The organism is Shewanella sp. NIFS-20-20 (assembly GCF_019209865.1).
Taxonomy (GTDB): domain Bacteria; phylum Pseudomonadota; class Gammaproteobacteria; order Enterobacterales; family Shewanellaceae; genus Shewanella.
In genome coordinates this window covers 1-57,671 of sequence record NZ_JAHUTT010000014.1, presented here as the reverse complement: position 1 = coordinate 57,671, position 57,671 = coordinate 1, and the positions used below count along the sequence as shown (strand labels likewise).

At 48.4% G+C, this 57,671-nt stretch carries 45 protein-coding genes and 1 pseudogene (1 of these 46 running past the window's edge); 20 read left to right on the top strand and 26 right to left on the bottom strand.

Going from position 1 to position 57,671, the window contains the following annotated elements; genetic code table 11:
• From KU855_RS06720 to KU855_RS06705, 4 genes are all read right to left on the bottom strand, one after another.
• A protein-coding gene (locus KU855_RS06720; RefSeq protein WP_218529540.1) for a response regulator crosses the window boundary here: on the bottom strand, nt 1–881 show its 5' portion. It extends 115 nt beyond the left edge of the window; only the first 881 of its 996 coding nucleotides appear in the window; the start codon lies at nt 879–881; the stop codon falls past the left edge of the window.
• The gene (locus tag KU855_RS06715) at nt 874–4,647 is read right to left on the bottom strand and encodes an ATP-binding protein (RefSeq protein ID WP_218529539.1); all 3,774 of its coding nucleotides are present in this window, start codon (nt 4,645–4,647) and stop codon (nt 874–876) included. The genes KU855_RS06720 and KU855_RS06715 overlap by 8 nt, the downstream gene beginning before the upstream one ends.
• 188 nt (nt 4,648–4,835) lie before the next feature.
• A complete protein-coding gene (locus KU855_RS06710) occupies nt 4,836–8,093 on the bottom strand; it encodes a S41 family peptidase (protein WP_218529538.1) in 3,258 nt (1,085 codons plus the stop codon).
• 137 nt (nt 8,094–8,230) lie between these two features.
• Entirely contained in the window at nt 8,231–10,012 is a 1,782-nt protein-coding gene (locus KU855_RS06705; RefSeq protein ID WP_218529537.1) for a M61 family metallopeptidase, read from the bottom strand.
• A 123-nt stretch (nt 10,013–10,135) separates the two neighbouring features.
• Between KU855_RS06705 and KU855_RS06700 the strand changes: the two genes are divergently transcribed.
• From KU855_RS06700 to KU855_RS06680, 5 genes are all read left to right on the top strand, one after another.
• Nucleotides 10,136–12,271 (top strand): lipopolysaccharide assembly protein LapB, encoded by a 2,136-nt coding sequence (locus KU855_RS06700; protein ID WP_218529536.1) that lies wholly within the window; start codon nt 10,136–10,138, stop codon nt 12,269–12,271.
• A gap of 108 nt (nt 12,272–12,379) precedes the next feature.
• A complete protein-coding gene (locus tag KU855_RS06695) occupies nt 12,380–13,933 on the top strand; it encodes a GGDEF domain-containing protein (protein WP_218529535.1) in 1,554 nt (517 codons plus the stop codon).
• Nucleotides 13,934–13,977: 44 nt separating this feature from the next.
• The gene (ppnN, locus tag KU855_RS06690; protein ID WP_218529534.1) at nt 13,978–15,336 is read left to right on the top strand and encodes a nucleotide 5'-monophosphate nucleosidase PpnN; all 1,359 of its coding nucleotides are present in this window, start codon (nt 13,978–13,980) and stop codon (nt 15,334–15,336) included.
• Nucleotides 15,333–16,085, top strand: a complete 753-nt coding sequence (xni, locus tag KU855_RS06685; protein ID WP_218529533.1) for a flap endonuclease Xni — start codon at nt 15,333–15,335, stop codon at nt 16,083–16,085. Before ppnN ends, xni begins: the two co-directional genes overlap by 4 nt.
• 93 nt (nt 16,086–16,178) lie before the next feature.
• Nucleotides 16,179–16,571, top strand: a complete 393-nt coding sequence (locus KU855_RS06680; protein WP_218529532.1) for a DUF3192 domain-containing protein — start codon at nt 16,179–16,181, stop codon at nt 16,569–16,571.
• 47 nt (nt 16,572–16,618) lie between these two features.
• Here KU855_RS06680 and KU855_RS06675 read toward each other — a convergent pair whose 3' ends face one another.
• On the bottom strand, nt 16,619–19,399 hold the full coding sequence (locus KU855_RS06675; RefSeq protein ID WP_218529531.1) for a prolyl oligopeptidase family serine peptidase: 2,781 nt from the start codon (nt 19,397–19,399) through the stop codon (nt 16,619–16,621).
• 252 nt (nt 19,400–19,651) lie between these two features.
• Here KU855_RS06675 and KU855_RS06670 point away from each other — a divergent pair, with 252 nt between their 5' ends.
• A complete protein-coding gene (locus KU855_RS06670; protein ID WP_218529530.1) occupies nt 19,652–20,662 on the top strand; it encodes an isocitrate dehydrogenase in 1,011 nt (336 codons plus the stop codon).
• Nucleotides 20,663–20,735: 73 nt separating this feature from the next.
• Here KU855_RS06670 and rlmM read toward each other — a convergent pair.
• From rlmM to pomA, 7 genes and pseudogenes are all read right to left on the bottom strand, one after another.
• Nucleotides 20,736–21,821, bottom strand: a pseudogene (gene rlmM / locus KU855_RS06665) (23S rRNA (cytidine(2498)-2'-O)-methyltransferase RlmM).
• Nucleotides 21,822–22,069: 248 nt separating this feature from the next.
• Nucleotides 22,070–22,453: a DUF423 domain-containing protein gene (locus KU855_RS06660; RefSeq protein WP_218529529.1), complete on the bottom strand. Its 384-nt coding sequence runs from the start codon at nt 22,451–22,453 to the stop codon at nt 22,070–22,072.
• On the bottom strand, nt 22,450–23,100 hold the full coding sequence (locus tag KU855_RS06655; RefSeq protein ID WP_371316327.1) for an alpha/beta fold hydrolase: 651 nt from the start codon (nt 23,098–23,100) through the stop codon (nt 22,450–22,452). Before KU855_RS06655 ends, KU855_RS06660 begins: the two co-directional genes overlap by 4 nt.
• Nucleotides 23,081–23,992 (bottom strand): transcriptional regulator GcvA, encoded by a 912-nt coding sequence (locus tag KU855_RS06650; protein ID WP_218529528.1) that lies wholly within the window; start codon nt 23,990–23,992, stop codon nt 23,081–23,083. The genes KU855_RS06655 and KU855_RS06650 overlap by 20 nt, the downstream gene beginning before the upstream one ends.
• 198 nt (nt 23,993–24,190) lie before the next feature.
• Complete coding sequence (gene thiI, locus KU855_RS06645; protein WP_218529527.1) at nt 24,191–25,645, bottom strand: tRNA uracil 4-sulfurtransferase ThiI; 1,455 nt, start codon at nt 25,643–25,645, stop codon at nt 24,191–24,193.
• 147 nt (nt 25,646–25,792) lie between these two features.
• Nucleotides 25,793–26,731: a flagellar motor protein MotB gene (locus KU855_RS06640; RefSeq protein ID WP_218529526.1), complete on the bottom strand. Its 939-nt coding sequence runs from the start codon at nt 26,729–26,731 to the stop codon at nt 25,793–25,795.
• A 3-nt stretch (nt 26,732–26,734) separates the two neighbouring features.
• Nucleotides 26,735–27,502 (bottom strand): flagellar motor protein PomA, encoded by a 768-nt coding sequence (pomA, locus tag KU855_RS06635; RefSeq protein WP_218529525.1) that lies wholly within the window; start codon nt 27,500–27,502, stop codon nt 26,735–26,737.
• 353 nt (nt 27,503–27,855) lie between these two features.
• On the opposite strand from pomA, the gene xseB reads away from it, so the two are divergent.
• The 3 genes from xseB to dxs are packed head-to-tail and all read left to right on the top strand — an operon-like array spanning nt 27,856 to nt 30,868.
• Entirely contained in the window at nt 27,856–28,095 is a 240-nt protein-coding gene (xseB, locus tag KU855_RS06630; RefSeq protein ID WP_218529524.1) for an exodeoxyribonuclease VII small subunit, read from the top strand.
• Nucleotide 28,096: 1 nt separating this feature from the next.
• The gene (gene ispA, locus KU855_RS06625; protein WP_218529523.1) at nt 28,097–28,978 is read left to right on the top strand and encodes a (2E,6E)-farnesyl diphosphate synthase; all 882 of its coding nucleotides are present in this window, start codon (nt 28,097–28,099) and stop codon (nt 28,976–28,978) included.
• A gap of 21 nt (nt 28,979–28,999) precedes the next feature.
• Nucleotides 29,000–30,868, top strand: coding sequence for a 1-deoxy-D-xylulose-5-phosphate synthase (gene dxs / locus KU855_RS06620; RefSeq protein WP_218529522.1), 1,869 nt, complete (start codon nt 29,000–29,002; stop codon nt 30,866–30,868).
• Nucleotides 30,869–30,959: 91 nt separating this feature from the next.
• On the opposite strand, the gene grpE is transcribed toward dxs, so the two are convergent.
• The gene (gene grpE, locus KU855_RS06615; RefSeq protein WP_218529521.1) at nt 30,960–31,553 is read right to left on the bottom strand and encodes a nucleotide exchange factor GrpE; all 594 of its coding nucleotides are present in this window, start codon (nt 31,551–31,553) and stop codon (nt 30,960–30,962) included.
• A 101-nt stretch (nt 31,554–31,654) separates the two neighbouring features.
• Here grpE and nadK point away from each other — a divergent pair, with 101 nt between their 5' ends.
• The 6 genes from nadK (at nt 31,655) to KU855_RS06585 (ending at nt 40,652) form a co-directional block, all read left to right on the top strand.
• Nucleotides 31,655–32,533 (top strand): NAD(+) kinase, encoded by an 879-nt coding sequence (gene nadK, locus KU855_RS06610; protein WP_218529520.1) that lies wholly within the window; start codon nt 31,655–31,657, stop codon nt 32,531–32,533.
• A gap of 472 nt (nt 32,534–33,005) precedes the next feature.
• A complete protein-coding gene (locus KU855_RS06605; RefSeq protein ID WP_218529519.1) occupies nt 33,006–34,655 on the top strand; it encodes an L-lactate permease in 1,650 nt (549 codons plus the stop codon).
• Between the two features lie 96 nt (nt 34,656–34,751).
• On the top strand, nt 34,752–37,547 hold the full coding sequence (locus KU855_RS06600; RefSeq protein ID WP_218529518.1) for an FAD-binding and (Fe-S)-binding domain-containing protein: 2,796 nt from the start codon (nt 34,752–34,754) through the stop codon (nt 37,545–37,547).
• Between the two features lie 397 nt (nt 37,548–37,944).
• Nucleotides 37,945–38,688: a (Fe-S)-binding protein gene (locus KU855_RS06595; RefSeq protein WP_218529517.1), complete on the top strand. Its 744-nt coding sequence runs from the start codon at nt 37,945–37,947 to the stop codon at nt 38,686–38,688.
• Nucleotides 38,689–38,699: 11 nt separating this feature from the next.
• Nucleotides 38,700–40,082 carry a lactate utilization protein B gene (locus tag KU855_RS06590; RefSeq protein WP_218529516.1) on the top strand — a complete coding sequence of 461 codons (1,383 nt, stop codon included), beginning with the start codon at nt 38,700–38,702 and terminating at the stop codon, nt 40,080–40,082.
• A 3-nt stretch (nt 40,083–40,085) separates the two neighbouring features.
• Nucleotides 40,086–40,652, top strand: a complete 567-nt coding sequence (locus KU855_RS06585) for an LUD domain-containing protein (RefSeq protein WP_218529515.1) — start codon at nt 40,086–40,088, stop codon at nt 40,650–40,652.
• A 60-nt stretch (nt 40,653–40,712) separates the two neighbouring features.
• On the opposite strand, the gene KU855_RS06580 is transcribed toward KU855_RS06585, so the two are convergent.
• The 3 genes from KU855_RS06580 to KU855_RS06570 form a co-directional block, all read right to left on the bottom strand.
• Complete coding sequence (locus tag KU855_RS06580; RefSeq protein ID WP_218529514.1) at nt 40,713–42,059, bottom strand: MATE family efflux transporter; 1,347 nt, start codon at nt 42,057–42,059, stop codon at nt 40,713–40,715.
• Nucleotides 42,060–42,077: 18 nt separating this feature from the next.
• The gene (locus KU855_RS06575) at nt 42,078–43,343 is read right to left on the bottom strand and encodes a DEAD/DEAH box helicase (RefSeq protein ID WP_218529513.1); all 1,266 of its coding nucleotides are present in this window, start codon (nt 43,341–43,343) and stop codon (nt 42,078–42,080) included.
• A 108-nt stretch (nt 43,344–43,451) separates the two neighbouring features.
• Complete coding sequence (locus tag KU855_RS06570) at nt 43,452–44,003, bottom strand: cyclase family protein (RefSeq protein WP_218529512.1); 552 nt, start codon at nt 44,001–44,003, stop codon at nt 43,452–43,454.
• Between the two features lie 351 nt (nt 44,004–44,354).
• On the opposite strand from KU855_RS06570, the gene yiaY reads away from it, so the two are divergent.
• Both yiaY and KU855_RS06560 read left to right on the top strand, forming a co-directional pair.
• The gene (gene yiaY, locus KU855_RS06565) at nt 44,355–45,503 is read left to right on the top strand and encodes an L-threonine dehydrogenase (protein ID WP_218529511.1); all 1,149 of its coding nucleotides are present in this window, start codon (nt 44,355–44,357) and stop codon (nt 45,501–45,503) included.
• Between the two features lie 253 nt (nt 45,504–45,756).
• Nucleotides 45,757–46,122: a cytoplasmic protein gene (locus KU855_RS06560; RefSeq protein WP_218529510.1), complete on the top strand. Its 366-nt coding sequence runs from the start codon at nt 45,757–45,759 to the stop codon at nt 46,120–46,122.
• Nucleotides 46,123–46,295: 173 nt separating this feature from the next.
• Here KU855_RS06560 and KU855_RS06555 read toward each other — a convergent pair whose 3' ends face one another.
• The 9 genes from KU855_RS06555 to glyA form a co-directional block, all read right to left on the bottom strand.
• Nucleotides 46,296–46,790: a phosphatidylglycerophosphatase A gene (locus KU855_RS06555; RefSeq protein WP_218529509.1), complete on the bottom strand. Its 495-nt coding sequence runs from the start codon at nt 46,788–46,790 to the stop codon at nt 46,296–46,298.
• Nucleotides 46,787–47,746 carry a thiamine-phosphate kinase gene (gene thiL, locus KU855_RS06550; RefSeq protein ID WP_218529508.1) on the bottom strand — a complete coding sequence of 320 codons (960 nt, stop codon included), beginning with the start codon at nt 47,744–47,746 and terminating at the stop codon, nt 46,787–46,789. The genes KU855_RS06555 and thiL overlap by 4 nt, the downstream gene beginning before the upstream one ends.
• Before the next feature lie 70 nt (nt 47,747–47,816).
• Nucleotides 47,817–48,221: a transcription antitermination factor NusB gene (gene nusB / locus KU855_RS06545; protein ID WP_218529507.1), complete on the bottom strand. Its 405-nt coding sequence runs from the start codon at nt 48,219–48,221 to the stop codon at nt 47,817–47,819.
• Between the two features lie 14 nt (nt 48,222–48,235).
• Nucleotides 48,236–48,712, bottom strand: coding sequence for a 6,7-dimethyl-8-ribityllumazine synthase (gene ribE, locus KU855_RS06540; protein WP_218529506.1), 477 nt, complete (start codon nt 48,710–48,712; stop codon nt 48,236–48,238).
• A 130-nt stretch (nt 48,713–48,842) separates the two neighbouring features.
• The gene (gene ribBA / locus KU855_RS06535; protein WP_218529505.1) at nt 48,843–49,946 is read right to left on the bottom strand and encodes a bifunctional 3,4-dihydroxy-2-butanone-4-phosphate synthase/GTP cyclohydrolase II; all 1,104 of its coding nucleotides are present in this window, start codon (nt 49,944–49,946) and stop codon (nt 48,843–48,845) included.
• Nucleotides 49,947–50,014: 68 nt separating this feature from the next.
• Nucleotides 50,015–50,668, bottom strand: a complete 654-nt coding sequence (locus KU855_RS06530; protein WP_218529504.1) for a riboflavin synthase — start codon at nt 50,666–50,668, stop codon at nt 50,015–50,017.
• A gap of 6 nt (nt 50,669–50,674) precedes the next feature.
• Complete coding sequence (ribD, locus tag KU855_RS06525) at nt 50,675–51,832, bottom strand: bifunctional diaminohydroxyphosphoribosylaminopyrimidine deaminase/5-amino-6-(5-phosphoribosylamino)uracil reductase RibD (RefSeq protein WP_371316326.1); 1,158 nt, start codon at nt 51,830–51,832, stop codon at nt 50,675–50,677.
• Between the two features lie 9 nt (nt 51,833–51,841).
• A complete protein-coding gene (gene nrdR / locus KU855_RS06520; RefSeq protein ID WP_218529503.1) occupies nt 51,842–52,291 on the bottom strand; it encodes a transcriptional regulator NrdR in 450 nt (149 codons plus the stop codon).
• An 81-nt stretch (nt 52,292–52,372) separates the two neighbouring features.
• Complete coding sequence (glyA, locus tag KU855_RS06515) at nt 52,373–53,626, bottom strand: serine hydroxymethyltransferase (protein ID WP_218529502.1); 1,254 nt, start codon at nt 53,624–53,626, stop codon at nt 52,373–52,375.
• A gap of 310 nt (nt 53,627–53,936) precedes the next feature.
• On the opposite strand from glyA, the gene KU855_RS06510 reads away from it, so the two are divergent.
• Nucleotides 53,937–54,593 carry a PolC-type DNA polymerase III gene (locus KU855_RS06510; protein ID WP_218529501.1) on the top strand — a complete coding sequence of 219 codons (657 nt, stop codon included), beginning with the start codon at nt 53,937–53,939 and terminating at the stop codon, nt 54,591–54,593.
• A gap of 82 nt (nt 54,594–54,675) precedes the next feature.
• Nucleotides 54,676–55,182, top strand: a complete 507-nt coding sequence (locus tag KU855_RS06505) for a GNAT family N-acetyltransferase (RefSeq protein ID WP_218529500.1) — start codon at nt 54,676–54,678, stop codon at nt 55,180–55,182.
• A 47-nt stretch (nt 55,183–55,229) separates the two neighbouring features.
• Here the strand turns inward: KU855_RS06505 and KU855_RS06500 are convergent, their stop codons facing one another.
• The gene (locus tag KU855_RS06500) at nt 55,230–55,634 is read right to left on the bottom strand and encodes a GFA family protein (RefSeq protein ID WP_218529499.1); all 405 of its coding nucleotides are present in this window, start codon (nt 55,632–55,634) and stop codon (nt 55,230–55,232) included.
• A 218-nt stretch (nt 55,635–55,852) separates the two neighbouring features.
• Here KU855_RS06500 and ettA point away from each other — a divergent pair, with 218 nt between their 5' ends.
• Entirely contained in the window at nt 55,853–57,520 is a 1,668-nt protein-coding gene (ettA, locus tag KU855_RS06495; RefSeq protein ID WP_218529498.1) for an energy-dependent translational throttle protein EttA, read from the top strand.
• The last annotated feature ends 151 nt before the right edge of the window (nt 57,521–57,671 follow it).

The following is a 57,671-nucleotide window of genomic DNA, read 5'->3' as shown; positions in this document are numbered from 1 at the left end:
GCATAACTCACCATAACATCTTGGGCCTCACCGGAATCACATAAGGGATCAAACCATGCATCAATCGCTTCTTGCGAGACCATTGGCCCTTTATCAATAAAGACAAAATCCGCATGGGTTTCTTTATCCCGAACCACTAACTGAACACCATCGCTGGTTCGGCTAGATAAAAAATTCACCACAGCTCGAAACATTTTATCCAGTAAGCCCGCATCGGCCGCCAAGACTAACCCAGCGGTTTTACCGATATCAGCTTCAATATTATATTGAGATTTTACCGAGTTAAGCCACTCGCCCATATAACGTTTGATGGGGACTGAATTTAATCGGATTTCAATTTTCTTAAGATGAAAATGCAGCAGTAATTGATTCAGACGCTTTTCGGTTTTTGCCAGCACCGGCAAACAGGTCTCAGGCTCGGCATTGAGCGCAGCTATCGCCATTTTATTTTGTGCTAATTCATGACTTAACATCCGTATTGATACACCTATCATCTCCAGTGACGTCGGTTGCATTAACCTTGCCTTTATTCTTGATAATAGTTCATTACGATTAAAAGGTTTGGTGACATAATCCACCGCCCCTAAATCAAAGGCTTTTAGCTTGCCTTCGACATCGTCAAGCGCCGATAACACAATGACCCGAGTCCGCCAAATCCTATCCCAACGGCGCAAGCGCTCTAATACCTTGTAACCATCGGTTTCTGGCATCATGATGTCCAGCAGCACCACATCATAGATATCGGATTCAAGTAGCTTAATCGCATCGGCACCATTGAGTGCAAATGCCACATCGTATTCACTTGGCCCTAAAATACTTTTGAGTAATTTTAAATTTGCCAATTCATCATCGACAGCAAGCACCCTAATTTTTTTATCCATGGGAACGCTCCGCTAGCTGGTTTATCCGTTCAGCACACTGGTCAATCACCCCGATTGCCCCAGTAAAATTAAAATCGTCTGTCATTTCAACGAGTAATGTGGCTAGATCCGCGTGTTGATATGCCCTCAATTGCAGACTCAACATGTCGAGTTCATCGTCATCTTGCATTCCACGTTCTAGCTTTTCTCTAAAAATAAGTAATTTGGCTAATAACTCATCCATATCGATTGGTTCGACATCAAGATCGCATAACTCTTCATGGGCCTGTGAGACGGGCAATTTGTTGATGGCACTATTCACGGCAAATAAGCTATCTTCTAATTCGCTTAATAACCCGAACAACTTAGCTTCGGCGGCCTCTTCACTTAAGGCTTCATCGAGTTGGCGCGTCGCATCATAGAGGTGCTCCATCCCCAGACCACCAGCCACCCCCTTAAGTTTATGAGTTTCGGCTTTGGCTAACTCATAATTGGCCGAGGTTAACGCTTGGTTGACGTCATTAACCACCGTCTCCCAGTGGTCTGGAAATTCTCGCAGCATTTTTAAAAAGAGTTGTTCATCACCCCAGTTAATCAGGGCTTTATCGACTTGAATACAATGACGAACATTCGCAAAGACATCATTGGCATTGTCGTGACTTTGCTGACCTGACTCGATTGACTCTGGCATGTTGACTGCAAAATGTCCTGGCACCAACTTGGCCATTTCATTGTTTAACAAACTAAAATCAACCGGTTTTATCACAAAGCCATCCATGCCTTCATCACGGCACTGGTCGACATCACGGCGCATGCCACTGGCCGTTAACGCGATCACTGGCACTTGTTTTTGCCATTGATTACCTAACTCTTTAATTTTTGCATGGGCTTCAAAACCATTCATATTAGGCATATGAATATCCATCAACACTAGGTCATATTCGCCGTGGGCCTGTTCAAAATGATCCACCGCTTCCACCCCATCTTTCGCCCAATCGATGATGTGCTGATCTCGGCCTAAGCGGGTTTGGATAAGTTCAGCATTCACCGCCACATCCTCCGCTAGCAAAATCTTTAGCGGCTGAATAACTTTATATTGAATGAGCGGATTATCTTCTTGATATTGTACTTCTTCTTGGTTTTCCGATGCCGGTGCATAAATAAAGAAATAGAACCGAGAGCCCACCCCTAGTTCACTTTCAACCCAAATCTGCCCCCCCATTTTTTCCACCAATTCTCGCGAAATCGTGGTCCCCAAACCGGTGCCGCCATAACGACGAGAAATCGAGCCATCGGATTGCACAAAGGGCTTAAAAATATGTTCCAGTCTATCTTTAGGAATACCAATGCCTGAGTCCGCCACCACAAAGTTCAATTGCTCACTATTACCACCCTCTTGGTAAAAAGCATTGAGCTTGATCTCCCCCTTTTCAGTAAATTTAATCGCATTACCAATCAAGTTGATCAGCACTTGTCTGAGCTTAGCCGGATCGCCCATCACCAATTTGGGAACATTATTGGTCACCTGAAAACTCAGCTTAAGGCCTTTTTTACGGGCTTGTAACTCCATCATATTGATCACTGAATTTAGACTACGGCGAACATCAAAAGATAAACGCTCCAGCTCCATCGAACCGCGCTCGAGCTTTGTTAAATCTAAGATATCGTTGAGCAAGCCCAATAACGCATGTGCCGACTTAGACACTGTGGTTAAATGGCGCCGTTGCTCGCGAGACAATTCAGTATCCAGCACGATATCTGTCATGCCGATCACCGCATTCATCGGGGTGCGCAGCTCATGACTCATATTGGCTAAGAATTCAGATTTAGTGCGATTGGCCAATTCAGCTTCATCTTTAGCATTGCGCAGGCGAATTTCAGCCGCTTTACGATCGCTAATATCGCGCAGCACCATAGTGTATGTCTGCTGGTATTTACTGCGTACGCAGGTGACTGAGACTTCAACCGCAAATAAACCACCACTCTTATTAATGGCCAAGGTTTCGACTTGCGAGCCCATTTTTTTGGTTTTACCCACCAATAAACTGCTAAACCATGACTCAATATTGGTGATCTGCTCGCGGTCGGCAATCACCAAGGCTAGGTTTTGCCCCAATAACTCTTCTGAACGAAATCCAAATAGATTGATGGCGGTACGGTTAATATCTTTTATGGTGCCGTTAGGTTCTGCCACCACTAATGCATCACTCATGGTGTCTAAGGTGGCCCGCAACTGATGTTCTGCTTGTTGCAAAGCTAAGGTGCGCGTATTGACCCTTTGCTCTAGGGAAATATTGAGATCTCGTACCCGCTTCTCATAGGCTTTTAACTGAGTCACATCATTGCCTATGGCCACAAAGTATCGTTGTGGCTGGTCGGGGATGACTATCGGCGCAAAATGAATATGCGTCCAACTGATCGCGCCACCAGCCTTAGCCTGCTTTTGCAACACATCCGATGGCTCCACCCTACTGATGGCCTGACTTAAGGTCGACACCATAGTGGTCGATGAATATTGAGAGTCAAGATAGCGACAAGTTTGACCTATCATAGCGCCGGCACTGGCATCATGCTCCTGACAATACGCGTGATTAGCATAAATCACAGGAAAATGGAGGTCACTGCTATCGACGACCACCAAACTGGCATTGACGGCGTCCATGGCGCCACCTTTAAGCAGCAATTCTTGCTGAAATTGCTTATAGGACTCGGTGAGTTGTTTTTGCGAAAGATACATGCCTTGGTATTTTTCAACCGCATCGATTAACCCTTGCCAATGCTTGGCGACTCTAGCCTTATTAATCGGGTATATCTCTTGATTGTGGTTGATTTTTTCAATTTGTGACAGCAGTCGCGCTAGGCCGTAACTAAAATAGTGCGTCAGCCACCACGGCAGAAAAATCGCCATTAATGTCATGACGCACGCAGCCCAAAATAAATCCGCTTGCCACCAGCGCTGCTCAGCTAATGTAACTTCGGCATTCACTTGTATTTGCCACGGCTCAAGTTGCTGTTTGTTAGGATAGAGCGGGACGAGCTTTGAAGTCAGAATGTGTTGACCACTTCGATGGGTTGTCCCAGGATAATTAATCACAAATTGGGGCACGCCTTGTTGATTACTGATAGTCAGTGATTGCCAGCGCCAATCGCTACTGTGCTGGCCTAACAAGCTTTTACGATTAAATATATAGGAAAACAATCGATTACCATTGATTAACCACACTAAACGCGTGGTATCACTATTCTCACGGCTGGCTAAACCTAGAAACTGCAACTGCTGATTCTCAATTAAATTTTGATATTCACCTTGGCCCGCTTGTTGCCAAATCGGCTGCTGTTGTTGTTTATAGTTTTCATGAATTGAGCTGATAAGTTCATTCGATAATCGCTGTGCGGCAATGGCCTCTCCCGAGGTTTGCAGGTTGAGACGATCACTCAACTGATTTTTAGCCAGTATTTCCCCCGTCTGCGAATACAACACTATCCACTCAAATACCGGGAATAATGCCGCTAATTGATTGAGTTTTTGGGTGGGGGTTAATGCCGTGTCTGACAAAGTGTTACGATACAATTCACTGGCTAAATCTGCATCGGATTGCCATTCCAGCAATTGTTCACCAACGGAAAATGCCATCTCTTCGACATGTTGATCGAGCCGAGCTTGGTTCAGTTTGAGGGTCTGCTTAGGTTCGTTGATTATCTGAAACCATAACAAGCACACAGGGAAGATTAGCAGCAGCCAAATCCCTAGCAAAAGCCGTGTTCTTATCGACATTGTCCCTAACATCTATTCCCTCCATTTATGGATAAAATAAAGTATAGACAACTCAGCGTAAGTTAATGAAATTTAGGCGAGCTAAATCGACATTACCATCTTTTGACTCGGACGGTGCTGGAACTGAAGTTTATGCCGATGGTGATACGCCTTATCAAGATAGCAAGAACCCAACCTCGATTGGGTTCTTGCTGATGGGGCTAGTTAATGTCAAAAGCCTCAGTGCCATCAGGCAACGGCTGAGCCTGTAATGGCGGGATCGGCGCAGAATCGATACGTTCATCCAAGTAGGCTAACGCCGCTTGTAACTGGGCATCTTGGCCGATAAAGGTCGCATGAGGTAAATTATCGACCTCGATATCTGGGCTTACGCCGCGCCCTTCAACTATCCAGCGTCCGTCCATGGCATATTGAGGAAACTCAGCGACTCGCGCCATGCCATTATCGGCTAAGCGATTCCGTCCTGATAACCACACGCCAGCGCCGGCAGTTTGTTTACCAATCAGTGGTGCCAAGCCTAGTGATTTAACCCCTGCGGCAAACGTTTCACCGTCGGAATAGGTCAGCTGATCGGTCAACACCACTAAATGACCGCGAAAGCTTTGCTGCATATTGACATAGGCAGTGCCACGGGTGGGTTGCCAGAATGCCCATGCGCGGCGCAACAGTTTTTCAATAATCCAACTATCAATATTACCGCCACGATTACGGCGCACATCAATAATCAAGCCTTGTTTATCGAAGTTGGTATAAAACTCGCGGGCAAAGCTGTTGATGTCATTGCTGCCCATCGCATATAAATGCAGATAACCGACCTTACCTTCGGTATGGGCGGACACGATTTGACGATTGTTAACCACCCAGTCCTGATACCTCAACTTGGCATCATCACCACCAGAAACGGGAGTGACCAAGGTTGGGTGACGCTTGTTATTACGCTCAAGCTCGAGTAACACAGGTTGATCCACTTGATTGCTCAGCATGCGACTCGCATCCGCGATAGAGTGAACGGCTTGACCATTGATGGCGATAATGCGATCGCCAACCTCGGCGTTTACGCCGGGTTTAGCTAAAGGCGGCGCCATGTCTGGCAGTTCAGCATCATGACCATAAATGGTTTGAATGAACACCCCAGCATCATCTTGCTGTAATTGCCCGCCCAAACTGGCCACCTTAGGCAAATGGGCTTGTTTTGGTAAGTCGCCGCCACGCACCTGACTGTGAAGCGAATTGAGTTCGGCCATCATTTGCTCAAACAAATCGTTGAGCTCATGGCGGTCAGTGACCCGTGCTAACAAGGGCTGATATTTTTGCTTAACAGCCTGCCAATCGAGCCCGCGCATGTTAGGGTCATAAAATTGTTGAGCGTGCAGCTGATGAGCGTCATCAAACAATTGTTGCCACTCAGCCACAGGATCTAGCGCTAATTGCCAGCCGGCTAACGATAAGTTCGCCGCAGCGAGATCGCTCGGTAATGTATCGCTCGCCGCCACAATCAACAAACTGGGCTTGGCACCTTTTTGTTGCAACAACATGCGCTTTTTATCGGCGGATAAAGCATAAAAATCGACATTATCAGCCACCTGAGTCGCCTTAGCTTTTCCGGCATCAAAGCCAATAAACTGTAAGCTTGGCGTGCTGCCTGCGCTGCTGGCCCGATCCAAGACATACAGCCCCTCATCGGTCACTTGCAAATTCTCATAATTACCACTGGCCAGCGGCACTTGCCACAGCCGCTGACTCAGGCCTTGCCAATCGACCTTGATATTACTGCTATCACTGGCTGTTGGCTCTGACGGCTCAGGGGATAATTCAGTGCGCGGCGCAAACGCAAATGGTGCGTCTTTATCGAGCGCAATGGCAAAAATTTGACTACGACGATCAAAGGCTGGCCCCATATTACGATCACCCCACGGGCTTGTCGGGGTTGAGGTAAATTCACGGTTGGAGAGAAAATAGAGCCACTGACCATCGCCACTAAAGCGCGGTGAGTATGACTCATATTTGTCTGTGGTTAAGTATTCGCTGCGCTGATCGACTAAGGAGTATAGTAAGATTTGGGGGCGTTGCTGACCAAGCTTACTTTGAGTGATGGCCAAGAAACGACTGTCGGCAGACCAAACGATGTCTTGATGGGGACCGAGTCCCTCGCCGCCACTGACGATCAAACTATTGCTCTTCCCCTTGATGCTCAATAGCCAAATATTTCCTTGATAATCATCATGGACTAAATATCGACCATCTGGAGAAATTGCCAATGAGGTCCGCAGTGCCTCGCCTTTCTCGGTCAATACTTGGTGCTCTTGCCGGCCATCGGCGGCCAATTGCCAGATCTGTTGGCGACCGTCACGCATGCCAATGGCATAGACCCACTGACCGTCAGGACTTAATATCGCTTGACTCATGCGCGCATCATCTGGGGTCGAAATACTGACTAAACGGCGCCCCTGTTCACCGACTAAGGCCACTTTGCCACGGGCGGTCACCACGGCTTGGCGACCATCGGCCGCAAAACTAACATGGCTAAGATAGGCTAATGGGTCCGTGATCCGGTTGACTTGCTTGTGAGTAAAGTCAGATTGCAACTGGATATCTAAACGTTGTAAGTCTTGACTCGCCAAATCATAACTTTCGATATCGGCGCCGCGGGCCCACACTAATTGCCCTTGATTAAGGTTAGCTTGGCGAATAGGAAAATCGGTATACTCCGTCACTTGAGTGACTTGATAATCACTAAGATCCAAGCGCCACAGATTGTCCATACCACTGGCATCACTAATAAAATACAAGGCTTGCTGCCATACCATAGGTTGACGAATTGAACCTGAATGTTCACTCAATAAGCGGGTCGCTTCTGTAGAACTGCCGAGTTGGTACTGCCAAATTTCCCCCTTGGCGCCACCACGGTACACCTGCGCATTATCACCACTGGCTTGCAGGCCAAAGCGAATGAAAAAGAGCTGTTTCCCCTCACTATCGACGGTCCCTTCGATGGCATCAGCCAAAGGAATATCACGGCTAATTAAACTTGTCGGCGACACAGTTTTGAGCACCCAGCGGCTTGATGGGCCAATGGTTTTATCGGTGGCGTATAATATCTCCCCCTCAGGGGTCCAGCCTTGCAAACGCACTCGATGATCTTCAAAGGTTACCCGCTGAGGCACCCCACCGCTGACTGGCATGACATACACTTCTTTCGCCCCATCATAATTCGCAACAAAGGCGAGTTGCTGACCATCGGGTGATAGATGCGGATGGGCCTCGAGGGCGGCCTGAGTAGTTAAGCGAGTCGCTTGAGTCTGCGCAGGTGCTTTTGTCCAAATATCCCCTTCAGCGGTAAACACTAACTGGTCATTATGGACGTCCGGCATCCGGTAATATCCCGAACTGGTGGCAAAAGACATCAAGGGGGTGGCCATGAGCAACGAGCAGGCCAAGTAGAGTGGTCGATAATTCATGATTACAGCATCCCTATGTTATCGTTTATTTTTTGTGACGTTAACTTAGCAAAATTGATGCGTAATTTATACAAGAAACGCGACAGATTCAGCTCACCTCTGGGGCAGACCGAATCCGTCGCGACAACCCGCGGCGGTTATGATTGATAAGGCCAATCAATCCCTAACCAAGCTTTGAAGAAGGCTTTTTGGCTATCACTAACCCCTTCTAAGGGCTTAATCTGCAACTTGCCTTTAGGCTTTTCTTCGAGAACCACGGTGCGGCGAGTGAGGATGTCATCATTAAAAAAGCTCACCTCAATCTGTTGGCCGGGCTCAAAATCTTGCAGACGTTTATCGAAGCCATCGGCAGTCACCTTGAGGCCATTTATTGCGACGATTTCATCGCCTGCATGCAGCCCCGCCTTCCAAGCGGCGCCATCACGTTTAACATGGCTTAGGCGTAAACTTGTTTTTCCTAGGGTCACCCCTAAGTCGGCTTCGACTTGCTGCTCTTTACCATAGCTTAACTCCAAACCGGCTAAGGCCAGCAATTCAGGGTAATTGGCTTGCCATGGGCTATCAATGTGCTGTTGCCACCAGTCGTCGTAGGAGCGGCCACTTAAGTCGGCCAAGATACCTTTGACATCAGCCACACCAAATCCTGCGGGCAAACGGAAATCACGATACAAGCGGCGGTGAACATCGCGGTAGGAGTGTTTCAGACCGGTTTGCTCCAATAAATCGAAATCTAACGCCAGCGAGACTAAGAAGCCTTCCGAATAAATATTGACCCCATGGTTAGTACTGTAATCCCCCCCTTGCGCTATCCAAGTGGTTTCGCTGGCCTCGGCTATCGATTGCTGCGAAGCCCCCGGACGATTGAGGTTATTACTGATACGTTTGGCGATATCCTCCATAAATTCATCATGGGTGATAACCCCAGCGCGCAGTAATAATTGGTACTGGAAATAACTGGTTGAACCTTCAGATAACCACAACAGTGGGCTAATGGTCTCTTGCTGGTATTCGTACTTAGCTAAGCCCTCAGGGCGGTATTGCTTCACGTTCCAAGTGTGGATAAATTCATGAGATGCCGTGCCAATAAAACGTAAGTAGTCTTTACGCTCTCTAAAATTAAAACGGGGCAACTGAATGATGGTCGAATTAAGGTGCTCGGTAGCTCCACGCTCGCCACTGGTGGCATGCACCATATAGACGTAACGCTCAAACGGATAATCATCCCAAATCACCTCGGCCGTTGCGCTTAATGCTTTAAGATCTTGCTCCATTTGATCGAGGTTATAATTACCTTCGCCCCACACCACTAACTCATACTCTCGGCCATTGGCACTAAAAGATCGCATTTGACTGATGCCGGTTTCGATGGGGGAGTCCACTAAGACATCATAATTTGGCGCGACAAAAGTGTGCGGTTGCCAACCGCTGGTCATGCCAGAATAGCTATTCCATCCCTCGGGCACTTCGAGGCTGACACGTAAATTATCATCACGAAACTCAGGACTGTAAACAAAGACCCCACTGGCATCGAGAAACGCATGGCTTTCATCGATATGGCGGACGCGGGAGCCCAACATATCGCCATGTATTTGATAAGTCACACGCACGCTGGTAGGTTCAGTCAAGGCGACTTGCCATTCGCCACTGGCGGTACGGGTCACGGCTAAGGGGGCGCCCTGAGCGTCGAAGGCGGAAAATTGCCGAATACCGTCGGCCAGGGGCAATACTTGGTATTTGCCGGTGCGCCACACAGGTAAATTGACCGTAAGGCTAGCAGTATTTGCGCTTGGGAAAATCACTTCAACTTGGGCAAGTTGATGTTCGGGCTGGCGTAAGTCAATTTTATATTGCACATCGGCAAGCGCCGATGCACTAAAAATGGTGCCGATCGCAAAAAATACGCGAATAGCAGGTTTCATGGCTTGTTCCTTCTGTTATCATTCTTTTTACAAAGCTGAGGCAGTATAACAAGTAAAATCAATGATCTCAGCTCAAATTAACATCATTTTTACCAAAGCCTTTCGCTAATTTGGAATGACTCAATGCCAGCATTCATCATCAATTTGACACTCACGTTCCTGGTTTTTTTTAGCCTTAATGTCTTTGCCAGTGTCACCTTAGACGATGAAATTAGCGTCAGAGAATCACCGCAACAGTTATACAACACCATCAAAAAACAGCTCGATGTGGATAGCCGTCCCTTAAGCCAAACTCGCTTAAGCCATGACAGTTGGGGACTCAATCAAGCGACATTATTTCGTCAATATTACTTATTGATCCGCTTAAGTATGGAGTCAGGGGTCACGGTGAGTCCTGATCACCCCGACAATCAGATGCTGATCACCCTGCTGGAACAATTTGCCAAATCCCCATCGCAACGGGCCACGATACTGATGCTCAAAGGCCGGCACATTGGCAAAAACAAGCAAGACTATGACCAAGTCATCGACTACTATCAGCAAGCCTTAGCCTTGATTAAGGAACAACCGGCTATCGAGGCCCAACTGTTAGCGCTCACCATTGATGACCATCTTGGTTCGTTATATTTACTGACGCGTCAAAAAGAGACGGCTTTGGCTCACCTCAATGCCTTAAGAGAACGAGCAATTCGCTTATCTTCGTCCTATCTATTGGCTTATGCCAACTCTCGCTTAGGTAAGTTTCACACCACGTTTAATCAATACCCACAAGCGTTACAGTACTTTTCTCAAGCCCATCAATTAGCCAGTGAAGAGCAACAACCGCGCCTATTGGCCATGGTTAACTTTCAACTCTCTAAAGTCTATCGTTCACTCGATCAACTCGACGATGCGTTAGCTCATGCGCAATTAGCGGCAGACAGTTTTCAGGCCCTCGAAAGTAACGCCTATTTATCGCAGTCAATGACCGCCATTGCCTTAATCTATGCCGAGCAAGAAAAGTGGCAACAAGCCATCGATTATTACTTAAATGCTCAAGCCATTGACCGCCGTCGCGGCAATGAAATATTTATTGCCCTCAACTACCATAACTTGGGTGAGGCCTATTCGAAACTCGGTAATTTCACGGTAGCCTTGTCGAATTTACACCAGGCCAATCAAATATTTCAGCAAAAAAATGTCGAGCATTACCTAATATATAACGAAGTGCTGATAGCCGAAGTTAACAACCTTGCCCACCACTGGCCGGCGGCCACAACCCATGCGAATAATGCCCTCGCATTAGCCGAGAAACGTCAAAATCTTGAAGTGAAAATAGACGCAAAACAACAATTAATGATAGCGCTTGAGCAATTAGGCGACACAGAGCAAGCACTGGCAATAAGTAAAGAGTTACTGCAACTACGCCAGCAAAAAAGCAGCAGCCAACCTCCCAAAGAAGATGTTGGAGCCGCCTTACAATTGCAAAAATTGCAACTGTCGTTGGACACAGTCAATAGTCGCTTACACAATCAAGCGGACAGCTTAAGCATCAGTAAAATTCTCCTGTCGTTATGCTTTATCGGCCTAGTGATTACGCTGATCAGCGTCATCGCTCTGGCACTGAAGTACACCCGCAGCAAGCGACTCATCAACATCCTTAAACAGCAAGCCTTGCAAGAACCCATCACCCAGTATCCTGGCCTTAACTCCTTTGTGAACTTGCTTGCCCATAATAACGCCACTCGCCAAGGCACCTTGGCCATCGTGGCCATAGAAGCCGATGTCAATGATGACTTATTGCTCGGCCAGAGTGAATTTAGATTGTTTTTTCGGCAGCAACTCAACGAATTAACCACCATCAGCTCGTTAACCGTTCATGCCTTAAGACCGGGACTGATTGGTCTGTATAGCCAAGAGCAGCTGTCCGGTGCTGAATTAGTTAAGCTGATAACACAGGTGTGGACATCAACAAATACTTGGTCACTCGGCCACATCAATTTACCCCTGATGGCCAATAGTGATATCCGTATCGATGCCCAATCAATATTGCAAAGCTTACAATTTGCTTGTGCAGGCGCCCTGAGCTTAGGTCAACCGGCCTCCTATGTCAGCCTTAGTTCGCTTGATTTTACCCCACCGACTATTTTTACCAGCCCGATTTATTTCCGCTTGGAGCAAGCCATTTGTCGCGGCTTAATTAAAGTGGAGTGCAGTGGCGATAAACAACAGATTAAGTGGCCGAGCGCCAAGAGCGAATGTTCGCGTGAAGATTATTAATTTATTGAATATTTTCGGGATCTTACATTTGCAGTTCTCGAGCCTTAGGGTAACATTATAGCCAATAGATTAGGCGGTGATTTCATACTGGGTGATGCTGAAAAAATTATGGATGATTTACTTAACGCTCAAGACCAACTAAAACACATGAAACACAAGCTGCATGCCGCCAAAGAAGCGCTGCAGCAGTTAGATACAGATCGTAATCTAAAATTACAAACCCTGTTATCCCTGATCCATCATCTCAGTATCGCCTGTAAAGGCCAGAATATTGAGCTCGACAACCGCCTTGCCAAACTGCGTAACCAGCTCACCAATTACGATAAGTTTGAGTTTATCGCCACCGATATGGAACACCTTCAGCAGATGCTGAAAGGTCAGTATCATCAGATGCTCCAGCAGCTGGAATCTGGCCGCGAGAACATCAATATGATGAGCCGCGAGCTGTTGCAAATCGAGCAAGTGAAAGAAGCTAGCCGCCGCGAAATCACCTACTTTCGCCAAACCAATAGCAAGCCTTATAGCCATGTGTGGGAATATATCCCGCAACTGGAAAAATTACTGGCCACCTATCAAGGCTTGTTACGCCAGCATTTGGTTAGCCAAGATTCATTCAGCTTATTGCCGCAACACAAGTTATTAGCAGATGAGCTACTCGAACTCATCAAGAAGATTGAGTTTCCGGCTGAAAAACAGCAAAAAATCGACAAGATCATCGCACAGCTGCGAGACAATATTGATACTGAACACCTGCTCAATGCCTATCAGCAATTGCTGACCTTGTTAGTGAACAGTATTTATCAGGAAAAAAGCGCTTCCCAAGAGTTTTTGTTTGCCCTCAACGAAACCTTAAACTCAGTGCGAGATGCCGTTGGGGATGGTATGACGCAATATCAGCGTAGCTCGCAGCTGAAGACGCAACTCAATAGCGAACTGTTTTCTCGGATTGATTCTCTTAGCCAAAGCAGCGCAAAATCCATGCCTTTAGAAGAGCTCAAGCAACTGGTGTCAGAGCAGCTCTCCTGTATTCACCATACCTTGACTCGCAAAGATGCCTTAGAGCAACGCGAGCAGTTGGTCATGCAAAAGACCATGGAAAGCATGCAACGTGAGCTCGATAGTCTCAATCAAGAAGCCATGAGTTACAAGGAGCGTTTCTTCGAGCAGCAAAAACTCAATATGATCGATACCTTGACTCAACTGCCTAATCGCGCCGCACTAGAACAAAAAATGGACATTGAATATCGCCAAGCCATTCGCCATCAGCACCCGTTGTGGTTAGCGGTGTTAGATATCGATCATTTTAAACAGATCAATGATACCTATGGACACTTATCGGGCGATAAAGCACTGCAAGTGATCGCTTCTGCATTACGCCAAACATTAAGAGAGAGTGAGTTTGTGGCCAGATATGGCGGCGAAGAATTTGTTCTCTTAATTCCTGGAGTGTGCCAAGATGATATGAAACAGTTACTTAATCGGGTGCGGGAAAAAATTAAACACATTCCCTTCAAGTTTAAAATGCAACCCGTGACCATCACTGTTTCTATCGGTGCGGCGCAGCTATCAGGCTCAGAGTCCATCAATGACACCTTTGAGCGAGCCGATGCAGCCCTTTACCAGGCGAAGCACCAAAGTCGAGACCGAGTGATTATTGACTAAACTTGGGATCACAATCGAGAAATTCATTTAGCAAGGAGTTGCTTATGATAGTGAGAATTAGCCCCAAAGGTAGCATGGATCAACTGTCGCAATTGGAAGTGCAACGACTGCAACAAAGCGCCCAAAGCGACCTCTACCAACTCTATCGTAATTGCTCATTGGCTGTGCTTGCCTCGGGAATGCACACGGATAATGCCTCTGATTTATTTGACCAATACAGTGATTTTCAAGTCAATGTTCTCCAGCGTGAGCGCGGGTTACAATTGGAATTAGTCAATCCTCCCGAGCAAGCCTTTGTTGATGGTGAAATCATCAAGGGCCTACAAGAACATCTATTTGCCGTGCTAAGAGATCTGATCTATATCAGCAATAAATACGACAACTTCAAGCACATCAACCTCACCGACTCCACCCACATTACCAATGTCGTATTCGATATCTTGCGTAATGCCAGAGTACTCCCCACCGACCGAGATCCCAATGTTGTGGTCTGTTGGGGCGGTCATAGCATCAACGAAATTGAGTATGCTTATACCCGCGAAGTCGGCTACCAAATGGGCCTACGTCGACTCGATATTTGTACCGGCTGTGGCCCAGGAGCCATGGAAGGCCCCATGAAAGGTGCGGCGATAGGCCATGCCAAGCAGCGCCTCAAAAACGCCAGATACATAGGCTTAACTGAACCCAGTATTATTGCCGCTGAGCCACCGAATCAAATCGTCAATGAGCTAGTGATTTTGCCTGACATTGAAAAGCGCCTCGAAGCTTTTGTGCGCTTAGGCCATGGCATTGTCATCTTCCCTGGCGGTGCGGGCACGGCGGAAGAACTCCTGTACTTACTGGGCATCTTATTGCATCCCGACAATGAAGACATTCCATTCCCCTTAGTGCTCACCGGCCCTAAAGAAAGCCGCGCCTATTTTGACGAAATAGATGCCTTTATCCATGCCACACTAGGGCCTGCTGCCCAAGAAAAGTATCAAATTATTGTCGATGACCCTCAGGCGGTCGCGCTATATATGCGCAACAGCATGGAGCATATCAAGGCCTATCGACGAGCCACCAAAGATGCGTATCAATATCAATGGGCGCTCAATATTGAACCTGAGTTTCAACTGCCCTTCAACCCGACCCATGAGGCCGTGGCAAATTTAACCCTGCATCCTAATTGCAAAGATAAAGCGGAACTGGCCGCTAACCTAAGACGTGCTTTTTCTGCTATTGTGGCCGGTAATGTAAAAGCCGATACTTTAGCGCTCATCAAGCAACGGGGCCCCTTTGAAATTCACGGTGATCTGGCGTTAATGGATCGCATGGACCTGCTATTACAAGCCTTTGTAAAGCAACAAAGAATGAAATTACCCGGCAGCGAATATGTGCCCTGTTATAAAATAGTCAAATGAACACCTTTCTTATCATCGACGGCATGAATCTCACGAGACGATTACATGCCACCATGGGAGCCCCAGTTGATGGGGCTCAATTACAACAGCGTCTTGAACAAGCCTGCGACAAACTCAAGCGTTTACACCAACCTAGCCACCTAGTCATTGTTTGGGATGGCGACAACCTCTCTTGGCGCAAACAGCTGTATCCGGATTACAAGAAAGGTCGCAAACCGATGCCAGAGGATTTAGCCGCGGTGTTACCTCGGCTTAAGCAGGCGCTAACCGAACTGGGCTGGCACGGTTTACAAGCCGACAGTGAAGCGGATGACGTGATTGCGACCTTAGCCGCTAAATTGGTCGCTCACCAAGGACAAGCAATGATTGTCTCCACCGACAAGGGCTTTGCCCAATTACAACACAGCAACATCCACCAGTGGGATTATTTTGCTAAGGCTCCCTTTGATCACGCCGCGTTACAAACCAAGCTTGGCGTTGACCTGTCGCAACTGTTGGACTTTTTTGCCTTGGCTGGCGACAGTGGTAATAAAATTCCGGGCATTGCCGGCATCGGCGGGAAAACGGCAGCGGGGTTATTGAACCAATACCACGACCTCGCTAATCTCTATCAGCATTTAGACCAACTCAATGACAAGCTCGCCGCTAAACTCGGCGCGGGCAAAGACATGGCCAGACTCAGTTATAAGCTCGCCAAACTCAACCAAGAGTTACCATTGCAGGTCAGCCTCCGGCAGTATCGTTGCTAAAGTTCGCTAAAAGTTAACAAAAAGTAACATTTCAACTTTGAAGCTTGCAGTGACTCGCGTTATCTTAGGAGAAGACATTCCAAGGATACTGCAATGAAATTTAAACTCGCCTGGGTGGTTGCCACCCTCTTTTGTGCTTATGTGATATTTGTGGCTGTAGTGGTACTAGTGTATGAGCCGCAGCCTCAAGATATGGACTGGCAAGATAGACAAGAATTTAATAAACAAACCATCGCGCAATTAGACATAGGCCAAGACAAGCAGGCGGTCATTGCCTTACTCGGTCCGGCCGACATCTCAGAAGCTAAGCCCGGTCTTGAAGGTAACTTAACCGTACTATTTTATCGTACCCAGCATGTGTCGTCTGACGGTGAAACCAGCCGAGAAGAATGCACCCCATTGTTATTTATCAATAATAAACTCAGTGCTTGGGGCGAGAGCAGTTATCAATCCTTTCTTGAAAGCCCATTCGCTCCCCCGATTTAGCCGCGCAACCAGAGTTGCCATGCGCGGCAACTCTGGTTGACTTCAGGTTAGTCCGCGTCAGGACGCTCGAGGTACGCTTCACCTTGCTCTAACCACATGGGGGCTTTAGCTCCCTTAAGATAATGGTCGAAGTACTGCATCATTCTCACGCTGTAATCGAGCTTATTAGGGTATTTCTTTAAGTGATGGGGCTCGTCTTCATATTGCAACAACACCACATCCTTACCCGCACGGCGCATAGCAAGATACATTTCAATGCCCTGCTCCCAAGGCACGGCATCATCTTTATCACCAAACATGATCATCATCGGCGTCTTAATTCTGTCGGCATAAAACACCGGCGAATTTTCAATGTATTTTTGCTGAGCATCAAACAGACTTTCACCGATGCGGCTTTGACCGGTTTCATACTGGAACTGGCGGGCTAAGCCAGTTCCATGGCGAATACCTGAATACGCGCTAGTCATATTACTGACGGGCGCACCACTGACCGCGGCTTTAAATATCGGGGTTTGCGTGACCACAAACGCCGTTTGGTATCCACCCCAAGAGTGCCCTTGAATGCCGACGGCATTAGCATCTGCAATCCCCATGTCGATCAGTTTTTGCACGCCAGAGGTTAAGGCTTGTACCGACGATGGTCCGGGATACCCCACTTCAAAACGAATATCGGGGAGGAATACTGCGTAACCATTATCACTGTACCACGCAAAGTTAGGACGATGATTGACCTTCATTTGCGGGAATGCATGTAATCTGTCGCTCATAAAACGATAGAAATACACCAAGACAGGCACAGGTTTACCGGCTTGATAATTGGTCGGTTTGATTAACACCCCATCCAACTGCCGTCCATCTCCCCCAGTCCATTGCACCAGTTCCGCTTGGCTCCACTTAAAAGGCTGTCGCTGTTTATCTAGGTCGGTTAATTGACGAGCGTCAGCGGGGGCAAATAGTTTGGCGGCATAAAGATCTGGGAATAGATCATAACGCTCTTTGGTCAACAACAGGGTATCGTCAAGTTCGGCACGCGCCACCACGGACACTTTAGCAGCGTCATTCATCAACAACTGAGTACCGGATTGGCCAACGTTAACGCGGTGCAAGCTATCAGCCTTAGTGCGCTCACTGTAGGCCGTCACTAATAAGGCTTGATTAGCCTCGATTGTGCTGATCTTATCCTTGGTATCAATTAAGCCGGTGAGCCGAAATTGCTGCGCCGACTCTCGACCTGAGGTCAATTTAATCGGGGCCTTACCTTGGGTCGATAATTGCCAGATATCGTACTTATCGTACACCAACACGCCAGAATCATCGGCTAACCATGGGCCAAAGCCGTAGCCTGGCGCCGAGGAAGGGTAATCATGATCTTCATTGGCAAAAGGGACGCCGAGTTCGGCGGTTAAGCTAACATGTCGATCGGCAGCCACCTCATAGAGTTTCACTTGTCCCTGCTGGAAATACACCATATAGCGACCATTCGCAGACATACTCGGGCGTTGAGAGCTGGCTTGCTGAGTCAGCACTAATCGGCGCTCACCGCGCTTGAGATCGTACACATAATAATCACGGTAAAAGCCCGCCCAAGTGATCATTTTTAAATAAGGCTTATCGGTGCTCATTAACACTTGATCACCGGCCACAGGCCAATGCACATCCATGACGTCGGGATCGGCCAGTTGCTGAATGCGGCCATGCTTAGTATCTAAGGCCGCCCAATACGTTTGCTTAACCTTAGCCTCGTATTGCTTAATTTCATTGGGCTTAATCCGCGCATCGTCCCCATGCCAGAGGTTGAGATTACGCTGGGCACTGATTTTATCGATATCGTAAAGATCTTCAGTGGTGGTGATTTTCTCTAATGCTAACACCCGGCTGACCTCGGGCACGCGGCCAAAGAATAGCTGACGACCCTGCTCGTCGAAACGTAGCTGACTATAGCGATTTAACGGCCAGTGACGGTTATCGGCTACCTTTGACACATTTCCTGCTTGCACCAAGCGTAATTGATAAACACGCTCATCAATATGCGTAGTGCGATCGCCAACGATAAAGGCTTGCTGCTGACCATCACCGCTTAACGCCAGCGCGCCAATGACTTGATCATCGCTCTGATGGACTGGCGTCTGTTTGCCGCTAGCGGCATCAATCAGTAACAGCAGGTCCCCTTCATCAGTGACCACAGAGAGTAATAGCTGCGAGCTTGCCTTAGCCAAGGCGTAGCGATTAACCGCCTCAAAGGCTAACGCTTGTTGGCTCTTCAATAACATCACAGTCATTGGCCGTCCCACATCCGACTTGTCTGGCGTCACCGCATCGCTAGCGTCATCATCTTGGTTGTTATCTTTATCGGCCTTTTTATCTTTTTCAGGGGGCTCAAACCAAATCACTAAGGCCGTGCCTTGCTGATTAAATGCAAATGATTCAACCCGTTCAAAAGTTTGGATCTCGCCAGTATGGGTATCGAGTAGCTGCATACCCGCCTTGAGTTTTTTTAAGGCTTTTTTATCTTTCGAAGCTTTATCTAATAGCGTAATGGGCAACTCGGCGGCAACAAAACGGCCATCTTGGCTAATGATGGGCTTAGCCGCGTTAGCCATTTGATAACTTTTGGAATTATCGGTGCGCTTCACTAATACATGACTATCGCCGCGATCGGGGCGGACTTCGACGGCCATCACTTGACCATTAGCCGCTAACTGGGGTTTAACTAACGACTCAAATTTCATGATATCTGTCAGTTGTAGCTGACGGGGCTCGGTTTCAGCCTGGACACTGATGGTCATGCCAGCCATCATAAAACTGGCTAATATGGGGATTAACTTCAAGGGTTGCCTCTTTTTATCGTTATTAGACTAAAGTCTTTTTTTTAGCGGTTTCGGCCTCAATCATCGTCTCAGCCTAGCTTTTGTGCAAGTTAGCCTACAGAAAAAAACGTGAGAGTGCTCACCAAATCCTGTAAAAATTGTATAAAAGTGTTTAAAATGCCCGACAGATAGCAATACAAAGTCCCGCTTTTCCGCCATGTTTCATACATGTCTCAATAAAAGTAGTAACAATTAACAGTGGAAGGACGTTTCATGTCAAAAAGAACAATTACTGTCATCCCCGGCGATGGCATAGGTCCAAGCATTATTGATGCCGCCATCAAAATTCTCGATAAAGCGGGTTGTAATTTCGACTATGAGTTTGCCGATGCCGGCTTAATGGCATTAGAAAAACACGGTGAACTGCTGCCACAACGCACGCTCGATTTAATTGAAAAAAACCGGATCACCTTAAAAGGCCCATTGACCACCCCTGTGGGTGAAGGTTTCACCTCAATCAATGTCTCTTTACGTAAGCGATTCAGCCTCTATGCTAACGTGCGTCCTGTTTTGTCATTTGCGGGTACTCAAGCCCGCTATGACAACATCGATATCATCACAGTGCGTGAAAATACCGAAGGCATGTATTCTGGCCTAGGTCAAAAGGTGTCTGACGATGGCACCACCGCGGAAGCCACCAGCATAGTCACTCGCCAAGGTGCCGAGCAAATTGCCACGTTCGCTTATGAATTAGCTCGCAAAGAAAGCCGCAAAAAAGTCACCATAGTACACAAAGCCAACATCATGAAGTCGACCTCAGGCTTATTCCTGAAAGTCGCTCGTGAGGTATCCTTGCGTTACCCAGATATCATCACCGAAGAGATGATCGTTGACGCGACTTGCATGAAGCTGGTGATGAATCCAGAAAACTTTGACGTGATCGTCACCACTAACTTGTTTGGCGATATTTTGTCAGACTTGTGTGCGGGATTAGTCGGTGGTTTAGGCATGGCCCCAGGTGCCAACATAGGTAAGGATGCCGCGATTTTTGAAGCCGTCCATGGCAGCGCCCCAGATATTGCCGGTAAGAATTTAGCGAACCCGACCTCGGTCATTTTAGCGTCGATTCAAATGTTAGAATATTTAGGGATGGCAGATAAAGCCGAGCAAATTCGCCAAGCGGTGTCCGATGTTATTGCCAGAGGCGATCGTACCACACGTGATTTAGGTGGCACCCATGGCACCACCGACTTCACCCAAGCGGTGCTCGACCGTTTAGGCTAACCTTGGCTTGAGGTTATTGATAATAAAAAAGGATGCATGTGCATCCTTTTTTAAGCCTAAGCGCCATTGGCGCTTAGAAACCGCAGTGCGTGTCTGGACGTAACCACATATGTACTGTGACTTCATCACGGTCGTGGTATAAGTGCTTACAAGCCAGCTTATGCGGGATCTCGTTCTCAGTTAAAATGGTGCTCATGGTCGCCAGAATGGTGCTGACCTCTTTGTAACGACTCTTCATTGGCAATTTCAAATTGAAAATGGCTTCTTTACACCAGCCATTAATTGCCCACGCTTCCATTAACTCAGCCACTCATGCGGGTTTTTCAACCATGTCACACACTAGCCAATAAATGTTTTTACGCGGTGGTTCGAATCGAAATCCATCTTCACGATAATGCTTCACCTGCCCCGTTTGCATCAGACGCTCATCCATCGGCCCATTATCCACCGCAGCCACAAACATGCCACGACGCACCAATTGATAAGTCCAACCGCCAGGACAAGCCCCCAGATCGACTGAGTTCATGCCTGAGTGCAAGCGCGTTTCGTGATCTTCTTCCTTAATGAAATGGATAAAGGCTTCATCCAGCTTCAAGGTCGAACGGCTTGGGCCATCGGAGGGAAACTTTAAGCGTGGGATCCCCATAAAATACGGCGAGCTGTTATTGCTATACGAGAAGCCCACATAGGCTTGACCCGGAGCCACAAAGCACACATGAATGATGGGCCGTTTCGGGTTTTCTTTATTCAGTAGAATGTCGCGTTTTTTGAGGGCTTGCCGTAATGGCACTGTAAACTTACGGCAAAACGCTGACAGTTCTTTGGCTTCATTGGTGTCTGGGGTTTCGACCCGCAATTCCCCCGCCTTGCTGACGGCGGCTAATGCCTCAACAATGGGGCCAACCCGATCTTCTGCCGGCAAATTACTCAGCAGTGGGCCCGCTGCAAACATCTGACGCGTAAAAATTAAGGAATCTAGCGCTAATTTTTGGGCCAATATTTCGCCGTCATCTTCGGCAAAACATTCAAACACGACATAGGCTTGATTGTTGGTGGTTTTAACAAAGCCGCCAATATTAAGCTCCGCTGCACGGACCTGTATTTCTGCTGCACAGTCTTTCTCATAGCCTGCACGGCAATATAACACCAAATTCTTCATTATCTTCTCGCGCCGCAATCAGGGCATAGTCACAACTAAAACGGCGGGCATTATATACCCAAATTCGCCTAATCGTATTAATTATCTGTTGCGCCTGCCGGAGTGGCGATGGCGCTGGCCTGGCGCATGGTGGCAAGTGCCGCAGAGAGACTTATGCGCGACGGCTCGTCGGCAGGGTTATCACGGCCAAATTAGCCCCAATAAAAAAGCCGGCATTGCCGGCTTAATCAACATTCATGTAGCGCCCCTTAATGGGCTTGGCCGCGACTGCGCCACACGGCAATGGCTAATAATGACCAGCCGAGCATAAAACATAAGCCGCCAAGTGGCGTAATTGGCCCCATCCATTGACTGCCCAGCAAGGCATAGACATAAAGGGAGCCTGAGAATAAACCGATCCCTGCCATAAACATGCCGCCACTCCAATACAGCAGTTTAGAGCGCACACTGATACCGCACAGGGCAACTAAGGCCATGGCAAAGACATGGTAGAAATGATATTGCACCCCTAAGGCGAAAATTGTCACCATTTCACTACTGATCAAATGCTTCAATCCATGGGATGCGAACGCCCCAAGCCCCACCGCTAATAAGCCGTTGAGCGCGGCTAACACCATTAACCCCTTAATCATGACAATCGTCCTATAAATTCACTACTGGCCACCACGGCAGCAGTTAGATTAGCCGCGGCTGTGGTGCCTGACGACTTTCTTGGCACAAAACTATGATCGCCATCAGTGATCCACTGTACTTCGACATTCGCCGCCATCGGCCACTGGGGCACCTCAGCTAAGCCGCCAAACTTATCTCGCTCGCCCTGCAGGACTAACACAGGACACAATGGCTGCTGTAATGGCTCGAGCCTCGGCGCTTTGCCGCTCGAGGCGACAAAGGGGTAGCCCAAACAAATGACCCCATCCACTTGGATCTCGTTGGCTAAGGTCGCGGCCATACGACCGCCCATGGACTTGCCCATCAAAATAATCCGCTTTGTCGAGCTCGCCTTAGCCATCTCAACATAATGACCCAAGCATTCGAGCAATTTAGGGGCGCGATCCGGTGGACGACGAGTGCCATCGACTCGACGTAAACGCATATAGGGAAAATCAAAACTAAACACCCCAAAACCTGCCGCTGCCAGTCCTTGTGCCATGGCGACCATAAACGGGTGGCGACTGTCGGCCCCCGCGCCATGGGCTAATAAAATCAAGGTGTCTGGCGTCTTTGGGCCGAGGTAACTGCCGTGGCCGGCGTTGAGATCATCCAAGAAGCATTTCACTGCGCAGCTCCTCTGCAAACATATCTAACATCCATTCGCGAAAGGCAACAATCTTACCCAGCTCGGCGTGGCTTTGATGACACACTAAATAGTACGCATCTTTACTGATTAACACATCGGGAAACGGACACACTAACCGTCCGGCTTGAATATCGGGTTTGGCCAACACGCTGTAGCCCAACGCGACCCCTTGACCGTGGGCCGCCGCTTGCAATACTAACGAGGAATGGCTAAAAATCGGCCCTTGATTGACGTTAATGTCCGTCACCCCCGTTTGCCGAAACCACGCCTGCCAATCTTGGCGGCTGGAATCATGAAGTAAGGTATGAAACTTTAAGTCGCTAGGTTTCGACAAGGGCTTAGGCCCTTTGAGTAACAAGGGCGAACACATAGGGATCAACACTTCATTACGTAATTTGTCGCTGCGCATTCCCGCCCAATGACCTTGACCATAATAAATCGCCACATCGATATCATCAGTCAAGCTGGCCGTATCGGAATCGACGGCCTTAATCCGCACGTCGATATCGGGGTTTTTCTCGCTAAACTTGGCTAAGCGCGGTACCAGCCATTGGATGGCAAAACTTGGGGACATCGCCACAGTGAGAGAGCCGATGGCCGAGCGCGCTAATAAGCGGTCGGTGGCTTCACCGAGATGAGTAAATATGTCTTTAATCTCGAGAAAATAGCTTTGACCTTCCTCGGTCAATAACAGTGAGCGATTCTTGCGACGAAACAATTTTAAGCCGAGAAAATCTTCCAAGGCTTTAATTTGATGACTCACAGCCGCTTGAGTAACAAACAACTCTTCGGCGGCGCGGGTGAAGCTCAAATGTCGGGCCGCTGCCTCAAACGCCTTGACCGCATTCAACGGCGGCAATCGTCTTGACATGCTATTCCACTCCCTGTTTATGAATAAGTTTTTCTAATCCGCAATGGTGCATGGCTTTAGCGCGTTTGACTAGCTTTTTTGCGGGTTTTAAACGCCAAATACCCTCACGATGGCCCCATACCTCAACGAGGTCACCCCCATTTATGCCATAAAAAAAGCCGCAGACAAGCTGCGGCGATATATTATAAAAGGCGCGTCTTAAGGACGGTACACCTTGACATTGGTGTAGCCCTGCTCAAGCAAATACAAGGCTTGTAATTTACTCATCACACCACGCTCACAATAGAGTAAGTAAGTCTTAGAGGAATCTAAGTCGGCAAATTGAGTCGCTAACTTAAAGAAAGGGATCACTTTAATGTCAGTGCCATCGATTACCAGTGGCTGCTTTTCTTCCTCTTCCGGCGCGCGAATATCAATCACAACTTCATCGGCCGCGACCGAGTCAACTGACTCAGTTTCAGTAATCTTAGTATCCATGTTGGCAGCAATTTCCCTAATGTCGATAATCTCAATGTTGGCTAAAATTCTATCGATCAAATCTTCAGAGAATTTTTGCTCTTCCGCTTCAATTTTACTCAACACGGCTTTGACGGTCGGACGCTGTGAAATCACACCACAATATTCTGGCATGGTTTTGGCAAAATCTTCCGTCCCGATGCGGCGCGCTTCGTTGATAATGTCTTGCTTATCCATGGCGATTAACGGACGTAAAATCAAGGTATCAACACAACGGTCAATCACATTCAAGTTCGTTAACGTTTGGCTAGACACTTGGCCAACACTTTCACCGGTGACTAAGGCTTGTATCCCCATACGATCAGCAATGCGAGCGGCCGTGCGCATCATGACACGCTTAAGGATAACCCCCATTTGGCCATTATCGATACGCTCTAAAATTTCAGCAACCACGGGCTCAAACGGCACCGAAATAAATTTAACTTTATGGGACTCACCGTAGGTTTTCCACAAGTGATAAGCCACCTGCTTAACCCCTATTTCATGCTGGGCACCACCAAGATTAAAGAAGCAGTAATGGGTACGACACCCTTTCTTAATAAATTGGAAACTCGATACCCCAGAATCAAAACCGCCGGAAATCAGAGATAACACATCTTCTTGGGTGGCAATAGGGAAGCCACCGAGGCCTTCGATGCGCTTTTCAACCACGTACAGTTTGTCATGATCCACTTCCAGGAATACTGTCATATCGGGATCTTTCAACTTTACCCCAAGCGCCTCAGTAAACTGATTTAAGCCACCGCCAACATAACGCTCAATATCACTGGAGGTAAACTCATGCTGACCATTACGCTTCGCGCGTACACAGAAAGTTTTACCTTTTAATTCATCACGATAAATAGGTAATACGATTTGGTAGATATCATCAACCGTGGTAAAGCTATGCTCTGCTACTTGCAAACTGTGGGCGATACCAGGAATACATTGTAGCCGTTCGGCAAACACATCCAGCAGCTCAGGTTTCGTGGGCGGAACCATGACAACAATACGATCCCACTGACGCTGAACTTTCGCGCCTTCGTCGATGTGACGTAACACATTACGGATATTGGTTTCGAGCATCTTGATAAAACGCATGCGCACTGGCTTGCTCTTCATCATAATTTCAGGGTAAATCTTGACGACAAACTTCATGGGACTTGGCAACTCATTATTACGGCAATCTGGGGATTATAACAAAATCGTTGAAAAAGGCGCACCTCGATAATGGTTATCTCAAAAAATAAGCCCGCACTCAATGAGTGCGGGCTTAGGGATAATGGCAATCAAGCCTATAAGCGGCTATTTATTAACGCTAATTTCCTCAGACTCTTTGGCCTTACCTTGTTCAATTCCAATTTCTACGCGGCGATTACGGGTGCGATTTTGTTCACTGGTATTAGGCACTAGCGGATTGGTCGACGCCATCCCCACCACTTTCATTCGGCGTTGGTCAAACCCAGGCACTTTAGCAAACTCATGGGCCACAGCCACCGCTCGCTTACTGGAAAGATCCCAATTCGAACTGTAGAGTTCATTGCTAATTTGCATATCATCGGTATAACCCGACACGGTAATAATGCCGGGAATATCCACCAGCAACTTGCCCACTTTATTGACCACCGGCTTAAACCGCGGTTGTAAAAAGCCCGATCCCGATGCAAAAGCGCCTTTTTCACGAATACGAATTATGATTTGCTGACCTAACGATTCCACTTCGATGGCGCCATCAATAATTTCTTTATTGAGTTTTTCAGCAATTTTCTTGGCTTCACTATTGACTTGTTCTTGCTGGGCCTGCATCTCACCTTGGGTACTTTTCGACTCATCCATAGCCGACTCGCGCGCACTGGCAGACGACTCGCCACCTCGCTGCTCCCCTTGTTGCTGTTGCACCCCTCCGGCACTAGCATCCTCGCCGGACTGCAAGTCGAGTACCGGCTCGGTCATTTCATTGGTTTGCTGGTTGATGATTTCAATCGGGGTGGGATCGGGGCGTCCGGGTCGAAACTCTAAGGCGATCACCGAAGTCCCCTTGGGAATATCTTTGACTTCGACTTTGTTCTGTACCCCGAAGGCGTACTTCATTGAGCCGGCAATCTGTTTAAACTTCACCACGTCCATTTCGGAGAAGGCTAACAAGAGTACGAAAAAGCACATCAATAGTGACATAAGATCGGCGAAAGTCGCCAGCCACATGGGGGCGCCCGGTGGTGGACATTCACACTTATGCTTCGCCATGGGTTACTCTCCGCCCGTGGTGTCGACTTTTCGCTTCTTCTCAGACAAGTAATTCTTTAAGAAACTCTCGATCACTCGTGGATTTTGGCCATCTTGAATAGCCAGTACCGCATCCATGATCAAATTGCGATTCATCATTTCCTCGCCCATACGCAATTGCAACTTATCGGCGATCGGAATGGCCACCATGTTCGCCAACATCGCCCCGTACAAGGTGGTTAACAGTGCTACCGCCATCGACGGACCAATGGATTTCGGGTCATCCATGTTCGATAACATGGCAACCAAGCCCACCAAGGTACCAATCATGCCCATGGCGGGAGCCACATCGCCTAAGGCCCTAAAAATACTCACTCCCGCTTTGTGGCGTTCTTCGGTTAAGGCAATGTCCTTTTCTAACGCTTCACGAACCACATCGCCGTCATGACCATCCACCAGCATATCCACGCCACGCTGCATAAATGGATTGCTGATTTGCGCTTCTTCGAGTGCAAGGAAGCCGCCTTTTCGCGCCGCATCCGCCATATTCACCGACTGTTCGATCAAATCTTCAGGCTTATCTAATTTAAATAAGAACGCCTTGGCGGCAACACCACCGGCACCGATCACGGATTTAAGGTTAAATTTCATCATGACCACAAACAGGGAGCCCATGAATACAATTAACACCGAGGGGATATCGACGAAAATCCCCAAACCGCCACTGGTGACCATAGCGCCTAGAACGAAGGCAAATGCTCCGATGATCCCAATAAGTGTTGCTAAATCCACACTTGCTCCTCATATTCCACTGCCGGGAACGTCTAAAATACACTCAAGCCTGAGTGCAAACCATCAAAAAAGCCCAAAATCCCCAGCAAACTAAGCTATTAGGGGTATAATTGCCAACTATATTGAGAACATCAGGGGGTTTGCTAAAGGCATGAATCAATGAATCACTGCAAATTCCCTGTCGGCATTCATCTCTATATCGGAAGTCCTAGGTGCAAGTTTAGCTACTTTTTTATTTTTTCTTAAAAAAAATAAGATCTAAAGCGTGCTTTCGTGCAAATATCCAACGACTGGATTTGACCCCGTATCCACCCTGATATACCTTGTCACCCGCTAAAATAGAGGAAACTGACGTGGCCAAAAAACCTGAAAACCTAAGTTTTGAACAATCTCTCACCGAATTAGAGCAAATTGTTGCCCAGTTAGAACAGGGCGATATTTCCTTAGATGATGCTCTAAAACAATTTGAGCGCGGGATTGCTTTGGTGCGCCAAAGTCAAAACAAGTTGGAACAAGCCCAACAAAAAGTCAGTATTTTAATGGCCAATGATAGCCATACTCCTCTCAGTTCTTTCGATGGTGATGAGGCCTAACGTGCTAGCTGTTGCGATAGAAAAATACCAAGGTCGTATCGATTCCCAATTACGCGAGCATTTGGCGTGTTTACCGGTTATCGATGCACCATTACAAGCAGCCATGACTCATGGAGCCCTGCTCGGCGGCAAACGCATTCGCCCATTTTTGGTGTATAGCGTTGGTGAGATGCTAGGGGTTGACTTAGCCAAGCTCGACGCCTGCGCTGCCGCGATTGAATGTATTCACGCCTACTCTCTTATCCATGATGATTTGCCTGCAATGGATGATGATGATTTACGTCGTGGCCAACCCACAGTGCATATCGCCTTTGACGAAGCCAGCGCCATTTTAGCCGGCGATGCCCTGCAAACCTTAGCCTTTGAAATCATCAGTGCTGCCGACCTGCCCTTACGAGCTGAGCAGCAACTGGCGTTGGTGCGTTGTTTAGCCAAGGCGTCAGGCTTTCAAGGCATGTGCGGTGGCCAGGCCATCGATCTTAATTCGACCAATCGCACGATTGACCTTGATACCCTGACTCAGTTGCATAACATGAAGACAGGGGCCTTAATCCGTTGCGCCGTGGAAATGGCATTGATTTGTGCCGATGCGGATGAAACCACCCATACGGCGTTAATCACTTATGCCAACGCTATCGGCTTAGCCTTTCAGGTGCAGGATGATATTTTAGATATCACGGCGACCACCGAAGAATTGGGCAAGCCGCAAGGCTCGGATACTCAGGCCAATAAAAGCACTTATCCTCAGCTCCTAGGCTTAGCTGGAGCGCAACAATGCGCCGACCAACTAATTCAGGATGCACTATCAGCGTTGACTAAGTTACCGTACAATAGTCAACTAATTGCCAACTTTGCGCGATATATCATCGCCCGAAGAACATAACAAGAGACAACGAATCTCATTATGACTCTGGACATATCTCAATATCCGTTATTGGCACAAGCCGATACCCCAGAAGACCTGAGAAAACTGCCTCAGGAATTGTTACCTCAAGTGGCAGACGAGCTCAGAGAGTTTCTATTAAAGTCGGTGGGCATTTCGAGCGGTCACTTTGCCTCTGGACTCGGGACAGTCGAACTCACTGTCGCGCTGCACTATGTGTATAACACCCCGTTTGATCGCTTAATTTGGGACGTTGGCCATCAGGCTTATCCGCATAAGATTTTGACCGGTCGTCGTGATCGTATGCCAACCATACGCCAAAAAAATGGATTACATCCATTCCCTTGGCGCGCAGAAAGCGAATATGACACGTTCAGCGTGGGTCACTCTGGCACCTCGATCAGTGCTGCCACCGCCATGGCCGTGGTGGCTGATAAAGAAGGTGCAGGCCGTAAAGTCGTCGCCGTGATTGGCGATGGCGCTATGACAGGTGGCATGGTCTTTGAGGCCATGAACCATGCCGGCGACTTACATAAAGATATGTTAGTGGTGCTCAATGATAACGAAATGTCGATATCTGAAAACGTGGGCGCCCTCAATAATCATTTAGCCAAGCTGATGTCAGGGCGCTTTTACACCACCATCCGTGAAGGTGGCAAAAAAGTGCTCAAGGGCATGCCGGTCATCAAGGAAATGGCTAAGCGCACCGAAGAACACCTTAAGGGCATGGTCGTTCCAGGCACCCTGTTCGAAGAATTAGGTTTTAACTATATTGGCCCGATTGACGGCCATGATGTCGATGCCATGGTTGAGACCATGCGCAATATGCGTAACCTCAAAGGACCGCAAATTCTGCACATCATGACCAAAAAAGGGAAAGGCTATGCCCCGGCAGAGCAAGATCCTATTGGTTGGCATGCCGTGCCTAAATTTGACCCAAGCCAATTTAAAAAACCTGCCACCAAAAAAGGCTTACCAACCTTTTCTGAAGTGTTTGGTAAGTGGCTGTGTGATATCGCTGCACAAGACGACAAAGTCTTAGGCATCACCCCGGCCATGCGCGAAGGCTCTGGCATGGTCGAATTTTCACAGCATTTCCCTGAACAGTATTTTGATGCGGCCATTGCTGAGCAACATGCGGTCACACTCGGCGCCGGTTTTGCCTGTGAAGGCTATAAGCCGGTGATCGCCATTTACTCGACCTTCTTGCAACGTGGTTATGATCAGATGATCCATGACGTCGCCTTGCAACAATTGCCAGTATTGTTCGCCATTGACCGTGGCGGCATTGTCGGTGCCGATGGCCCAACCCATCAAGGCGCCTTTGATATCTCGTTTATGCGGTGTATTCCCAACATGGTGATCATGACCCCAAGCGATGAAAACGAATGCCGTCAAATGCTGTATACCGGCTACTGCTATCAAGACGGTCCGAGTGCCGTCCGCTATCCTCGTGGCAGCGCGACGGGCGCCGAGCAAGTGGAAACCATGACGGCGATGCCCATAGGTCAAGGTCGCTTAGTGCGCCAAGGCCAGTCACTGGCATTACTGAACTTTGGTACGACCTTGGCCGATGCAATGATAGCCGCCGACAGCTTGGATGCGTCGGTGGCCGATATGCGCTTTGTGAAGCCGCTGGATGAGGCGTTGGTGCTCGAATTAGCCCGTAGCCATGATGTGTTAGTGACAATCGAAGAAAATGCCGTGGCCGGCGGTGCCGGCTGTGGGGTGCTGGAATTGTTAGCCAAACATAAGATCTGCAAGCCTGTGTTGCAAATCGGCCTGCCGGATGAATTCATCAAGCATGGCGCGCCGGATGAAATTAAGCACGAGTTGCAACTCGACAGCGAAGGGATATTGGCGCAAATTACTGCGTACTTAGCCAAATAATCCTAGCTCTGGCTCAATAAAAAGGACAGCTTTCGCTGTCCTTTTTGTTATTGATTCACCAGAGATTAACTCGGCAAAATCACTCAACACCTTAGCCTTGCGACACCATCACCATGGCTGGGCGCAATAAACGCTCATTCAGCATAAAGCCTTTTTGCATCACCATCATCACGGTATTGGCAGCAAATTCGGTGCTAGGTTGCATGCCGATAGCTTGGTGTTGCTCAGGATTGAACGCTTCACCCGTAGGATCGATTTGCACTACCCCAAACTTAGCCACGGCCGAAGTCAGAGTTTTCAGTGTTAATTCAACACCTTCATGAATCGCTTTGGTCGCTTCATTATCAGCATCACCTGCCGCTAATGCCCGTTCCATATTATCGATCACAGGCAATAGTTCATTTACGAACTTTTCCAGAGCAAATTTACGCGCTTTTTCTACCTCAACGGCAGAACGACGACGAATATTCTCGACTTCGGCAGCGGCACGAACCACGGAATCCTTCTGCTCAACCACAGTCGACTCGGCGGTAGCAAGCTGCTGTTCCAGCTCTTCAATTCGGAAATTAGCTTGGGTTAACTCATCCATTAAACCTGACTCGTCAGTCCCTTCTTGATCGATTACCATTTCTTCAGTAATCACTTCTGCGTTCTCGGCTTGCGCCTGTTTTGAATCGTTGGTCATTCCTACTCCAGCAAAAATGCTTTGTTTCTGCAAACTCACAGCCTATTATGGGGATCAATTCTGACGTTTCAAGGCCTGACGCCACAAAGCGCACAAACTCTATGAAAAACAAGTTCCAAACTATAGGTCTGATCGGCAAGCCCCATCATGCGGGCACCAACCAGACATTAAAACGACTTCATCACTGGCTCAGTGTCCAAGGCTACAAGGTCTTGGTCGAAGAAAGGGTGGCAGCAGAACTAGGCCAACACGTTACTGCCGTTGAAATAGTGGAAATTGGTAAACAATGTGATTTAGCCATAGTCGTCGGTGGTGACGGTAACATGTTAGGTGCTGCCCGGGTGCTGGCCAGATTTGATGTCGGCGTTATTGGTGTCAACCGCGGTAACCTTGGCTTTCTGACCGACTTACCGCCCGATGATTTTGAAGAACCCTTATCACAAGTGCTGGAAGGGAATTTCATTACCGAGCATCGCTTCTTACTCGAGGCACAAGTCTTTCGTCATCAAGAACTCAAAGCCAGCAATACTGCGGTTAATGAAGCGGTATTGCATCCGGGTAAAATTGCCCACATGATTGAGTTTGAGGTCTATATCGATGACCAATTCATGTACAGCCAACGGGCCGATGGCATGATAGTGTCAACCCCAACTGGCTCAACGGCTTATTCGTTATCTGCCGGTGGCGCGATTTTGACCCCAAACTTACAGGCGATGATTTTAGTCCCTATGTTCCCTCATACCTTGTCGTGCCGTCCTATCGTGGTAGATGCCGGCAGTACCATTAAATTATTGGTGTCGCCTAAAAACTCTGAAAATCTCGAAGTCAGCTGTGATGGTCATGTGCACCTTGCCGTGTTACCCGGCGATGAAATCATCATTAAACGCAGCCCCGAACGACTCACGCTCGTGCACCCCAAAGCGTATAACTACTTCCATGTGCTGAGAAACAAACTCGGTTGGGGCAGCAAGTTGTTCTAATCCTTGTCGCCAAGGCCAGCTGCGCCTTGGCAGAGTCTCCTTTTTGGCGACAACAGCGCACTTTACAACTCAGCAAGCCACCAACCTTCTAACGCGCCCACCAGACGGTCACGCCGTGACCTGACTCTCCCGCTGGCCAAATCGCACGCCACTAGTTGCCTCAATCCTAATTTAGTGATTTACATCACAATGAGCAAAACGTTAATGAACTCAATGTCGAAATTACAGTTAAATTAACTACCAAATCGGCCCATATGGCGCTTAAATTCTAAGCTAGACTGCACTAAGGATTAGAGCGAGATCACAAACACACTAGATTCCATCAATAAACATACGCCCAATTAATCTAGATCAATTTTTTAAAAACAAAACAATAGAATATATTGGCCGCCTAGCCAGGGGCTTAATAATAAGCGAAAGCTAACACTGGCGTACTTTTTCATTGACCAGATAAATAAACACTGAGACTTTCATGACCATCTTACAACTGCTAGCCAGCTTATCCCCGGTGATAAGTGTGATGTTATTTTTGGTATTACTGCGGATGCCTGCCTCCCGCGCCATGCCAATCTCCCTATTAATCACCGCTCTTGCTGCCATTTTTATTTGGAAGATGGACATTGGCTTTTTATCAGCCTCCGTCGTTGAAGGCTTATTATCGGCTCTGACCCCCTTATCGATTATTTTTGGTGCGGTATTCCTGCTCAATACCTTAAAGCATTCCGGTGCTATGGATACCATTCGCGCCGGTTTCACCAATATCAGTGCCGATGCCCGAGTGCAAGTGATCATTATTTGTTGGTTGTTCGGCTCATTTATCGAAGGTTCAGCCGGCTTTGGTACTCCAGCCGCCATTGGCGCACCGTTATTAGTGTTACTGGGGATCCCCCCGATTGCTGCCGCGGTCGTGGCATTAATTGCCGACTCAACCTCAGTGTCCTTTGGCGCCATTGGTTTACCCGTACTTTTTGGTATGGAGCAAGGCCTGACCCAAGGTGGCGTCAATATGGCCGCCGCGCAAATTGCCCAGCATGGCGGTAACTTCAGCGATTATGCGCAGTTCATTGCCATGCACATGATCACCTTAGACTTAATCACTGGCACCTTAATTCCGGTGGTGATGGTCGCCCTATTGACTGGCTTCTTCGGTCGCAATAAATCCTTTAAAGAAGGCCTAGCTATTTGGAAATTTGCCCTGTTTGCCGGGGTCGCCTTTACGGTTCCCGCTTGGTTAATCAACTATTTTGCCGGTCCTGAATTTCCGTCGGTGATTGGGGCCCTTATCGGTATGGCGTTAGTGATCCCTGTGGCCAAAAAAGGCTGGTTATTGCCGGCAACACCTTGGTTTGATTTCGCCGAAAATGACCAAACCGCCCCGAGCAACACCCCCATCAAATCTGAGGTCAAGTTTACCCAATTAGCGGCCTGGACTCCCTATTTAGTAATGGCAATACTGTTGGTGTTATCCCGCACAGTTGCCCCGATTAAGAGCTTTTTATCCAGTTTCAATATCAGTTGGACGGGCTTACTCGGCACCGAATTAACCGCCAGTTTTGCGACCCTCTACGCCCCTGGCGCCTTCTTTATCGCTGTGTGTATCTTAGGTTTTTGGCTATTTAAAATGAATCAGGTTGCGATTAAGCAATCGGTATCTGACTCAGTTAAATCTATGCTACCGACGCTTATCTCCTTAGGCGCTTCGGTCCCTATGGTAAAAATCTTCCTGAATTCAGGCGAAAACAGCTCAGGATTAGCATCGATGCCGGTCGCATTAGCTGATTTACTGGCTAATTCCATGGGGGCAGTATGGAGCTGGATGGCCCCCATTGTCGGCATCTTTGGCGCCTTCCTTTCGGGCAGTGCCACCTTCTCTAACATGATGTTCTCTGGCCTACAGTACAGTGTGGCCGACAACATTGGCGCGAATTACGCCATGATTTTAGCCCTACAAGGCATTGGAGCGAATGCCGGCAATATGATGTGTGTCATGAATGTGGTGGCCGCTGCGACAGTCGTTGGTATGGCGGGCCGTGAATCTGAAATTATTCGTAAAACCATGCCGGTGGCCTTGGCCTATGCTTTATTGGCTGGCACTTTAGCGTTTATGTGGGGTGGCTTCTAACCCTAGCGAAGCTCAACGCGGATAATGAGTTAACGATTAAAAGGCGAGCCTAGTGCTCGTCTCATCAGCAGAACCTTGGCAGAGAAGAAAGATATAATGAATTCTGAAGTGGTATTCAATGCGTTACACAGTGTTTTAGGCGACAAAGTCACTAATGATCCGGTGCGTCGATTTGCTTGGTCGACCGATGCCAGTTATTTTCGCATCGTGCCACAATGGGTCGTCCACGCCGATACCTTAGCCGAAGTACAGGCGACTATGGCCATTGCCCGCGAATATAAGGTGCCAGTGACGTTCAGAGCGGCAGGCACCAGCTTATCTGGTCAGGCGGTCGGTGAAGGCATTTTGTTAATGCTCGGATTCGACGGTTTCCGCACTATGGAAGTCAGTGACGATCATTTATTCATTCGTTTAGGCGCGGCGGTGATTGGTGCCGATGCCAATGCCATGCTCAAACCCTTTAACAAGAAAATTGGCCCAGATCCAGCCACCTTAACCTCGGCCAAAGTCGGTGGTATTGTTAATAACAATGCGTCTGGCATGTGTTGCGGTACGGCTCAAAATAGCTATCAGACCATCGCTTCTGCCAAGTTGATGTTTGCCGATGGCACCTTGCTCGATACCGGCTGTGAACAGTCTAAAGCGGCATTTGCAGCAAGCCATGCTCAATTATTAACTCAATTGGTGCAATTGGCAGAGGTCACCCAAAACAATCACGCATTAGCCAGCCGTATCCATAAAAAGTACGCCATTAAAAACACCACAGGCTATAGCCTCAACGCCTTAGTCGAGTACACAGATCCGTTCGATATTATTAATCACCTGATCGTGGGGTCGGAAGGCACCCTCGCCTTTGTGGAAGAAGTCACTTATCACACAGTGGATGAGGCCGTATGTAAGGCATCGGCATTAGCGGTATTTTTTACCATGGAAGATGCTGCCAGCGCCGTACCACCACTGGTGGGTGACAGTGTTGCTGCCGTTGAACTACTGGATTGGGCTTCCATTAAAGCCATTACCGGTAAACCCGGTATGCCCGATTGGCTGAGTGAGCTGCCAGAAGGCGCGGCGATATTATTGATTGAGTGTCGCGCCAATGATGAAGCCACCTTAAGTCAGTACACCACCGATGTGATCAGCAAACTGGCGCATATTGATACCGAACGCCCGTTGAGCTTCAGCAGTGATCCTAAGGTCTATGGTAAATACTGGGCCATGCGCTCTGGACTGTTTCCCATCATTGGTGGCGCCCGTCCTAAAGGGACGTCGGTCATTATTGAAGATGTGGCCTTTGAATTACCGCACTTGGCCGAGGCCGCCAAAGACTTAACCGAGCTATTCCATCGCCATGGTTATCCTGAAGGCGTGATTTATGGCCATGCCTTAGCCGGTAACTTCCACTTTATTATTACCCCAACCTTTGCCACCAGCGCCGATATCGAACGTTTTGACCATTTTATGCAAGATGTGGCCAAGATGGTGATCGACAAGTATGACGGTTCCATGAAAGCCGAACATGGTACCGGACGCGCCGTGGCGCCATTTGTGGAGATGGAATGGGGTCATGATGCTTATGTATTGATGCAAAATATTAAGCAATTATTTGATCCTCAAGGATTACTTAATCCAGGAGTGATCCTCAATGACGACAGCAAGGTCCACATTAAGCACATCAAACCTTGCCCTGTGGTCGATGACGATATCGATCGCTGTATCGAATGCGGTTTTTGTGAAAAAACCTGTCCAACGTCCGCCCTCAATATGTCGCCGCGCCAACGGATTGCCACCCTAAGAGAAATCGAACGCTTGGAGCAGAGCGGTGATAGCAAGGCCGCCGCCGAGATGCGCGTTGCGGCAAAATATGATGTTATCGACACCTGCGCCGCCTGTCAGTTATGTACCATTGCCTGTCCTGTCGACAACGCCATGGGGCAACTGGTGCGCAAATTACGCACGCCATATATCACCACCACCGAACAAAAAGTGCTAAATTTCCAAGCCAAACATTATGGAGTGGTCAATCAAGCCATCAGTTCTGGTTTCAATTTATTGGGTACCATTCATAAACTGACCGGTGATAAGTTTACGCAAGGGCTTATGAATACCGGCCGCAAGATCAGCAAAGAGGTCCCTTATTGGAACCCGAGCTTCCCCAAGGGGGCTAGCATCGCCAAACCGAGTATGCCAAAAGCCGATCAGCAAACCGTGGTGTATTTCCCTGCCTGTGGCGGGCGAACCTTTGGTGCCACTCCAGAAGATCCTAATAACCTCAGCCTTTCAGAAGTGATCATCACGTTACTAGAGCGCGGCGGTTATAACGTGATCATTCCCGACAATACCCGTGATTTATGTTGCGGCCAGATGTGGGAATCTAAGGGCGACTTTAGCAATGCCGATAGCAAACGTAAGCAACTGATCCAAGCCATGAGTGAGATCTCCGGTTCAGGTAAATTACCTGTGATCATCGATGCTTTGTCATGTACTAAACGCACCTTGCAAGGCAATCCTAATATCGATTTAATCGATATGGTGGAGTTTATGCACGATAAGCTCTTGCCCAAATTGACCATTGTGCGCAAGGCCCAGGTGGCCCTGCATTTAGGTTGTTCAGCGAAACACTTACATGTAGAAGATAAGATGCTCGCCATTGCCAAGGCTTGTGCGGCAGACATCGTCCGTCCCGCGGGGATTGAATGCTGTGGCTATGCGGGTGAAAAAGGCCTGTATAAACCAGAAATCAATGCCAGTGCGCTGCGCAATATTAAGAAGTTGTTACCGCAACAGATCAGTGAAGGCTATTACGCTAACCGCACCTGTGAAGTGGGGTTAAGTCAACACAGTGGTATTTCATATCGCCATCTCGCCTACCTGCTCGAAGAATGTAGCCGTTAATCACAACCACCATTAACGCGGGTACTCCGCTCCCTGCAGCCGCAGTGAGCGGAGTACCCGCGAGGCAATACAGCGAATAACCGTGAAGCCCCCACCGGCACAACACCATTTTCCCCCTTGCTGACGGCAAGTTTGCGGTTGAATTGACCGCAACTGCTAGCCCGTTGAGGCCAGCCACTCCAAGATGGCGTCGCCGGATATTTCATTTTTATGTATCAATAAGCGTAAAAATCTAAAAACGCTATTTTTACAATAAAAAACCTTTATTTATCAATGATATGTATATTTTCATTTTTGCAAATATGCCAACTAACCTTTACTAAAATAGCACTATTATTTATAAGGTATTAGGCTATATTTAAGGCAAATTATTGCGGTAATATGCTTGGATGTGTTCATGAAAATTGCACTTTTTATCCCCTGTTTAGTCAACCAAATGATGCCCGATGTGGCCATTGCTACCTTAGAATTATTAGAAAAATTAGGTCATCAGGTGATTTTACCCGCGGGGCAAACCTGTTGCGGTCAGCCAATGACGAACTCAGGTTGTTATGATGATGCCAAAAAAACCACCCTGAAATTATTAGATGCCTTCAAAGGGGTGGACTGTGACGCCATCGTCTGCCCTGCAGCCTCTTGCTTAGTGGCCGCTAAAGAGAATTTTCATGAGTTTGACTCCTCGCCAGAAGCCGCGGCTGTCATTGATAAGCTCTATGAATTGACTGAATTTTTACATGATGTAGCCCCGATCAAACAATTTGCTCGTCCATTCCCTCATAAGATCAGCTTGCAACTGAGTTGCCACGGTATTCGTATGCTTAACTTGGCTAGCCCGAGTGAATCTATGGGGCCAAAATTTAATAAAGTCGAAGCCGTGTTGGCCGCCATTGAAGGTATCGAGATTGTCTACCCTGAACGCCGCGATGAATGCTGTGGCTTTGGTGGCACCTTCGCCGTCGATGAAGGCGCAGTATCAGCCAAAATGGGCAAAGATAAGGCTAAAGCGCATGCCGATACCGGCGCGGTTTATGCGGTCGGCTTTGACCCATCGTGCTTACTGCATCTAGATGGCATGATGCGCCGTCAGCATTTATTGATCCAAACTCGCCATATTGCCCAAGTTCTTAACGCGGCCCTATAAGGAGCATTATCATGTCGATGCCACATACTGAATCGGCGCGTACTCACGCCGAGCGCGCCGAAAAATTCTGCCAAGATGAAGCCCGTGTCGATTGGCACTCGAAGGCTTTGTGGGTGCTACGTGAAAAACGCGACCGTGCCGCTGCCAGCCTACCTGAATGGGAGCAATTGCGAACCTTAGGCAGCGAACTTAAGCTGCATACGTTAAGCAATCTCGGCCAATACCTGCAAGAGTTTGAGCAACAATGTATTGCCAATGGCATTGTGGTGCATTGGGCCAAGGATGGTGAGGAACACAATCAAATTGTCCATCAGATCTTAGCTAAACATCAGGTTAAAAAACTGGTGAAATCTAAGTCGATGCTGACAGAAGAATGTCACCTCAACCCCTATCTAGAACAACGGGGGATTGAAGTCATCGACACCGATCTGGGTGAGCGCATTATTCAGCTTAACCAGCAACCACCATCGCATATTGTGGTGCCGGCGATTCACCTCAAAAAAGAAGAAGTGGGTGAGTTATTCCATGAGAAACTCGGTACCGATAAAGGGGCGTCAGATCCGACCTATTTAACCCGCGCAGCCCGCGCCCATTTACGGGCCCAGTTTTTGAGCGCCGATGCCGCGATGACTGGCGTCAATATGGCCATTGCCGATCAAGGCGCCGTGGTAGTATGCACCAACGAAGGTAATGCCGATATGGGCGCTAACTTACCTAAGTTGCAGCTCCATTCAATGGGCATAGATAAAATCGTGCCTAACCTTGCCAGTGCAGGGGTACTGCTGCGCACCTTAGCACGCAACGCAACCGGCCAACCTATCACCACCTACTCGAGTTTTTATCGCGGCCCGCAAGCAGGAGGCGAGATGCATATCATCATGGTCGATAACGGCCGCAGTGATATGCTGAAAGACAAGATTTTAGCCGAATCGCTAAAATGTATTCGTTGTGGTGGCTGTTTAAATACCTGCCCAGTGTATCGCCGCAGTGGGGGCTTTAGTTATAACTACACCATCCCAGGTCCGATTGGGATTGCGGTCGGTGCCAAGCACGATGCGACCAACTCATTACCTTGGGCCTGTACTTTATGCGGCAGTTGCTCGTTTGTCTGCCCCACTAAGGTGCCACTCGATAAAATCATTCATCACCAGCGCCGCCTGAAAGCCGAAGCCGGTACTCTCCCCTATGGTAAATCTAGCTATATGCCATTAGTCGGTAAACTGATGGCCAATGAAACCATGCTAAATGCCTCGATGGCGATGGCGCGTACCTCGCTAAGACTGTTACCCGGCGCCCTTCTCAAGCCCTGCTCTGGTGCTTGGGGTAAGTATCGTGAATTACCGGTCGCACCAGCATCGAGTTTTGAGCGTTGGTATAAGAACAATAGGAGCTAATTTATGTCGAGCAAACTCGAAATTCTGGAATCATTATCCGTCATTGCGCCAACGTCGGTGGCCATGCCAGACATTACTGTACCTGCCCGTATTGACGATCTAGTCGGCCAATTTGCCAACTCGTTAGCAACGGTTGCCGGCACTTTACATAGCCAAGATGGGCAGGCGAGCCTCGCCGCTTACGTCAAGGATTTAATCGCAGCGGGCCAGCAAGTGATCTCTTTATGCCCTGAAGTTGAAGGCAACCGCGCGATCCCAAACACCGCCCATGAATTACAAGATATCGATTATGCCATCTTAAAAGGTGAGCTGGCCGTCGCTGAGAATGGCGCCATTTGGGTGAGCCAACCCGAAGGCCACCGAGTCACGCCATTTATTTGTGAAAACCTGCTGATAATGGTCAACGCCGATAGTTTGGTAGCTAATATGCACGTTGCGATGGAACGAATTAGTTTACGTCCGGGCGAATTTGGGGTGTTTATTGCCGGTCCCTCTAAAACCGCGGATATCGAGCAAGCCCTCGTGGTTGGCGCTCATGGTGCCTGTAGCCTTAATGTCTACTTGATTTAAGTTCAGCGCTTAGCAAAACGCCCCAAGTCCGGGGCGTTTTATCATAACCTCTTAGCTAACTCAGGCATGTAACCTGTCTTGACGACGCATAGCAAACCCCATCCACAGCGCCAACACGCAAGAACAAATAGGCAAGGCGAGCCACACCCCTGTCGAACCTAGCCACCAGGCCAGAACGATCAACAAGAGCGCAATCAATAACAATTTACTGGCAGTTAGGATAGACGCTTCACGACTGCAGTTGATTGCTTGGAAGAAACTCGCCCCCACCAGCAACATACCTTCCATCGGTAAGCCCCAGAAATATAAACGCATGCCTTCAACAGCCACTGGCGTTAACGCCTCATTGTCGCCAGCAAACAAATACACTAAGCCTTGCGGGTAGCCATAAATCATCAGTAAGCCGATAAAGGCGGTGATTAAGGTCACCACAAATGCCAAGCGCCTCGCCTGCTTGACCCTATCGTAGCGCCCCGCTCCCGCGTTATAGCTGAGTATCGGCTGAGTGCCGAAAGCAATCCCTTCAAAAATAAGATAAAAAATTGCCTCGGTGTAACTCACTACCCCATAAGCTGCCACAAAAATGGGGCCACCAACCCATAAAAACGCCATATTGTGCAGGGTTAATACCACCGACAAATACAAGTTCATCAGCATGCTCGGAAACCCGACTCGAGCGATGTTAAGGCAATTATCGACGCTGAGCTTGAGCTGTTGCCAATGAATACGCAGCTTAGTTTTCGCCGAGAAAAAGTGCTGTAAACATAAAAGCCCAGTGAAGGCTTGTGACAACATGGTGGCAATGGCTGCCCCGGCCAAGCCCATCGGATACACCACGATCAGCAGCCAATCGAGGCCAATGTTCATCACGCCACCGGCGATAAGCACCCAAGTGACAAAGCCGGGTCGACCATCGTTACGCAACAATGAGGTAAAAGTTAAAGACAATACAGGGAAGATACCCAGTAAAAAATACCAAATGAGGTATTGATACGCGCCCTCAAGGATCTCGCCTTCGGCGCCTAACATCAGCAAGATATCTCGACTAAATACACTGCCTAAAATCGCCATCACCAGCCCAGTGATGAGACTTAAACTCAAGGCATTTCCGACAAAATGGCGCGCTTTTTCTTGATTACCTTGACCTAGGTTAATCGACACTAAGGCCGCACTGCCCATACCGATCATGGCGCCTAATGCATACAACACCGCCCCCACAGGATAAGCCAGCATTAAAGCGGCTAATCCTTGTTCACCGAGGTAATGACCAATAAAAATGCCATCAATGGTCACATAAATCCCAGTGACCAACATCGACATAATTGTGGGAATGCTATAGCGCCAAAATAGACGAGTTATCGATTCATTCAATAGCGGATCAGGCGCTACAACGTGGGGTTGATTCATGTCGTTATCAATTCTTAATTATTGTGCAGAAGGTTTTTTCTTACGGCTGAATTTTGCCACAGCGTTTGCTTGAGGCTTATTCGATACGCGTTTTTTATGCGACTTAAATGGCTTCTTAGCCGCCTTAGGCGCAGGTATATGTTGAATATGGACACTGGCCTTATTGAACTCATAACCCTCTGGGGTACTGATCTCAGGCGCCTCATCGAGCAAGGCCGCGATACCTTGCCATGCTAAGCGCTCTGCTGGGCTAATTAAGGTAATTGCCATGCCGCTGTGGCCTGCACGGGCGCTGCGACCGATGCGATGAATAAAATCCTCAGGGCTATCTGGCAAGCTAAAGTTAACCACCAGAGGTAATGCCGCAATATCCAGACCACGGGCCGCCAGATCAGTAGCCACTAATACCCGGCAGTTAAAGGTTTTAAAGGCTTCTAATGCGCGCATACGTGCGCCTTGGGTCTTATCCCCATGGAACGCTTGGGTACGAATACCGTCAAGGGTTAACTCTTTGGCTAACTCGTCAGCCGCTTGTTTGGTGCTGACAAATACCAAGACCTGCTGCAGATTTTGCTTGCCGACGTATTCAGCCAGCCATTCGGCCTTGCGCGAGGCCGCCAATAATAAGACTTGTTGACTAAGCAAACTGGGCACCCGTTGACTGGTGAGGGCAATTTGCTCGGCATTATGGGTAAGTTTAGCCGCCAATGCCTGCACAGAATCATCAAACGTCGCTGAAAATAAAAGCGTTTGTCTTTTACCTGGCAATAAACGCGACAGTTTTTCGACATCAGGCACAAACCCCATATCGAGCATACGATCGGCTTCGTCAATGACCCAGTAACGGACAGAATCTAGGCTGATAGCGCCTTGCCCTAAAAGATCAAACAGTCGTCCTGGAGTGGCAATCACAATATCCGTGCCCGCGATTAACTGCTTGCGCTGCACCTGAATATTCGCGCCGCCGTACAGCGCCACAATCCGCAAACCTGTGCCGGCAGAATACACGGCCAACTTGTCAGCCAATTGCGCCACTAACTCGCGCGTGGGAGCCAAAATCAGGACGCGGGGAGCGGGATCGTTCGATGAAGTCACTAAGTGTTGCACTATCGGCAAACTAAAAGCCGCCGTTTTGCCTGTGCCCGTGCTAGCCTGCACTATCACATCTTTACCGGCGAAAATAGCGCCAATGGCTTGGCGTTGTACCTCGGTCGGGGTGTGATAATTCAAATCTTGTAGACGTTCAAGGGTGGCGTCATTGAAGCCAAGTTCAGCAAAGTTCATGAAGGTATTCGTTAAAATGAGTCAGCCCCAATTGTACCAGAGGCCAAGCGTTCCGCCTATGAAGTAAACCGTCATCACGGCGACAAACCATGTCGCCACATTTGGCAGTCATGCGAACTCCGACACCGCTTTACCCAGTGCCGTCAGTTGGCAGCGTTTACCTGTTGCCGTATCCGTTGTATCTATCACGATCTTAAGCGATTTAATCGCGCGGATATCGGCATGAGTTAAGTTGACATTTTCAATCACGAAACAACCCGCAGACTCACAGCGTTTATCAAAACTAATATGCTGCTCACCGTGTGTCCCAATACCATAACTATCAATCACAATAAACGCGGGTGCCTGTTGTAAAATTTCCGTGAGCACCGCAGAAGAGATTGCAGTATCTTGTGCGCCATAGCTGGGCGTGGCATAGCCATGTTGTTCTAAGTTTCCACTATACAGAATCAAGGCCTTGCCCGTGAGCGCGACCCCGTGCAAATCGGCCATCGACACCGGTTGCTGACGACAATCAATGATGACGACATCGACCAGATACTCATCCTCGGCCGGCACTGACTCGTAACAATCAATATGGGTCCCAATATGACCGAATGCATTGACAGCATCGGATTGGCGTTTTGCCCATTGATAAGCCGGATGATCAGGCTCAACCACCAGACTAACATTGGCTTGATATATAATTTTATTCTCCCGTTAATTGCGATGACTATCTGAGTACCACAGGATTATCTCATAGATGACACTGCGGATTTTGATAGCGATCATCACGGCCATCATTCGCCTCATCACCACGTCTCACTCACACTCCCATTTTTGTTGCTGGGTTACAAAAATAGAAAAATTTATGACAAATCCAGACGAAATCGTGATCGTCATCAACAAAAGCACTAACAACACCTGTTAGTTTAGTCACATAAAGACTTGGCTTGGTTAGCAATTTTTCTAAATGAGGGCTTTTTTAAAAAGTCATGATTTAGAAAATTTACTTACTTTATGAGGTCTATTATGGCGGCTAAATTTTTCATTCCTGCGGTCAATGTACTCGGTCAAGGCGCACTAGATGACGCCATTGGCGATATCTGTACGCTTGGCTTTAAACACGCGCTATTGGTGACAGACCAACCCTTAGTCGATATTGGCCTGGTCACTCAAGTCACCAGCAAACTTCAGCAACAAGATATCCAAGCCACGGTATTCGCTGGCGTCCAACCCAACCCTACGGTCGCAAATGTTAATGCGGGCCTAGCTCTGCTCACGCAACATCAATGCGACTTTGTCATTTCCTTAGGCGGTGGTTCCCCCCATGATTGCGCCAAAGGTATCGCCTTAGTGGCGACCAATGGCGGCTCAATTAAAGATTACGAAGGCGTGGATGTTTCGACCAAGCCCCAGTTGCCGCTAGTGGCCATTAACACCACCGCTGGCACCGCCAGTGAAATGACACGTTTCTGCATTATTACCGATGAATCTCGCCACATTAAAATGGCCATCGTCGACAAAAATACGACGCCGGTATTATCGGTTAATGACCCAGAATTGATGCTGAAAAAGCCTGCAGCACTCACCGCCGCGACGGGGATGGATGCTTTAACCCATGCCATTGAAGCCTATGTATCGATTGCGGCTAATCCCATCACCGATGCTTGTGCCATCAAGGCCATCGAACTTATCGCGGCGCATCTAGAATCCGCGGTCAACGATGGCAACAATATTGCCGCGCGTGAGCAGATGGCTTATGCCCAGTTCTTAGCCGGCATGGCCTTTAACAATGCCAGTTTAGGCTATGTTCATGCCATGGCCCATCAACTTGGAGGCATGTACGATTTACCGCATGGCGTCTGTAATGCCTTGCTACTGCCCTATGTACAAGCCTATAACGCCCAAGTGGCTGCGCCGCGCTTAGCTGACGTAGCCAAAGCCATGGGGGTTAATACCCAAGGTATGAGCGCGGATATGGGAGCCCAAGGGGCAATCACCGCCATTAAGGCGCTGGCCAAGGCTGTCAATATTCCCGCCAGCCTGACAGAGCTTGGCGTAAATCCTGAAGATATTCCCACGTTAGCGGCCAATGCCCTCAAGGATGCGTGTGGCTTCACTAACCCGAAACAAGCGACCCACGAAGAAATCTGTCAAATCTTTACCCATGCCCTGTAACGCGACTTGAGTTACTCGCCCCGCACTGTGACAACTGTCTGCGGGGCTTTTTGTTCAGTCTGCTGGGTTTATCCGCTTGGTCTATCCTAAATCAGCCCATACATTGTTGGGCCAAATTCATAAAAATCAATTAGATACAGAATAAAGACTGTAAAAGTGTCGGCGATATCAAAAAACACCTAATCTTAGATTGACCGAGTTCACTGAAAGCTCCATGCTGAAAGTGAACCTATCATTGCAGGAGCAAGACGTTATGACAGCTATTACCCATGTTGTAAATTACACAGTCCGTAGCGAAACTCAGATAGATAGCCCCACCGAATGCGATTGGAGACAACACGTAGAAATCAACCATGCCTGTGAAATTGCCTTAAATCGAATTTCAAAATGGCATAGCAATTCCGGTCAAGTCGTGTATGAAGTTGGGCCGTTAACCATACGCAAAGCTCAAGATAAAAATGTCTATTTTGGTTTGCTCACTGAAAAAATTAATGGCAGCGAACATGCACTCGTGACAATGAAGCTCTTACTTGAACAGTGCCAATGCCCCGATGTGTTCCGCGAGATCAGTGACTACCTCCTCGATGATTGCCAATCACGCCTTAATCGCTTGAAATAATCATCCCCATAAATGCCTGGTTCATTCCTATATCAGCTCAATTCGCCAGGCATTTATCTTTTTGGGTTTGCCTCTATCTCATCCCCAGCGCCCCATCCCTGACTACCAACGCCCTCCCAAAAAAAATGCCGCCAGTGGCGACATCTTAGTTTGTCAATAAAGACGATGCTTGCTTAACCGAACCAATACAGACACAGTTGCAATGACAGCAAGGCAAATACCCCGGCCACCACATCATCGATCATAATGCCAAAGCCGCCATCGACTTTCGCGTCAAGCCAGCGAATTGGCCAAGGCTTAATAATGTCAAACAGGCGAAACAACACAAAGCCTAAGGCGATCCATTGCCACTGCATGGGTACGGCTATCAAGGTGATCAATAAGCCTGCGACTTCATCCCACACAATCGCGCCGTGATCATGCACCCCCATATCATGGGCAGCACGATGACAAATAAACACTCCGGCCACTATCACCACCAGCGTTATCGCCAAATAGGCAGGCAGACCGAGCGGTGCTAGCAGCAGAAATACCGGTAACGCCGCCAAGGTGCCAAAGGTTCCCGGCGCCTTAGCCGCTAAGCCCGAGCCAAAACCTAAGGCCAAAAAGTGAATGGGATTTTTTAAAGACAACTTCTTCAATGCAGGATCTTGCGCTAACCATTTCATTTAAAATGCTCAAACCCAGTAAAGGTGGCCTCATAAGGCTCACCATGTAACTTTAATTTCAATTGCGTGCCAGCGCTTATCTGACCGATACAAGTAAAGCGCACCCCGGCCTGATTTAACGCCGTTTGCAGAGCACCTTTTTGGGATTCAGGCACCGTAAACAATAATTCGTAATCTTCACCGCCGCATAAGGCGTATTGTCGTGCTTGCTCTTCACTGACACAATCCTTTAGGCCCTGGGATAAGGGTAAATCGCTCACCTCGATCATGGCGCCACAACCAGAGGCTTTCAGCACATGGCGAATGTCACTCAGCAAGCCATCGGACACATCAATCGCGCTTGAGGCTAATTTACGTAAAGATTGTCCGGCTAACACTCGTGGCGTTGGGTGATAATGCCGTGCAATTAACGCCTGACGGTATTCAGGGCGGACATCGACCGTACCACGCAAAATATCGAGGCCAAGCGCCGAGTCACCCAAGGTACCGGTCACGTAAATCCAATCCCCATTTTTAGCGCCATGGCGAGTCAAGGCCGCGCCTTCAGGTACCAGCCCTTGCACTGTGACTGTGATGGATTTTGGGCCACAGGTGGTGTCGCCGCCGACTAAAGCAATGCCATAATAATCCGCCGCCTCAAAAAATCCTTCGCTAAAATCACGCACCCAAGCTTCGTCGACCTCGGGCAAGGTTAATGCCAGCGTCATCCATGCAGGCTCAGCGCCCATGGCGGCGAGATCCGATAAATTCACCACAAGGGCTTTATAACCTAAGGCTTGCGCTGGCATATCGGGGAAAAAGTGCGTGTTTTCTACTAAGGTGTCACAGGCAATCGCGAGGAATTTTCGTTCGGCGGGTTTTAACAGGGCGCAATCGTCTCCAATCCCCAGCACAACATCTTTGCGCAAAGGTCCCCGTCCTTGGAAATACTGTTCAATCAGTTGGAATTCTTTCACTGACTATCAGACAGGCAGACCTGTCTGCTCCTGATAAAGGAAACGGTATCCGAAGATACCGTTTTTATTCTTATTTACGAGCAACCAATTTGTCCAGGATGCCGTTGACAAACTTATGACCATCCTCGGCACCGAAGGCTTTAGCCAACTCGATAGCTTCGTTGATCACAACCTTGTATGGCACGTCTTTACGGAAGGTTAGCTCATACGTCGCTAAACGCAAGATGGCTTTCTCAACCGGAGAGACTTCATCCAAAGGACGTTCCAGGTGCGGGATGATGATTTCATCCAACTGACCTGATTTCGTTGCCGCGCCAGCAAACAGTTCACGGAAATAAGTGACATCAACACCGTCTAAAGCTTGCTCAGTTAAGAACTCATGCTCGACATCGGCGATATTGTTACCACTTAATTGCCATGAATAAATGGCCTGCACCGCTAAACGGCGGGCCTTACGGCGCTCAGAAGGCTTCATGTTTTTTCCTACTATTACAGCTGTTGTTCAAGTTCTTGAAGTACATTGACCATTTCCAGCAGACCCAGAGCAGCTTCGCCACCCTTGTTGCCCGCTTTAGTACCAGAACGCTCAATGGCTTGTTCTATGGTATCTGTAGTCAATACACCGAATGATACCGGTACATCGAATTCCAATGACACTTGCGCTAAGCCTTTGTTGCATTCACCAGCAACAAAATCAAAGTGTGGCGTGCCACCACGAATGACTGCACCTAAGGCGATGATGCCATCAAACTTACCGCTGGCCGCAACACGGCGGGCCGCTAATGGCAACTCAAACGCACCAGGTACACGCACCACAGTAATATTATCATCCTGGACTTGACCGAAACGCTTCAGGGTATCGATGGCTCCGTCGAGCAAACTTTCAACCAGAAAGCTGTTAAAACGAGAAACAACGATCGCCACCTTGGCATTTTTCGCTTCGATATTACCTTGTACTATGTTCATTATCTTACCTAAAATTTAGCAAAGCACGATGCTCGGTGCGTACCCGAGACGAAAAGTGGCGCTATCATACCACAGGGAAATGCTGCCGGATCATGCTATTTTAATGGAATATGGTTTTTCCCAAGCGGGATTATTCGCTAACGTATTCGGTAACCTCTAAACCGAAGCCCGACAGCGAATGATATTTCTTAACCGAACTCAATAAGCGCATGTTCGTCACGCCCAAGTTAGCCAGAATTTGTGAGCCAATACCGACGCGGCGTGACGTACCTTGCCATTTCGCCGCAGCTTGAGCTTGGCCATTATCTTCAGCTTCAAATGCTTTAACTTTTGCAAGCAAATCAGAAGCATGCTGCTGGCCGTCCAGTAACACTAACACCCCACCTTCTTCAGCAATACGCGCCATGGCCTTGTCTAACGGCCAGCTACGGGATTGATCGCGCTCTGAGTAGAGCACATCATTGAAGGTATTTTGTAAATGCACTCGCACTAAAGGGTTAGCGCCCAAGTCGCCTTTGATCAAGGCAAAGTGCAGCTGGTTGTCGATGGTGTCGCGGAAGGTCACCATTTCAAACTCGCCAAAACGGGTCGGTAATTGACATTTTGCTTCACGAACAACGGTCGTTTCCGTGTGGTTGCGGTATTCAATTAAATCGGCAATGGTGCCAATCTTGATGCCGTGCTTTTCGCTGAAGACTTCTAAATCAGGACGACGCGCCATGGTGCCATCTTCATTGAGAATTTCAACAATAACCCCAGAGGGTTCAAGGCCAGCCAAACGCGCTAAATCACAACCTGCTTCGGTATGACCGGCACGGGTTAATACCCCGCCATCTTGCGCCATTAACGGGAAGATATGCCCAGGCTGTACCAAATCAGACGCTTTGGCATCGCGGGCTACCGCAGCCTGCACAGTCACCGCGCGATCGTGAGCGCTGATCCCGGTGGTCACCCCTTCAGCCGCCTCGATTGACACAGTAAAGTTGGTCGAAAATTGGGCGTTATTATTGGTTACCATCAAGGGCAAATCCAATTGTAAACAACGCGCCTTAGTCATGGTCTGGCAAATCAGACCACGGCCATAGGTGGCCATAAAGTTGATGGCTTGTGGCGTAACCTTTTCGGCCGCCATGATTAAATCACCTTCGTTTTCTCTGTCTTCATCGTCCATCAGGATGACCATTTTCCCCTGACGAATATCTTCAATGATTTCTTCTATGCTGTGTAGCGCCATCGTTAAGACCTATTTGTATTTATAAATATTTATAGAATTTACTGCACTCAACAAAATCAAGCTGCGACTTAGCGCATGAATCCCGATTTTGCCAGCAGCTCCATGGTCACGCCTGAAGAAGCCGTCTCAGTTGGCGTCTGTAACAAGCGCTCTAAATAGCGCGCCACTAAGTCCACTTCAATATTCACGCTCGCGCCAACGGCCAAGTCCACCAAGGTGGTTTCACCGGCAGTATGAGGCACTATGGTGAGGCGAAAACGCGCATCCATCACTTCATTCACTGTCAAGCTCACACCATCGATTGTGATAGAGCCTTTATGGGCAATATAGCGAGCTAAGGCATGGGGTGCCTCTAACCAAAACTCTATCGCTTTGCCTCGCACACTGCGTTCAATCACTCGCGCCACGCCGTCGACATGGCCACTGACCATATGGCCACCGAGACGAGTGGTTGGCATCACCGCTTTCTCAAGATTGACGTGCGTGCCGACCTGGTAATGCGCAAAACCGGTTAAGCTGACGGTCTCAGCCGAGATATCGGCAACATAACCATCGGCTAAACATTCAACCACGGTTAAACACACCCCATTGGTGGCAATACTGTCGCCTAACTTCACATCGGTTAAATCCAGCTTACCACTGGCGACATTGAGGCGAATATCATCGCCTCGGCGGCTTAACTGACGCAAGGTCCCTACCGCTTCAATAATTCCTGTAAACATCGATTGTTACTCGCCTATGTTGGCATGATTAACGGCTTTTCCAAAAGCCAAGGTCAAACGGCGGTCGGCACCAATGGCTCGCTCGTCGATCAGTTGACAACGGGGGGCGTCATCTAAACGGTGATAATCCGATAAATTCACCAAATTACGGCCATGACTGCCCAAAATTTTAATGGCTTGATATAACACCAGCTCATCGACCAAGCCTTGGTCAATAAATGCCCCCGCTAAGGTCGCGCCCGCTTCTATCATGATGGAATGGTGGTCAAGGCTCAGTTTTTCAATCAGGCGCTTGAGATTAATTCGACCATCATCGTCGCCTTTACAACGCCAATGTGCCACATGCACCGGCCAGTTTTGTTTATCACTGTCGGCATAATCTGCCACTGACACTAAAATAATCGGGCTTGGTGCACTAAATAGATAGGCACTGGCAGGAAGTCTCGCTTGGCTATCGAGCACCACCCGTACCGGTTGAATTAAGTCATCGATATCCAAGGTTTCACACAATGAGCCGAGCTCTTGATAGCGAACCGTCAGTAAAGGATCATCGGCTAATACGGTATCAATACCTGTGATGATGGCGCCATGACGCGCCCGCATACGCTGGACATCACGTCGCGATTCTTGGCCCGTGATCCACTTAGATACGCCATTGCGCAGCGCGGTTTTACCATCGAGGCTCGCCGCCAATTTAACACTCACCCGCGCTAACCCGGTTTCCATTCGCTGCAAGAAGCCTGGATTTAATCCACGGGCATCACTCTCACCTAAGCCAATGTCGACACGAATTCCCGCGGCGGTTAACAGCGCAACGCCCTTGCCGGCAACTTGCGGATTCGGGTCCACCATCGCAATCACTACGCGCGCAACACCCGCTTCTATCAGTGCTAATGCGCACGGGGGCGTACGGCCATAATGACTACACGGTTCAAGCGTCACATAGGCGGTGGCGCCTTTGGCCTGTGCTCCTGCCTCACGCAAGGCAAAGACTTCGGCATGAGGCTCACCTGCACGTTGGTGGTAACCTTCACCAACGATGTCATCGTGCAGACTAATGACGCAGCCAACATTGGGATTAGGAGCCGTGGTATAACGCCCCTTCGCCGCGAGGTGGAGTGCACGGTTCATACACTTAATATCTTGCAACGACCAGTGATTCACGACGGCCTCTTATTTCTGTAATCGGGCGATAGCTTCGCCAAATTCTGATACATCTTCAAAGGCGCGGTAAACAGAAGCAAAACGAATATAAGCTACCTTATCGAGCACCATTAACTGATCCATCATAAGATTACCTATCATTTCTGATTTAACTTCACGCTCACCTGTGGCTCGAAGTTGCGATTTGATTTTAGTCAGAGCTTGCTCGAGTTGATCCATCGACACCGGCCGTTTTTCGACGGCGCGTAACATGCCGCCACGCAGTTTTTCTTCATCAAACGGTTGGCGACTGCCATCCCGCTTAATGACTCGGGGCATCACAAGCTCAGCACCTTCAAAGGTGGTGAAGCGCTCATGGCATAACGTGCATTCGCGACGACGGCGCACCTGATGACCATCGGCCACCAAACGCGAATCAATAACTTTGGTCTCTGTGGCGCTGCAAAAAGGACAATGCATTTTGCCTCCGGGCAAGATAGCAACAAACAAAAATGGCCGCAAAAGGCGGCCATTGGAGTTTATCGCATTTCCAACTTAAGGTTAACCGTAAACTGGAAACCGAGCGCACAAATCAAGGACCTGTTGCTTCACTTTCTCAATGGTGGCCACATCATTGACATCATCAAGCACATCACAAATCCAAGTGGTCAGTAACTTAGCTTCGGCTTCTTTAAAGCCGCGACGGGTAATCGCTGGCGTACCGATACGAATACCAGAGGTAACAAACGGTGAACGCGGATCATTTGGCACCGAGTTTTTGTTAACCGTAATATTGGCTTGACCTAAAGCAGCATCGGCTTCTTTACCTGTGATGTCCTTATCAATCAAATCCACCAGCATTAAGTGGTTATCGGTACCGCCAGAGACGATTTTATAACCGCGCTCAAGGAACACCTCAACCATGGCTTTTGCATTCTTAACCACTTGTTGTTGATACAAAGTAAATTCAGGCTCTAAGGCTTCTTTAAAGGCAACGGCTTTACCAGCAATAACATGCATTAACGGGCCACCTTGGCCACCTGGGAATACCGCCGAATTGAGCTTCTTATACAGGTCTTCATCGTTAGCAGCAGATAATATAATGCCGCCACGAGGGCCTGCTAAGGTTTTGTGAGTGGTAGAGGTAACGACGTGTGCATGGGGCACAGGATCCGGATACACACCCGCGGCCACTAAGCCGGCAACGTGAGCCATATCCACGAACAAATAGGCGCCAATTTTATCGGCAATCTCACGCATTCTCGCCCAGTCCACAATGCCGGAGTACGCCGAGAAACCACCAATCATCATCTTTGGCTTTTTCTCGATGGCGATGCGCTCCATTTCGTCATAATCAATATGACCGGTTTCATCGATACCGTAAGGAATAATGTTATATAACTTGCCAGAAAAGTTGACTGGCGAGCCATGGGTCAAGTGACCACCGTGGGCTAAATTCATTCCCAGCACGGTATCACCCGGCTGCAACAAGGTCATGTACACAGCACTGTTGGCTTGCGATCCCGAATGAGGCTGGACGTTCGCATAGGTGGCACCAAATAATTCTTTCGCTCGCTCAATCGCTAAGGTTTCGACGATATCCACATACTCACAACCACCATAATAACGCTTCTGCGGATAACCTTCGGCATACTTATTTGTCAGCTGAGAACCTTGCGCTTCCATCACCCGCGGGCTGGTATAGTTTTCTGATGCAATCAGCTCAATGTGTTCTTCTTGGCGGCGAGTTTCGTTCTCGATAGCGGCGAACAATTGTGGATCATAATCAGCAATATTCATGTCTTTCTTCAGCATTAGCGACTCCGGCAGCAAAGTTAACTTTGGTATTTTGTAGGATACGGCTTGAATTGCTCGCTAGTTTACTCTGCTATGGCGCACAATCCCAGATCGAACCACATGAAAATACTTGCAATTATGCTGAACGCTGTGTTCTTAAAACCTGACCCTAGTGTCTTATTTGTCCGAATAATCAGGCTAATCAGCCCCGACGGCGCCGCTATCTTAAGCAGGCGACGCCTCTGCCACTGTCCCGATGGTGGTCGCGCCGTATATACTCTCCTTTTTGGCACCACCTGCGTGCGCGCTCAACATCAAGGCCCTCTGAATGCCAATCACTCCAGCACATTCTGTTATCGTTCTCGACTTTGAAACCACCGGCTTATCCCCCCATCAAGGCGATCGCGCCATTGAAATTGGCGCGGTCAAGTTACTCAATGGCGAAGTGATTGATACCTTTCAACAATTAATCAATCCTAATCGCCGTATCAGTCGCTTTATTGAAGACTACACCGGCATTACCAACACCATGTTAAGTACCGCGCCCAGCGCCGAAGAGGTGATGCGTGATTTTCGCCACTTTATCGGTGATAGTCCGCTGGTAGCCCATAATGCCTCGTTCGATAAACGCTTTCTTGATGCCGAATTAGCCCGAGTCAATATCCAGTATCCGGGCCAGTTTGCCTGTTCAATGTTAATCGCCCGCCGCCTATTCCAACAGGCACCAAGCCATAAGTTAGGCGATTTAGTCGCCTTTAATCACATAGAGAATGATGGCGTTTTTCACCGAGCACTGGCCGATGCCCAAATGACCGCTAAACTGTGGCAGGTCATGATCAACGAACTCGAGCAACAGCAGATCGATGAACCCAGTTTCCAGTTGATGCAAACCATCAGTAAAACCAGCAAAAGCGCGCTGAGTGGGTTATTGGCAACCGTGCGCGCTCAGCAACATCAGGGCACTGAGGCCGGATGGAGAAAATGACGTTAACGACCACAATCTCTGCCAAACTTAATCCAACATCACACAGCCAATACACCCAAGCGTGTCGATTCGAGGTACAGCGATGACCCCATTATGTCAAACGGAGCGACTCATTATTAGACCGTTTACGCTGGCAGATACTGAGTTTATCATTCGATTACTCAATCAAGCATCATTTATACGGTATATCGCCGATAAGCATGTTCGCGATCAAAAAGATGCGGAGAATTACTTGCGCCAAGGCCCGTTAGCAAGTTATCACACTCACGGGTTTGGTCTTAACTTGGTCGCCCAGAGGTCCGACAATACCGCCATCGGCATGTGCGGCCTATTAACCCGAGCCGAGTTAGATAAACCCGATCTAGGCTACGCGATGTTGTCAGAATATTGCGGCCAAGGCTATGCCCTCGAAGCCGCTACGGCCGTCCTCAAGCACACCATGACAAACCATAGCTTAGAAACAGTAATAGCGGTGACCTTGCCGAACAACCTTAACTCAAATCGCTTGTTGATGCGCTTAGGTTTTGCTCTAATTGACACGACACAATTGTATGAGCTTGAAAATAATCTATATCAATATCAGAGGTAATTCTCTGCCTCACTGATACCCGTATCGACCAGTGGACTGGCGAACTTTTATGCCCCGTCCGGCCCAGCATCCTCGTACTTGGGTAAATCATCATTAAATGCGAGCCAACTCACCTGACTCTGACACCAAATATGATAATCCAAGCGGATGGCCGAACTGTCATCTAATGAGCAAATCGTAATATCAATCATGCTAGGATTGCGGTGTAATCTAAACGCAATTTGTGTCCCACAATCACGACAAAACTCCCGCAAATATTCGGGACTTGAAGCAAAGGAGCCGGCAACGCCAGCGGTATAAGTAAAGCCACTAAACGGTATCGTTAACCAAGCAAGCACTGGCGCCCCACTGGATTTTTGACAGCGATGGCAATGACAACACCCAGCGTCAATAGGCGTGGCATCAATACAATAGCGAATCGCTCCGCACAGACATCCCCCTTCAATTTTCATCGTTGCTCTCCTGTCTCATCTCAACGGCCCCCCTACCATGAGCATAGTCACAAATGGTCATAACGATCCCCTTCTCGAATCATCTGGCACTTCATTCGTATCGAACCTGCCGTGCCACGATTGCGGGTGAGTGGTTGTGCACCAAGTCTATCTTGCTACTGGCAGCAAAAGAGGCAATTTAGTACACTGCCGCCATTGTTAAAAAACCGAGAATTCATATGGCTCAATTTGTGTATAGCATGCTGAGGGTGGGCAAGATTGTTCCGCCTAAAAAGCAAATTTTGAAAGATATTTCCTTAAGTTTTTTCCCCGGCGCCAAAATTGGTGTGCTCGGTCTCAACGGTTCGGGTAAATCGACCTTACTGCGGATCATGGCCGGTATTGATACTGAAATTGAAGGTGAAGCTCGGCCGATGCCGGGTCTAAAAATTGGTTATCTGCCGCAGGAGCCAAAATTAGATCCTAACCAAACCGTGCGTGAAGCCATTGAAGAGGCCGTATCTGAGGCCAAAAATGCCCTGACTCGCCTCGATCAAGTGTATGCACTCTACGCCGAGCCAGATGCTGATTTTGATGCTTTAGCTAAAGAACAAGGTGAGTTAGAAGCCATTATTCAGGCGCAAGATGCTCATAATCTTGACCACATCTTAGAGCGGGCGGCCAATGCGCTGCGTCTGCCCGACTGGGATGAAAAAATCGAGGTGCTGTCAGGGGGTGAACGTCGTCGTGTCGCCATTTGTCGTCTGCTGCTCGAAAAGCCAGAAATGCTGCTACTCGACGAACCCACCAACCACTTGGATGCGGAATCGGTGGCATGGCTTGAGCACTTCTTGCAAGAATACTCAGGCACTGTGGTCGCGATTACCCACGACCGTTACTTCCTCGACAACGCCGCGGGCTGGATTTTAGAATTGGACCGTGGTGAAGGTATACCATGGGAAGGTAACTACTCCTCTTGGTTGGAACAAAAAGACAACCGCTTAAAGCAAGAGTCGGCAACGGAAAGCGCGCGTCAAAAGACCATTGCCAAAGAGTTGGAATGGGTTCGCCAAGGCGCTAAAGGTCGTCAATCTAAAGGTAAAGCGCGGATGGCACGCTTTGAAGAGCTCAATACCAATGATTACCAAAAGCGTAACGAAACCAATGAGCTATTTATTCCACCTGGACCACGCTTAGGCGACAAAGTCATTGAGGTCAATAACCTGACCAAATCGTATGGTGATCGCGTCCTGATTGATAACTTATCCTTCACTGTCCCTAAAGGGGCCATTGTTGGCATTATCGGGGCTAACGGCGCCGGTAAATCAACCTTGTTCAAGATGTTATCCGGCGCGGAAACTCCCGATAGCGGGACTATCGAGCTGGGTGAAACGGTACAGTTGGCCTCGGTGGAGCAGTTCCGTGATTCGATGAATGACAAAAATACCATTTGGGAAGAAATCTCCGGTGGACAAGACATCATGCGCATCAACAACATGGAAATTCCAAGTCGCGCCTATGTGGGACGTTTTAACTTCCGTGGTGGCGATCAGCAAAAGATCATCGGCTCACTCTCTGGCGGTGAACGTAACCGTGTACATTTAGCTAAGCTGTTGCAGGCCGGCGGTAACGTGTTATTACTCGACGAACCGACCAACGACTTAGACGTTGAAACCTTACGTGCACTCGAGGAAGCCTTACTGGAATTCCCCGGTTGTGCCATGGTCATTTCTCACGACCGCTGGTTCCTCGATCGAATCGCGACCCACATCCTCGATTATCGCGACGAAGGCCAAGTGAACTTCTACGAAGGTAACTACACCGAATACTCAGCATGGTTAAAGGCCACCTATGGTGCCGACGTGGTTGAACCTCACCGTCTGAAGTACAAGCGAATGACTAAGTAAGTCTCGCTTATCGCTAACTTCACCATAAAAATGTATGGTCCGCCTCGTTATTGCAAATGATATTTCCGATAACGAGGTTGGTTTGCGCTAATGTATTCGGAGTCTTCATTAGGTGCTACCACCCGCTCCACGATGAGTTCCGCGCTAGATT

What these genes read in the sequence shown, in the direction of transcription:
- KU855_RS06715 (WP_218529539.1), bottom strand. Translation starts at nt 4,647, where the DNA reads ATGTTAGGGACAATGTCGATAAGAACACGGCTTTTGCTAGGGATTTGG.
- KU855_RS06710 (WP_218529538.1), bottom strand. Translation starts at nt 8,093, where the DNA reads ATGAATTATCGACCACTCTACTTGGCCTGCTCGTTGCTCATGGCCACC.
- KU855_RS06705 (WP_218529537.1), bottom strand. Translation starts at nt 10,012, where the DNA reads ATGAAACCTGCTATTCGCGTATTTTTTGCGATCGGCACCATTTTTAGT.
- KU855_RS06700 (WP_218529536.1), top strand. Translation starts at nt 10,136, where the DNA reads ATGCCAGCATTCATCATCAATTTGACACTCACGTTCCTGGTTTTTTTT.
- KU855_RS06695 (WP_218529535.1), top strand. Translation starts at nt 12,380, where the DNA reads ATGGATGATTTACTTAACGCTCAAGACCAACTAAAACACATGAAACAC.
- ppnN (WP_218529534.1), top strand. Translation starts at nt 13,978, where the DNA reads ATGATAGTGAGAATTAGCCCCAAAGGTAGCATGGATCAACTGTCGCAA.
- xni (WP_218529533.1), top strand. Translation starts at nt 15,333, where the DNA reads ATGAACACCTTTCTTATCATCGACGGCATGAATCTCACGAGACGATTA.
- KU855_RS06680 (WP_218529532.1), top strand. Translation starts at nt 16,179, where the DNA reads ATGAAATTTAAACTCGCCTGGGTGGTTGCCACCCTCTTTTGTGCTTAT.
- KU855_RS06670 (WP_218529530.1), top strand. Translation starts at nt 19,652, where the DNA reads ATGTCAAAAAGAACAATTACTGTCATCCCCGGCGATGGCATAGGTCCA.
- KU855_RS06660 (WP_218529529.1), bottom strand. Translation starts at nt 22,453, where the DNA reads ATGATTAAGGGGTTAATGGTGTTAGCCGCGCTCAACGGCTTATTAGCG.
- KU855_RS06650 (WP_218529528.1), bottom strand. Translation starts at nt 23,992, where the DNA reads ATGTCAAGACGATTGCCGCCGTTGAATGCGGTCAAGGCGTTTGAGGCA.
- thiI (WP_218529527.1), bottom strand. Translation starts at nt 25,645, where the DNA reads ATGAAGTTTGTCGTCAAGATTTACCCTGAAATTATGATGAAGAGCAAG.
- KU855_RS06640 (WP_218529526.1), bottom strand. Translation starts at nt 26,731, where the DNA reads ATGGCGAAGCATAAGTGTGAATGTCCACCACCGGGCGCCCCCATGTGG.
- dxs (WP_218529522.1), top strand. Translation starts at nt 29,000, where the DNA reads ATGACTCTGGACATATCTCAATATCCGTTATTGGCACAAGCCGATACC.
- grpE (WP_218529521.1), bottom strand. Translation starts at nt 31,553, where the DNA reads ATGACCAACGATTCAAAACAGGCGCAAGCCGAGAACGCAGAAGTGATT.
- nadK (WP_218529520.1), top strand. Translation starts at nt 31,655, where the DNA reads ATGAAAAACAAGTTCCAAACTATAGGTCTGATCGGCAAGCCCCATCAT.
- KU855_RS06605 (WP_218529519.1), top strand. Translation starts at nt 33,006, where the DNA reads ATGACCATCTTACAACTGCTAGCCAGCTTATCCCCGGTGATAAGTGTG.
- KU855_RS06600 (WP_218529518.1), top strand. Translation starts at nt 34,752, where the DNA reads ATGAATTCTGAAGTGGTATTCAATGCGTTACACAGTGTTTTAGGCGAC.
- KU855_RS06595 (WP_218529517.1), top strand. Translation starts at nt 37,945, where the DNA reads ATGAAAATTGCACTTTTTATCCCCTGTTTAGTCAACCAAATGATGCCC.
- KU855_RS06590 (WP_218529516.1), top strand. Translation starts at nt 38,700, where the DNA reads ATGTCGATGCCACATACTGAATCGGCGCGTACTCACGCCGAGCGCGCC.
- KU855_RS06585 (WP_218529515.1), top strand. Translation starts at nt 40,086, where the DNA reads ATGTCGAGCAAACTCGAAATTCTGGAATCATTATCCGTCATTGCGCCA.
- KU855_RS06580 (WP_218529514.1), bottom strand. Translation starts at nt 42,059, where the DNA reads ATGAATCAACCCCACGTTGTAGCGCCTGATCCGCTATTGAATGAATCG.
- KU855_RS06575 (WP_218529513.1), bottom strand. Translation starts at nt 43,343, where the DNA reads ATGAACTTTGCTGAACTTGGCTTCAATGACGCCACCCTTGAACGTCTA.
- yiaY (WP_218529511.1), top strand. Translation starts at nt 44,355, where the DNA reads ATGGCGGCTAAATTTTTCATTCCTGCGGTCAATGTACTCGGTCAAGGC.
- KU855_RS06560 (WP_218529510.1), top strand. Translation starts at nt 45,757, where the DNA reads ATGACAGCTATTACCCATGTTGTAAATTACACAGTCCGTAGCGAAACT.
- KU855_RS06555 (WP_218529509.1), bottom strand. Translation starts at nt 46,790, where the DNA reads ATGAAATGGTTAGCGCAAGATCCTGCATTGAAGAAGTTGTCTTTAAAA.
- nusB (WP_218529507.1), bottom strand. Translation starts at nt 48,221, where the DNA reads ATGAAGCCTTCTGAGCGCCGTAAGGCCCGCCGTTTAGCGGTGCAGGCC.
- ribE (WP_218529506.1), bottom strand. Translation starts at nt 48,712, where the DNA reads ATGAACATAGTACAAGGTAATATCGAAGCGAAAAATGCCAAGGTGGCG.
- ribBA (WP_218529505.1), bottom strand. Translation starts at nt 49,946, where the DNA reads ATGGCGCTACACAGCATAGAAGAAATCATTGAAGATATTCGTCAGGGG.
- KU855_RS06530 (WP_218529504.1), bottom strand. Translation starts at nt 50,668, where the DNA reads ATGTTTACAGGAATTATTGAAGCGGTAGGGACCTTGCGTCAGTTAAGC.
- nrdR (WP_218529503.1), bottom strand. Translation starts at nt 52,291, where the DNA reads ATGCATTGTCCTTTTTGCAGCGCCACAGAGACCAAAGTTATTGATTCG.
- glyA (WP_218529502.1), bottom strand. Translation starts at nt 53,626, where the DNA reads ATGCTGAAGAAAGACATGAATATTGCTGATTATGATCCACAATTGTTC.
- KU855_RS06510 (WP_218529501.1), top strand. Translation starts at nt 53,937, where the DNA reads ATGCCAATCACTCCAGCACATTCTGTTATCGTTCTCGACTTTGAAACC.
- KU855_RS06505 (WP_218529500.1), top strand. Translation starts at nt 54,676, where the DNA reads ATGACCCCATTATGTCAAACGGAGCGACTCATTATTAGACCGTTTACG.
- KU855_RS06500 (WP_218529499.1), bottom strand. Translation starts at nt 55,634, where the DNA reads ATGAAAATTGAAGGGGGATGTCTGTGCGGAGCGATTCGCTATTGTATT.
- ettA (WP_218529498.1), top strand. Translation starts at nt 55,853, where the DNA reads ATGGCTCAATTTGTGTATAGCATGCTGAGGGTGGGCAAGATTGTTCCG.